This window comes from Nostoc sp. CALU 546 (assembly GCF_048836525.1).
Genome location: NZ_JAWJTF010000057.1, coordinates 1 through 57671 on the forward strand (window position 1 = coordinate 1; position 57671 = coordinate 57671).

At 41.6% G+C, this 57671-nt stretch carries 44 protein-coding genes and 2 riboswitches (1 of these 46 running past the window's edge); of the genes, 22 read left to right on the plus strand and 22 right to left on the minus strand.

The genetic code is table 11. From position 1 onward, the window contains the following. The first annotated feature begins 336 nt into the window (after positions 1-336). The 4 genes from RRG12_RS24765 (at position 337) to RRG12_RS24780 (ending at position 6187) form a co-directional block, all read left to right on the plus strand. Positions 337-564, plus strand: coding sequence for a hypothetical protein (locus RRG12_RS24765; RefSeq protein ID WP_069069643.1), 228 nt, complete (start codon positions 337-339; stop codon positions 562-564). A gap of 175 nt (positions 565-739) precedes the next feature. Further along, positions 740-2020, plus strand: a complete 1281-nt coding sequence (locus tag RRG12_RS24770; protein ID WP_420760984.1) for an acetyltransferase — start codon at positions 740-742, stop codon at positions 2018-2020. 18 nt (positions 2021-2038) lie between these two features. Beyond that, entirely contained in the window at positions 2039-2563 is a 525-nt protein-coding gene (locus tag RRG12_RS24775) for a hypothetical protein (protein ID WP_256090908.1), read from the plus strand. Between the two features lie 1203 nt (positions 2564-3766). Next, positions 3767-6187: a sucrose synthase gene (locus tag RRG12_RS24780; protein ID WP_069069646.1), complete on the plus strand. Its 2421-nt coding sequence runs from the start codon at positions 3767-3769 to the stop codon at positions 6185-6187. 53 nt (positions 6188-6240) lie between these two features. On the opposite strand, the gene RRG12_RS24785 is transcribed toward RRG12_RS24780, so the two are convergent. Then, positions 6241-6795: a peptidoglycan-binding domain-containing protein gene (locus tag RRG12_RS24785; protein ID WP_420760985.1), complete on the minus strand. Its 555-nt coding sequence runs from the start codon at positions 6793-6795 to the stop codon at positions 6241-6243. Positions 6796-7582: 787 nt separating this feature from the next. After that, positions 7583-8299: an ROK family protein gene (locus RRG12_RS24790; protein WP_420760986.1), complete on the minus strand. Its 717-nt coding sequence runs from the start codon at positions 8297-8299 to the stop codon at positions 7583-7585. Positions 8300-8495: 196 nt separating this feature from the next. Here RRG12_RS24790 and RRG12_RS24795 point away from each other — a divergent pair, with 196 nt between their 5' ends. Beyond that, entirely contained in the window at positions 8496-9305 is an 810-nt protein-coding gene (locus tag RRG12_RS24795; RefSeq protein ID WP_420760987.1) for a creatininase family protein, read from the plus strand. Positions 9306-9459: 154 nt separating this feature from the next. Then, complete coding sequence (locus RRG12_RS24800) at positions 9460-9963, plus strand: 2TM domain-containing protein (protein WP_069069650.1); 504 nt, start codon at positions 9460-9462, stop codon at positions 9961-9963. 746 nt (positions 9964-10709) lie between these two features. On the opposite strand, the gene RRG12_RS24805 is transcribed toward RRG12_RS24800, so the two are convergent. The 3 genes from RRG12_RS24805 to RRG12_RS24815 all read right to left on the minus strand — a co-directional run bounded on the left by RRG12_RS24805 (position 10710) and on the right by RRG12_RS24815 (position 14509). Continuing rightward, entirely contained in the window at positions 10710-11174 is a 465-nt protein-coding gene (locus tag RRG12_RS24805) for a CYTH domain-containing protein (protein WP_420760988.1), read from the minus strand. A 303-nt stretch (positions 11175-11477) separates the two neighbouring features. Next, positions 11478-12164, minus strand: a complete 687-nt coding sequence (locus RRG12_RS24810; protein WP_420760989.1) for a DUF6875 domain-containing protein — start codon at positions 12162-12164, stop codon at positions 11478-11480. 683 nt (positions 12165-12847) lie between these two features. Then, a complete protein-coding gene (locus RRG12_RS24815) occupies positions 12848-14509 on the minus strand; it encodes an alpha/beta hydrolase (RefSeq protein ID WP_420760990.1) in 1662 nt (553 codons plus the stop codon). A gap of 638 nt (positions 14510-15147) precedes the next feature. Between RRG12_RS24815 and RRG12_RS24820 the strand changes: the two genes are divergently transcribed. Then, positions 15148-15603, plus strand: a complete 456-nt coding sequence (locus RRG12_RS24820) for a hypothetical protein (protein ID WP_069069654.1) — start codon at positions 15148-15150, stop codon at positions 15601-15603. A 241-nt stretch (positions 15604-15844) separates the two neighbouring features. Here RRG12_RS24820 and RRG12_RS24825 read toward each other — a convergent pair whose 3' ends face one another. Beyond that, positions 15845-16900, minus strand: a complete 1056-nt coding sequence (locus RRG12_RS24825; protein WP_420760991.1) for a M28 family peptidase — start codon at positions 16898-16900, stop codon at positions 15845-15847. A 203-nt stretch (positions 16901-17103) separates the two neighbouring features. After that, positions 17104-18057, minus strand: a complete 954-nt coding sequence (locus RRG12_RS24830; protein WP_420760992.1) for an SGNH/GDSL hydrolase family protein — start codon at positions 18055-18057, stop codon at positions 17104-17106. Positions 18058-19110: 1053 nt separating this feature from the next. Between RRG12_RS24830 and RRG12_RS24835 the strand changes: the two genes are divergently transcribed. Both RRG12_RS24835 and RRG12_RS24840 read left to right on the plus strand, forming a co-directional pair. Further along, positions 19111-20382 carry a sulfite exporter TauE/SafE family protein gene (locus RRG12_RS24835; protein WP_420760993.1) on the plus strand — a complete coding sequence of 424 codons (1272 nt, stop codon included), beginning with the start codon at positions 19111-19113 and terminating at the stop codon, positions 20380-20382. Further along, positions 20357-21055, plus strand: coding sequence for a hypothetical protein (locus RRG12_RS24840; RefSeq protein ID WP_420760994.1), 699 nt, complete (start codon positions 20357-20359; stop codon positions 21053-21055). Before RRG12_RS24835 ends, RRG12_RS24840 begins: the two co-directional genes overlap by 26 nt. 89 nt (positions 21056-21144) lie before the next feature. Here RRG12_RS24840 and galE read toward each other — a convergent pair whose 3' ends face one another. Then, complete coding sequence (gene galE, locus RRG12_RS24845) at positions 21145-22143, minus strand: UDP-glucose 4-epimerase GalE (RefSeq protein ID WP_420760995.1); 999 nt, start codon at positions 22141-22143, stop codon at positions 21145-21147. A gap of 164 nt (positions 22144-22307) precedes the next feature. On the opposite strand from galE, the gene RRG12_RS24850 reads away from it, so the two are divergent. The 4 genes from RRG12_RS24850 to RRG12_RS24865 all read left to right on the plus strand — a co-directional run bounded on the left by RRG12_RS24850 (position 22308) and on the right by RRG12_RS24865 (position 26144). Continuing rightward, complete coding sequence (locus tag RRG12_RS24850; protein WP_420760996.1) at positions 22308-22568, plus strand: hypothetical protein; 261 nt, start codon at positions 22308-22310, stop codon at positions 22566-22568. A 3-nt stretch (positions 22569-22571) separates the two neighbouring features. After that, complete coding sequence (locus RRG12_RS24855) at positions 22572-23225, plus strand: hypothetical protein (RefSeq protein ID WP_420760997.1); 654 nt, start codon at positions 22572-22574, stop codon at positions 23223-23225. 176 nt (positions 23226-23401) lie between these two features. Next, a complete protein-coding gene (locus RRG12_RS24860) occupies positions 23402-25153 on the plus strand; it encodes an ABC transporter ATP-binding protein (protein WP_069068510.1) in 1752 nt (583 codons plus the stop codon). A gap of 316 nt (positions 25154-25469) precedes the next feature. Beyond that, positions 25470-26144, plus strand: a complete 675-nt coding sequence (locus tag RRG12_RS24865) for a HupE/UreJ family protein (protein ID WP_420760998.1) — start codon at positions 25470-25472, stop codon at positions 26142-26144. Positions 26145-26629: 485 nt separating this feature from the next. Here the strand turns inward: RRG12_RS24865 and RRG12_RS24870 are convergent, their stop codons facing one another. Beyond that, positions 26630-29749 (minus strand): MFS transporter, encoded by a 3120-nt coding sequence (locus tag RRG12_RS24870; protein ID WP_420760999.1) that lies wholly within the window; start codon positions 29747-29749, stop codon positions 26630-26632. A 486-nt stretch (positions 29750-30235) separates the two neighbouring features. On the opposite strand from RRG12_RS24870, the gene RRG12_RS24875 reads away from it, so the two are divergent. After that, entirely contained in the window at positions 30236-30439 is a 204-nt protein-coding gene (locus tag RRG12_RS24875) for a high light inducible protein (protein ID WP_069068507.1), read from the plus strand. A 205-nt stretch (positions 30440-30644) separates the two neighbouring features. On the opposite strand, the gene RRG12_RS24880 is transcribed toward RRG12_RS24875, so the two are convergent. The 5 genes from RRG12_RS24880 to ntrB form a co-directional block, all read right to left on the minus strand. Continuing rightward, positions 30645-31982 carry an ArsB/NhaD family transporter gene (locus RRG12_RS24880; RefSeq protein ID WP_420761000.1) on the minus strand — a complete coding sequence of 446 codons (1338 nt, stop codon included), beginning with the start codon at positions 31980-31982 and terminating at the stop codon, positions 30645-30647. A gap of 114 nt (positions 31983-32096) precedes the next feature. Beyond that, a complete protein-coding gene (locus tag RRG12_RS24885) occupies positions 32097-32717 on the minus strand; it encodes a universal stress protein (protein ID WP_420761013.1) in 621 nt (206 codons plus the stop codon). A gap of 204 nt (positions 32718-32921) precedes the next feature. After that, positions 32922-33139, minus strand: a riboswitch (cyclic di-AMP (ydaO/yuaA leader). Positions 33140-33155: 16 nt separating this feature from the next. Next, a complete protein-coding gene (locus RRG12_RS24890) occupies positions 33156-33992 on the minus strand; it encodes an ABC transporter ATP-binding protein (protein WP_069068504.1) in 837 nt (278 codons plus the stop codon). 455 nt (positions 33993-34447) lie between these two features. Then, positions 34448-35890 (minus strand): ABC transporter substrate-binding protein, encoded by a 1443-nt coding sequence (locus RRG12_RS24895; protein ID WP_420761001.1) that lies wholly within the window; start codon positions 35888-35890, stop codon positions 34448-34450. 152 nt (positions 35891-36042) lie between these two features. After that, entirely contained in the window at positions 36043-36894 is an 852-nt protein-coding gene (gene ntrB, locus RRG12_RS24900) for a nitrate ABC transporter permease (protein WP_420761002.1), read from the minus strand. 96 nt (positions 36895-36990) lie between these two features. Then, positions 36991-37210: riboswitch (cyclic di-AMP (ydaO/yuaA leader) on the minus strand. A gap of 439 nt (positions 37211-37649) precedes the next feature. Between ntrB and RRG12_RS24905 the strand changes: the two genes are divergently transcribed. The 3 genes from RRG12_RS24905 (at position 37650) to RRG12_RS24915 (ending at position 40695) form a co-directional block, all read left to right on the plus strand. Next, positions 37650-38840 carry a sensor histidine kinase gene (locus RRG12_RS24905; RefSeq protein WP_420761003.1) on the plus strand — a complete coding sequence of 397 codons (1191 nt, stop codon included), beginning with the start codon at positions 37650-37652 and terminating at the stop codon, positions 38838-38840. A 373-nt stretch (positions 38841-39213) separates the two neighbouring features. Continuing rightward, positions 39214-40176 (plus strand): lipase family protein, encoded by a 963-nt coding sequence (locus RRG12_RS24910; RefSeq protein WP_420761004.1) that lies wholly within the window; start codon positions 39214-39216, stop codon positions 40174-40176. 54 nt (positions 40177-40230) lie between these two features. Further along, positions 40231-40695: a hypothetical protein gene (locus tag RRG12_RS24915; protein ID WP_420761005.1), complete on the plus strand. Its 465-nt coding sequence runs from the start codon at positions 40231-40233 to the stop codon at positions 40693-40695. Positions 40696-40811: 116 nt separating this feature from the next. Here the strand turns inward: RRG12_RS24915 and RRG12_RS24920 are convergent, their stop codons facing one another. After that, positions 40812-42122, minus strand: a complete 1311-nt coding sequence (locus RRG12_RS24920; RefSeq protein WP_420761006.1) for an aminopeptidase P N-terminal domain-containing protein — start codon at positions 42120-42122, stop codon at positions 40812-40814. 734 nt (positions 42123-42856) lie between these two features. Here RRG12_RS24920 and RRG12_RS24925 point away from each other — a divergent pair. Continuing rightward, positions 42857-44098: an FG-GAP repeat domain-containing protein gene (locus tag RRG12_RS24925; protein WP_069068500.1), complete on the plus strand. Its 1242-nt coding sequence runs from the start codon at positions 42857-42859 to the stop codon at positions 44096-44098. Positions 44099-44198: 100 nt separating this feature from the next. On the opposite strand, the gene RRG12_RS24930 is transcribed toward RRG12_RS24925, so the two are convergent. The 6 genes from RRG12_RS24930 to prfB form a co-directional block, all read right to left on the minus strand. Then, positions 44199-44966, minus strand: a complete 768-nt coding sequence (locus RRG12_RS24930; protein ID WP_069068499.1) for an MBL fold metallo-hydrolase — start codon at positions 44964-44966, stop codon at positions 44199-44201. A 3-nt stretch (positions 44967-44969) separates the two neighbouring features. Then, on the minus strand, positions 44970-45569 hold the full coding sequence (locus RRG12_RS24935; RefSeq protein WP_420761007.1) for an anthranilate synthase component II: 600 nt from the start codon (positions 45567-45569) through the stop codon (positions 44970-44972). Between the two features lie 256 nt (positions 45570-45825). Beyond that, complete coding sequence (locus RRG12_RS24940; protein ID WP_420761008.1) at positions 45826-46281, minus strand: diacylglycerol kinase family protein; 456 nt, start codon at positions 46279-46281, stop codon at positions 45826-45828. Positions 46282-46434: 153 nt separating this feature from the next. Continuing rightward, a complete protein-coding gene (ybeY, locus tag RRG12_RS24945; protein WP_420761014.1) occupies positions 46435-46962 on the minus strand; it encodes an rRNA maturation RNase YbeY in 528 nt (175 codons plus the stop codon). Between the two features lie 39 nt (positions 46963-47001). Further along, the gene (locus RRG12_RS24950) at positions 47002-47157 is read right to left on the minus strand and encodes a DUF3285 domain-containing protein (RefSeq protein ID WP_084226969.1); all 156 of its coding nucleotides are present in this window, start codon (positions 47155-47157) and stop codon (positions 47002-47004) included. 191 nt (positions 47158-47348) lie between these two features. Next, a protein-coding gene (gene prfB / locus RRG12_RS24955) for a peptide chain release factor 2 (RefSeq protein WP_420761009.1) occupies positions 47349-48471 on the minus strand; the annotation gives its coding sequence in 2 pieces (ribosomal slippage) (positions 47349-48398 and positions 48400-48471; 1122 coding nt in all). A gap of 534 nt (positions 48472-49005) precedes the next feature. On the opposite strand from prfB, the gene RRG12_RS24960 reads away from it, so the two are divergent. Then, positions 49006-49269 (plus strand): hypothetical protein, encoded by a 264-nt coding sequence (locus tag RRG12_RS24960; RefSeq protein ID WP_069068495.1) that lies wholly within the window; start codon positions 49006-49008, stop codon positions 49267-49269. Between the two features lie 77 nt (positions 49270-49346). On the opposite strand, the gene ggt is transcribed toward RRG12_RS24960, so the two are convergent. Then, positions 49347-51125 carry a gamma-glutamyltransferase gene (gene ggt / locus RRG12_RS24965; RefSeq protein WP_069068515.1) on the minus strand — a complete coding sequence of 593 codons (1779 nt, stop codon included), beginning with the start codon at positions 51123-51125 and terminating at the stop codon, positions 49347-49349. Between the two features lie 750 nt (positions 51126-51875). On the opposite strand from ggt, the gene RRG12_RS24970 reads away from it, so the two are divergent. The 3 genes from RRG12_RS24970 to RRG12_RS24980 form a co-directional block, all read left to right on the plus strand. Further along, positions 51876-54836 carry a beta strand repeat-containing protein gene (locus RRG12_RS24970; RefSeq protein ID WP_420761010.1) on the plus strand — a complete coding sequence of 987 codons (2961 nt, stop codon included), beginning with the start codon at positions 51876-51878 and terminating at the stop codon, positions 54834-54836. Between the two features lie 352 nt (positions 54837-55188). Next, entirely contained in the window at positions 55189-56049 is an 861-nt protein-coding gene (locus RRG12_RS24975; RefSeq protein WP_069068493.1) for a Tab2/Atab2 family RNA-binding protein, read from the plus strand. Positions 56050-56362: 313 nt separating this feature from the next. Beyond that, positions 56363-57671 carry the 5' portion of a TldD/PmbA family protein gene (locus tag RRG12_RS24980; protein ID WP_420761011.1) on the plus strand. It continues 5 nt past the right edge of the window, so 1309 of the gene's 1314 nt are visible here — the first part of the coding sequence; its start codon is at positions 56363-56365; its stop codon lies off the right edge, out of view.

Consider the following 57671-nt stretch of genomic DNA (forward strand, 5'->3'; position numbering starts at 1 on the left):
CTTCATAAAAAATTGGTATTACTAGCAGAATTAATCTAATTTTATTCCTTCAGATAGATGACTTTTTTAATTAAATTATTGTTTTGTGAACAAAATTTTCCATTATAAATTTAATAATATTTTTATTATTTCGATAAATTTTTTCAATACCTAAAACTCTAGTGTTAAACAGCAAATAGGAATACAATAGATTGTTAATTGCTGGATGTAGCATTTTCTACTTGATTAAACTTGAAAGTTATTAAGTAAAATAAACCGAAAAGGTACAGGACATACTTAAACTTTTCGGTTTATCTTACCCAATAAACTTGGCAAACTATTAGGTAACAAGGAATAATGTTGAAACGTCGCATAATACTAGCTGGTTTGAGTGTACTTAGCTTAACGTTAGCTGTGAGTACAAAAGTTTATGGTAGTTCCACTACCGGGCCAGATGCTTGGGAGACTGTTTACAATGATGCGGTTGCTGGAGCAACAACGACAATTTCAGTGTCGCCTTTAGGCTTGTTGTTATCATTGATTTTGCAAATAGTTTACAACTTAGCAGGTTTTTGGGGCGGTTAATTCATCGTCTGATATCTCAACAGAAAAATAGTCGATATAGAGACTTTTGCAGTCTGATTTTTAGCCTGCGTAGACGCTCTGCGTCTTATTGCCAAACATCGCCTGAATAAATCTCTCATTCATTAACGCAGATTATCCCATAGCCAAATATTCCAAACACCGTGAGGAGTTTTTTATGTTCAAACCTCGCACAATTTTTAGTGCTTTAAATGCAATTATCCTGGCGTTTGCCATCAGCACACAGATATATATACAACCCGTATTAGCTGCTGGAGGAACGTGTAATCCAACTGTGGGAAACCTACCTATATGCCCAAGTACCGCACCTTCCGAGTCAGCTAGTTTTGTTGACCCAACAGCAACAATCACCAATCCCACAAATATCACCTTGGGCGAAAAAGTCTACGTTGCTCCATTTGCCCAGTTAGATGCTACTAATGCTCCAATTAGTATTGCAGCAGATTCTAATGCCCAAGACCAAGTGAAAATCACAGCTTCAGGAACAGGAGTGGAGATTGGCGAGCGTGTCATTATGGCACACATGGCCATTATCAAAGGTGCAGCTAAAATTGGTACTCAAGGTTCTACAGGGCCTTTTACCGATACAGTTACCAATACTCAGTTTAGCAACACTGTTCCAGAGACTTTTCTCGCCTTCAATTGTGAAATAGACGGTGCAACCATACAAAGAAACACAGTAGTCAACTTTCTGGCGCGAGTTGGTCCTGGTGTTACCTTACCCGCTGGTAAAGTTGTCTTGCCTGGTAAAAACGTCACAAATAATCTACAAGCTAATAGCGGCAGTTTAGGGAAAGTAGTCAACCTGACACAAGCAGACGTTGCATTAATGGAAGGCATTATTGAAGTCAATGAAGCATTTGCCAAAGGTTACACAGATTTAGCTAGGGCAGACTTGACAAACGTAACAGGGATTAATTATGCTCCCGTCACCTTCTTTAATTCTGGAGGTCTACCGCAGATAGGTGGAACTCCAACTAGTGATCCGAACTATCGTAACCGAATTATCGGTAATCTTACTTTCCAAGATTCTTTAGCAACACTCAACCACAAACTAGCTAATAGAATTTCGCTACGTGCTGATGAAGGTGAACCTTTTAATGTTGGGTCAATTGCTGGGATGGCAAACGATGTTGTCTTTCACGCTTTAGAAACCACTAGTTTGACTCTTGGTAATGGAGTTGGTTATGGGCCTCGCGCTCTAGTTCATGGTGGTCGGCAGGTTGTCAATGGTGTTGCTAATGGCCCTGAAACTAGCATAGGTGATGCTGTAGGGCTAGGGCCGAACTCTGTTATATTCCGCGCCAGCATTGGCAACAGATCAGCAATTGGGCAAAGAAGCGCAGTCTTCAACTCTACAGTAGCTCCCAGAACGTATATCCGTTCTCGAACAATCTATGCAGACAACGGCAACCTGATTTTACCTGTGGAGTGGTAAGCAACTGACTTTTGCATCATGATGAATCGGAAAATATTGTCGGTGCAATTACAATGCCTACGATTGATTGTGCTGTTCACTTTGATATTCGGATTGATATTAGGTGTTGATGACAGTTCATCTATAGCTGCTGAAATCACCTCAAATCAGCCTCAAGTTGTACAACCTTCAGTCACCGGACTTGTCTCTACATTGTCAGATGAAGTCGAGGAATTACCATCAGGCTTAATTCGCTGGTCAACTTACTGGCAACTTTGCTGGGAACCATATCCTGAAGCTAAAGAGTACGAACTACAAACGGTGCTTGTGGAAGGTAAATCTCCAAAGTTGAAACGTCAAAGCGATCGCTGCTTTCGTATACAAGCTGCATCTAATGAAAACCAAAAATCACAAGGATTACTCAACCGTGATTTGATCTTGCTAATGCATAAAATTCAGCTTGGTTATCGAGTGCGAGCTGTCTTAAATGACAACCGTCTCAGTGAATGGTCTGAAGTCATGGCAGTCGGTGCAACTACTACCTCTGAATTGAATGGTACTTAGAATATCTGTAATAGCCCTTGTGGTACTAGCGATAGCACCAGAAGTGAGTTTTTCTAATGTTTGTGGTGCAATCCCAGCGCGAAGATACCCTAGTAAAGGTGCGTAATAGTCATGCTTCCCCTTGAACCATTGTTTTGTCCTTGTTGTACTCCAGCTATATTACATTTGCTGACTCAATCCGATCTGACTCAGCACCTACTCCAATTAAGAACGAGGTCAGTTTCTACGGCTATCAAAAGGAATCAAAAACAGTAACAGCAATCTCTCTATCTATCTGTAGCAGGGCAAACGTATCTAATGTTTACTACAGGTCGCTTGAATATTTAGACTTAGCCCTGTTTTCTCCCTTTGAGAGAATGCAATCACCGAAAGAGTTGTGAAGCTTACATCAAGATTCCCGACTTATTGGAAAAGTCGGGAATTTTAGCATCAGAAGTTTTTGAACACACATTTAACTGTTAGAAAATGCCTAGAAGAATGATAACAGTCAGCCCACAGAAAGCAAGCAAAGAGATAATCAGAATGTTGCCTATACTGTGATCGGAAGTTGTTAACTTATGTGTATTGGTAGCCATATCAATCAACCAGATTTAAACAACCTTGCTGAAATTATAACTAGGGTAAATTAAGATTAGTCTATCTCTGAACAAAAATTGATTTTAATTCGTGGAGCTTAACGAACCATTCTAAGCTTTTGATGCTATATTTTCTGCGCTAACATACCCTACGTGCATTTCAGAAATCAAAGATTAGTCCTACAAGTACAGAAATGTCAACATTCTAAAATAATAAAAAAAGTATTGATTTACAAGTCTTACTGAGCTTGAGAGATAAATATTGACCTTATCGGTGTGCTGATAATCTGATAGATGTAAATTGTTGATATAATCAAGTTTAATCAAGAATTTGAGGGCATAATAGATTGCGCCCAAAATATTATTATGCAGTTATTTACTAACATCTATCAAAAGAAATAAAAATTGTATTCCTTTAGTTAGATCCAAAAATACTGAGTCATAGATACTTTAAGTAAAGTAGAACATGATTTAAGTGCCTGCTGAAAAGTTGAGACTTGTAGGTACACAGATAAATATAGTTTATCTGTGTTATTTCATGTTTATATGTGGTTTAAGAAAAGGTAGAGGCTTGTTTGTCTTGCCTTGAAAGTTAAGAATGCAAACATCGTCATCTAGTGGAGTTGCCATGTCTGAATTGCTTCAAGCAGTCTTAGATAGTGAAGAAAGAAGTGATTTACGTTCCTTTATTAGTGAATTACGCCAACAAGAAAAGAAGTACTTGCTGCGGAACGACATACTGAATGTATATAGTGAGTATTGTTCTAAGTCCCAAAAACCTGAAGCTTTTTATACTTCCTCGGAGTTAGGCAAACTTATTTACTATACTCAGGAAATAATTCAGGAGGACTCAAACTTCTGTTTCATTATCCGTTCTAAGATTGCTAGCCAAGAAGTTTATTGGTTGACATCAGACTTGAGCATTGAGCCGATGACGGTGCAGGATTTGCTGGATTTGCGCGATCGCTTGGTGGACAAATCTCATCCTAACGACGGCGGCTTGCTAGAATTGGATTTCGGCCCGTTTTATGACTACACCCCAGTCATCCGCGACCCCAAAAATATTGGTAAGGGAGTACAATTTCTCAACCGCTATCTATCCAGCAAAATATTTCAAGACTCCAAACAATTGCTGGACAGCTTATTGAATTTTTTGCGCCTGCACCAATACAACGGTGTTCAACTGCTGGTCAACGATCGCATTCAATCACAACAGCAACTTTCCGAGCAAGTAAAAAAAGCTATCGGTTTTGTTAATAATCGCCCCGAAGAAGAACCCTACGAACAATTCCGATTCCAATTGCAGTCAATGGGTTTTGAACCAGGTTGGGGTAATACCGCAGGGCGAGTCCGGGAAACCCTAAATATTCTTGATGAATTGATTGATTCTGCCGATCCTCAAACCCTAGAAGCCTTTATCTCTCGCATCCCGATGATTTTTAGAATCGTCTTGGTGTCAGCTCACGGTTGGTTTGGGCAAGAGGGCGTTTTGGGGCGTCCCGATACCGGTGGTCAGGTGGTTTACGTCCTTGATCAGGCAAAGAGTCTAGAGAAGCAGCTACAAGAAGATGTCTTGCTAGCTGGTTTAGAGGGATTGAATGTTGAGCCAAAGGTGATTATTCTCACCCGCTTAATTCCCAACAGTGATGGTACTTTGTGCAATCAACGACTGGAAAAAGTTTATGGTACTGAAAACGCTTGGATTTTGCGAGTACCTTTACGGGAATTTAATCCCAACATGACTCAAAACTGGATTTCTCGGTTTGAGTTTTGGCCTTATCTAGAAACTTTCGCCATTGACTCAGAAAGAGAACTAAGGGCAGAATTTCACGGCACACCTGACTTAATAGTTGGAAACTATACTGATGGAAATTTAGTGGCATTCTTGCTGGCGCGACGATTGAAAGTTACCCAATGTAATGTTGCCCATGCTTTGGAAAAATCTAAATACTTGTTCAGTAACCTCTACTGGCAAGATTTGGAAGAAAAATATCATTTTTCCTTGCAATTCACAGCTGACTTGATTGCCATGAATGCTGCCAATTTTGTAATCAGCAGCACCTATCAAGAAATTGTCGGAACACCGGATAGTGTGGGACAGTATGAGTCTTATAAGTGTTTCACCATGCCGGAGTTGTACCATGTGACCAATGGCATTGAATTATTTAGTCCCAAATTTAATGTTGTGCCGCCTGGAGTAAACGAAAATAATTACTTCCCTTACACCAGGACTAAAGATCGGGTGGAGAGCGATCGCCAACGCCTTGCAGAAATACTCTTTACTCTGGAAGATCCCACGCAAATATTTGGCAAACTCGATGATCCTAACAAGCGCCCTCTATTTTCAATGGCGCGTCTTGACCACATCAAAAACCTCACAGGTTTAGCTGAATGCTTTGGTCAAAGTAAAGAATTACAAGAGCATTGCAACTTAATTTTGGTGGCGGGTAAATTGCGCGTTGAAGAATCAGGCGACAACGAAGAACGTGACGAAATTATCAAACTCTACCAAATAATTGATCAGTACAATCTCCACGGAAAGATTCGTTGGCTGGGTGTGCGCCTGACTAAAAATGATTCTGGTGAAATTTACCGAGTTATTGCAGATCATCAGGGAATTTTTGTCCAACCAGCTTTATTTGAAGCTTTTGGTTTGACAATTTTAGAGGCGATGGTTTCAGGCTTACCTACTTTTGCTACACAATTTGGCGGGCCATTGGAGATTATTCAAGATAAGGTGAATGGATTTTTAATTAACCCGACAAATTTAGAGGAAACAGCCACTAAAATTGTGGACTTCATCACTAAATGCGAACAAAATCCTAACTATTGGAGTGAAATTTCCCAGCGAGGAATTGACCGAGTTTACACCACCTATACTTGGAAAATTCACACTAGCAAGTTGTTATCATTAGCACGGATTTACGGCTTCTGGAATTTTACTTCAAAGGAAAATCGGGAAGATTTGTTGCGCTACATTGAGGCTTTGTTCTATTTAATTTACAAGCCAAGAGCGCAACAGCTATTAGAGCAACATCAGTATCGATAGTTTGTCATTCGTCATTTGTCATTAGCCAAGGACTAAGGGCTAAGGACAAATGACTAAATTGTTAACGCCCGCCAGGTTCGTTGACCAACTACTCCATCTGTTGCTAAATTCCGTTGATTTTGAAAGGCTTTGACAGCTGTCTCTGTCAGTGCGCCATAAATCCCATCCACTCTAACGGCATAACCATTAGACACTAACAGCCTTTGTAAGACTCTGACAGTAAGGCCAGAGCTACCGAAATAAAGAGTCGGCATAGGTTGGCTACTAAACTTCTGGAAACGTCCTGTAGCCTTTACACGGATTCTAACTCCAGCCTGAGCATATTTCTTAGGCTGACCTAAGTTGGAAGAAGCTAGGAACTGATTATTTTTGCCGATTTTATTAAGTATGTGTTCTTTTGTTAGTGCGATCGCTGAGGGAGAAGCCTGGGAAACCTCATCTGTCTGCATAAATTCAGGTGGTGTGACTTGAGCAGTCATTTCTAACTGACTCTGTTTTGACTGGTTTACGTCATTTTCCATCTGAAATAATTGCTGCTGTGGCAAATTGGCCCCAGATGCTTGTCTTACTGTTAACACGCCCGTCATCATCAGGCCAATTTCACTCATTGTAGTTCATTTTACTTCAAGCAATATTTCTTTTAACTAACAACATTGCTGTTGTCCGGGATAGTTCATACTGACCAAATAAAAAATCATGTACTAATTTTTTCAGATAATATTATCAGGCTCATATTTTCTCACCTCCCATTCCGTTTAATCAGACTAATATTATTAGCTTTGTGCTTTTTTTATCTTTAATCCAGGCATCAATTTGTCAAATATGATATTTAAATCAACGGTTTAGACAATAACATACTATATGATCATCTGGGAATGTCATGAAACCAATTTGCCTAATTGTCTTCGGCTGGTGCTTGGTATGCTGATGCTACTTTTATCATATTTATACTGCTACAAAAAATACTGCTATATTCACTGAGTCAGGTTTTTAAGCATTCATCAATGCAACATTTGACAACAAAATCAATTGTTAATTACAAAAAAAATGTCCTCTCTCAGAGGTTATTTTGAAGAAGAAGCCAGCATTCAGAAATCATAATTCAGAAACTCTGGAAGTCTTCAGCCATAATTCCTAAATATCTACTTTTCTAGGAAATTTTTCTCGGAAAGCGCATACTTTAGCTTCAAAATAATGAAACCGCACAACGTTGTTGCACGGTCTTAAATTTTAACTAGAGTTTAGATTACTGCATGACAAAGTTACACGGGGGCACGGAAAAAATGTCTATACAATTCTCTTGCCTAGCTTATGTTAATTTTTATAACATTTTTAAATCTTGAGAAAAGAAGCACCTTAATAAAACAGGAATCAGAATTCTGAATTCTGAATACTTTACCTTTTCTCATCTCGCCATAAAGCAATACCACCTAATAAACCAGTGATATTGGGGATGAGTTTGACATTTAACGGTAGCTGTAAATTCACTCTCACAGCTTCACCACCACCAATGTAAAGGTAATCATAATTGAACAGATGTTGCAAGGATGCGATCGCTTTTTCTAAACGCCTATTCCATCTTTTGTCACCAATTTTTTCTAACTCTGCACGCCCCAACTGCTGCTCGAAAGTCTCTCCTTTGCGAAACGGATGATGCCCCATTTCCATATTCGGCACCAGTTTACCATCTATAAATAAAGCTGAACCAAACCCTGTACCCAGAGTAATCACCATTTCTAGACCTTTACCTGCGATCGCACCAAACCCCTGCATATCTGCATCATTAATCACCCGCACAGGCTTGTTTAAATGTTTTAATAATGCTGTTTCCAAATCAAATCCGATCCAATCTGGATGTAAGTTTACCGCTGTCTCCGTGACTCCACACCGCACCACACCAGGAAAACCGACCGAAACGCGATGAAATTCACCTTGAGCCGCCGCCAACACAACAATTGCATTAATTACAACCTCTGGTGTAGCAGGTTGGGGTGTATCTAAACGCACTCTTTCGGTTACAGGATTCCCCGTGATATCCAAAACCATTGCCTTAACGCCACTACCACCAATATCAACCGATAGGGTACGAATCGATCCATTTTCTTCAACCATTAAGTTACATCCTTGGTTAATGTTCGTTATTTCGTTATTATGCTCTGTTGAATTTGATAATATCTGGATGTTTGGAGAGTCTTTATATTGGGGGGAGTGCGGAGATAGGGGAGAAATCAATTCAAAATTCAAAAACTTCTGCCTTCTGCCTCCTGCCTCCTTTTTCCCAATGCCCTAAAATATAAATTTAACTAATATGCATAGTTTCATTCCACCAGAACGCTTTTTTCCCTACCTTACCTGGACTGATATTCAGGCAATGCCAGATAAGGAAAACGTGGTAATCATCCAGCCAGTAGGGGCAATTGAGCAACATGGCCCTCATCTACCCTTGATTGTAGATGCTGCGATCGGTGTGGGGGTGCTGGGAAAAGCAATGGAAAAGCTGGATGCCAGTATTCCCGCTTATGCTTTACCAAACCTTTATTATGGCAAATCTAACGAACACTGGCACTTTCCCGGTACGATTACCCTGAGTACGGCAACTCTCACGGCAATCATTATGGAAGTGGGAGAAAGTATTTACCGGGCTGGCTTTAGAAAACTGGTGTTAATGAACTCCCACGGCGGACAACCCCAAGTTATGCAAATGGCGGCGCGAGATTTGCACGTTAAATATGATGACTTTTTGGTATTCCCCTTGTTTACTTGGCGCGTGCCTCATATAACTAAAGATTTATTGACTCCGAAAGAGGCAGCGCTAGGAATGCACGCTGGAGACGCTGAAACTAGCATTATGTTATCGATTTTGCCAGAACAAGTGAAGCTAGAGAAAGCTGTTGCAGAATATCCACCAGAACAGTCCGAAAGTAGTTTACTGAGTTGGGAGGGTAAGTTACCTGTGGCTTGGGTGACGCGAGATATCAGTAAAAGTGGAGTGATTGGCGACGCGACAACCGCAACAAAAGAAAAAGGCGATCGCATCCTCGAATCTGTGGCTAACGGTTGGGTACAAGTTATTCAAGATATTTATGCCTATCGACAACCAAAAGTAGACGAGAGATAGACCCTTTTTACCCAAAGTTAAAAATCCAATACATTCAATGCAGGACAGCATCTAGATTTGCTAATGTAAGAATAATGGAAATAGTACTAGCGTCGCTGCTGAAAATCTATCGGGTAGCAAATTTCTATTGAAAGTAATATTAAGAGAAAGAATTATGACAACATTTGAACCCAAGAGCCTCCGCTCTTATAGCCAAGAAGATGTTCAGCAAATTCTGCACTTAGCGATCGCTCGTCAAGCTGATGACAAAGACACAGAATTTTCTTATGAACAGATATTAGAAATTGCTGCTGAGTTAGAAATTTCACCTGAATCTTTAAAATTAGCAGAGCGTGATTGGGTAGTCCAACAGGGCCAAGTCCAACAGCGAAAAGCTTTTGACGATTACCGGATCAGAAGATTTCAGAAGCGTATAGGCAATTATGCAATTTTCAATGGTTTTTTTATACTGATTGATTTAATTGCTGGTGGCGGAATTTCTTGGTCGCTGTATATTTTACTATTCTGCGGATTACCTGTAGGACTGGATGTCTGGAATACTTTTCAAATCAAAGGTGAAGAGTATGAAATTGCATTCCAAAAGTGGAGTCGTAACCATCAAATTAAGAAAACCATCAGCACCGTTTTGAATAAGTGGTTTAAGGCATTACAGGCTTAGGAAATTTTCTGGCGTAAGCGTCTGTGTAGTGTCTCGTAAAGGATGTTTGAAAAGTCCTCTTGTCGGTATCAAAAACTTTCGATCCTCAAAATCCCCCTTTTTAATTTTGTGAATCGTAATTCGTAATGACGCTATAGCAGTTCTCGACAAGCGTGAAGTACAATTTTGACCTATCTCCAAACCTCTCTCCTAAAAGGAGCTACGGTGTACACACAAGTCCTAAAAACCTAGCTTGATAAGCGTTTTTCCTCGTTCCCAGTCTCAGACTGGGAATGCATTCATTGAGTCTCTGACTCAATAGAGCCTAGAATCAGGCATTCCCACGCAGAGCATGGGAACGAGATCAACGGGAAAACAATGAATGGAAAATCAAGCTTTTTTCGACTTGTGTGTACACCGTAGCCTTTTAGGAGAGAGGCTTTGAATTGTTCCCCCTTCCCGCCTTCGGAAAGGGGTTAGGTCTATTTGCACACCTGTACTTCACCGGATTAAAAATAGCTATATTATGGCAGACGGTGCGTATAGCTTGCTTCCCTATAGGGGTGTGCTTATCGAAGAAGGCAGGATGAGCTACCGCTGCGCTATCTGTAACAGCCCGCGACCATAGGGCCTTGGGTTTAAGACAAGAACTCCAAATTTTTAATTTGGTGGCTCTTTTTCAGGAGGGGTTTGAATCCTATAAGTGAAAAAACCTCCTGCCTCCTGCCTCCTGCCTCCTGCCTCCTTCAACATCAATATTTCAGCCATTACCATTGTGAAAAAGGGTGTTTTACTAGATTGCTGTTGAAATATCTGAAGTCATCAGAAACTTCTTCTCCAATCCAGGTTGGTAGTTCAATTTGTTGGTTCTCATCACTGAGTTCAACTTCTGCTAAAATAAGTCCTTTATTAACACCATCAAACTCATCTATTTCCCAAATTAAACCGCCTGATTCTATTTTATATCTGATTTTTTCTATAAAGGGACGTTCACACAATGTCTCAAGCATTTCTTGAGCATCTTCAAGAGGAATAGGATACTCAAACTCTAATCTGGAATATTTAATATTAGGGCCTTTAATTGTCAAATAACTTTTTTCTCCTACTATACGTATACGTACAGTCCCTTTGTCTTGTGTGGCAATGTATCCTTGACGATAAACACTACCCTCAGCTAATCCTCTCCAGCTATCTCCTCTCACTAAATATTTCCGCTCTATTTCTTTTGCCATTTTATTTATTTGCTTTTATGTATTAAACAATAGTGTCCTTATACCAATTCTATATGAGGTGGCGCTTTATTCATTTAGGGGAAAGCCGTTTCTCTACGAGATGCTCCTTGTAGCTTGCTTCGACCTAGGAGTATGCGTCTGCATGAATTGCCACTACCGTAAAACAAGGGTTTCAGCTATTGTTTGCGTAAGTCCTAATTCAGTAAAGTCATATTCAAAAAATAATTCTATACGATCGCAAAATTTCCTGGCATCATTACTTTAGCTGCTCAGTCCCCAACCCCCTATTCAAATATTTGATATTTATATGCAATAACTCAGTAAATTTTCTTTTTGAAGTTGTTTCTTCGCTAAAGCCAATGCTTGATGGGCATTTTTAAACTTTGTTTCATCTATAAATTTATTACCAAAACGCTTTAAATAAGCTTCCAGATACCGAATACGTAAGCGTGGATCAGCCGGACTCAGAAGAAAGGGAAGGTCAGCTTCAACCATAAACCGGATAGCCAACAAGGGAATAGGGCTACGAAGTGGACGAAAGTTTGGGTTGTGCAAACCAGGACTGTCATTACGTTTATGAAACTCTCCTATCATCAGTCCTGACTCAACAAACAAAGGTTTAAGTTTTTGTTGGACACTATCTATTAGCTTAGTAGCGTCTTCTATATGAACGTCAGGAAAGATAAGTAAAAAAGCTTTATTGATTGCTAATTCCTGCTCTTTAAGATCCATCTCAAGAAAGATATCTCGGTAGCGTCCAACAACATCTTCTAATTGTTCTGAATACAAATCTTTTGTGCGAATAACTGCCAGACGAATAGTATTTGACTTGAGAGATAAAGGTACAAAAGGGCAAACTGCACCGGTTCTTCCTAAGTTAGGATGAGGTCTTCCTAAAAAATTTTTCACCCAATCCATAATTTCAATTAAGTAAGGAAGGTCTTCGTGTTCCTGGAGTTGTTCGATTTCACGAGTTGTATATAGTTGCATGAGCTTGAGTGAAATGGAATAATTGTTTAATTCTGAATTCAAAATTAGTTTTATAATATTATGTATCGGGAACTAATTATTATTTAAATAAACAAAGCAAGCCTTGAAGTTTTTTATTTTTGCTTCATCTGTGGCTTGTAGTAGATAAAATTTTTCTACCATTTTTGTGAATTTAAACAATTTTACGCCAATCAATACGCAAACATATTTTTGTATCAAGTAACTTGTGTTCATTAATTTTTGGCATTTTCGTCAGAATACATATGTATTATCCAGTAGATGTTCGGATTTTTTTACACTCTTAAGTTTCTATTATTTTTAACAAAACAATTATAAAGTTTATATCTAAATACTTATTCTTACTGTAAAATTTTAATATTGACTGGATAACAACTGTAAAGCTATTATCAAGTTAGTATGATTTTATTGAAGTAAAATATTAAAATTCAGTCCAATTTTATTGAAAGGACAAAGGGATGAGGAGGCTGGATGATCTGCGGCTTCTAGTGTTCCCCGTATCTCTACTGTTAAAGCTTCTTTCTTCGTAGAGGTATGCAGACTTATTGGCACAGCCTCTCATGGAGTAGAGGCTGTGCTATTGGGGGAAACCGACCCTCAGACAAATCTTGGCAACGCACTGGTTCCCTGATAAACAAATTGGATATTTTTTGAATTGGAAGGCCTTATTTATCAACAAATTCTTTCACTACTGCCATAGCATCAGGAGGAATCTGGGTAATTAAGCGAAATGGGAATGCGGGAGTTGAAGCAAACTGGGCATAATCTGATGTCAGAAACACAGCGTAGTTTTTAGCTTCTGGAGTCATCTGTGCGGCAAAGGCCAAAGCTATAGCTTTAACGTACTTACGTACATCAGCGGCTTGTTCACCCACAACTTCACCGCCACTAATCGGTGTATTCGGTTGTCCTGCCTGATCCAAAGTGGTACTGGGATCTTTTACACTTAGATGAGTACCCCCAAGTATACCAGCTAGCCATTTGGGGGATGGAATTTTGTCAAATCCCACAATCTGTTCAGTTAAAGCTGGGGTGGTTTTATCTGCGGAACCTGCTAACACTAGGGTAGGAACTTGCACCTTAGTTAACCCAGTTTTGCCAAAAATCAGAGAAGTTGTTGGATTAAGAGCGATCGCCTGTTTGATTCTAGTATCCCGTAGTTGATAGCTATTTTCTGGCAATTCTTCAGCGATGCACTGCATACCTTCCGCCAGACTCAAGCTAGTCAAGTTTTTTTTGCAGCGTTGTTTGAGTTGTTCCAGTTGTAACTCGGCTCCAGCAATTGTTAAAGCTGTACCACCACCAAAAGAATAGCCAACAACCATCGCGTTTGTAGTCGCAAGTTTCCCAACAAGGGGATTATTAGCCGTTTGGTTGAGCTTTTCTAATTCGTCGAGAACAAAACTAATATCTTGAGGGCGATACAAAAACTCTTGAGGCTTTACAATTCTGGTTTTACCTTGTAATGCCAAATTAGTATTTGCCTCATTACTACCGGGATGTTCTAAAGCTGCTACTACATAACCGTGGGATGCAAAATGTTCTGCTAGGTAACGCAAGTCCGTGCGGACTGAACCGAAGCCGTGAGAAAAGACAATTACGGGTTTGTCGGGAGTTGCAGCAGTTGACCAGTAAACATCAACTGGGATTTTGCGATCGCGCTTTTGGTCATTTAGGCTTAAGTTGAGTATTTTTACTTGGGCGCTTCCTGGTTGACTAGGATCAAAAGGGAAAGCAACCTGTGGTGTTCTAGGCTGTGGTGTTATGGGGTCGAGTTGGGGAGCGATCGCTAGCATAAATTGTTGAGTACGCCAAAAAGCTGTATTCAAACTCCCTGCAACCACAAAAGCCTGTGGCAAATCAATTTCTAGGCGTTTGCTGGGATAAGCGGCGATAAAACTCAGTATAGAAAGACCCTGCGGTGCAGTAGAGCCTAATACTAATCCTGCTCTCAGTGCTTGTACCCCAGCTTTGTCCTTTCGCGCTAAAGCTGTAGCAAAGTCATTGAGAATAGTTGTGCCAATCTGGGTATTAACTAACCGATTAATGGTGACAACATTCATCGGTATATTCATACCCAGCGCCCCTAAGAAAAAGCGGCGTTGTTCTTCAGATAATCCTTTAGCGTAAGGCTGCAAACTTCCAGGTAATTTTCCAGTTTTTGCAGCCTTTTGCAACTCAGCAAGAGAGATGGATTCTGTAAATAAACCCAAACGCACCACAACTGTGTCAGCCGCAATGGCCGAAGCATTTGTCCCGAACGATGTAAGTATAATCGCACCAAAGAAACCCGCAACTGTCTTAAGACTTCCCCAACTTATTCCCATAAATATTTATACCAAGTGTTACTTACGGGAATATAACGGATATTTGTGTATTTGACTACCCCATTAATTGCCTAAAAATAAAAGTAGATTTTTTCCTGAACTTGATTGCGATGTTTACGACGGGCTATGCCTACGCCCTGATCTCCTCAAAGTAACTGCTGATCCAAACAGAGCCACATCAAAAGCATAACAAAAGCAACAAATTGTAGAATTTATTACAGCTAAAAAATTGAGCATAAATCAGTGTTAACAGCCACAAAAGCTCGATTGTTTCTCAGCTAGGTTTAATACTGTAACAGCGACAATCAAAAATTATTTATTCAAAGTAACTAGATTATGTATGGGGTCAAAAAAATAGTGGTAATTCCATCTCAACAAGAGGGATGGAAGGAATAAGCCGCCTGCCGATTTAGAGGTTATTTTAAAAGTATTCCACTGTGATTTTAGGCACTTTTAGATCCCCCCTAGCCCCCTTAAAAAGCTACCGTGTATACACAAGTAGAATTACCCCCCTTAATCTAAAAATGACTTTTAGAAAGTGTTGCAGAGGTGTTGCAGGTGGATAGTCTTACTGCTGTCGCTGCATTATCATTACTCATCAAATTCTACCAGCCGCCTCAAAACTTTTTCTTAGATTTATGCGTCACAGACTCCGCTATATTTTAATTTTGCTGCTCTCCCTGAGTATTATTACACTGTGGTGGCCTGTGAATAACTCTGATTGCAATTTCGAGACTTTTCTCACATCAAAAACTACAAAATTCCAAGTACGCGCTACTAAAGTTATTGTTCAGCCGTGGCGTGGCCGTCACCATGTATATGGAATATTTATGATTCCTGATGAATACAAACAATCTCCATTTTTTGTGTTAACAGTCCAAGGTGCTGGCAGTTATTGTTCAAAACAATTTGGTTATAGAAAAAACTTTAATGATATCTTGGCTGAACCAGGCACTTATCTGGTGAGGAAATTTATTAGAACTCGAACAGCTCTGCGACTCATTCTCCAAGGTTTGTACTTCGACCTCAACAATAAAGATAACTGGACGTTAACTTTCCCTGAACCAAACACTAGTACCGCAAGGCGGAATTAAAAATTAAAAATTAAAAATTAAAAATGAAGACAGCGTAAGGGTTTTGTTGATTGGGAATGGGTGGTTTATTTCCGCTGTGCTGTACTAATAGTCTGCCAACCCAAAAATGCTAAGTGAGGACTGGGGAAAGGGGAAAGGGAAAAGGGTAAGGGATTTAAACCCTTTACCCATTCCCCCTTCCCCTTTACCCCGCCAAGTTCACTTGGCGAACTACTAGTCAAGATAATTCATAATTTATGAATCAGTTTGGTGGTTGAGTTTCCAAAACTTCGGTCTTCTCTAACAAGGCAGTAGTCGCATTGACTACAATCTGTGCTGCTCCTGTGAAGAACGAGCGCTCGATAGTCGCTGGAACATCGCTAGGTTGATGATAGTGGGGAGTACGTAAATTTGCGGTGTCTGTGACCAGCACAGCACCCACGCCTTGATACCAAAATGGTGCATGGTCGCTGCGTAGGGTATCGGGTGTCAGTAAACCTTTAAAAGGAATCGGCAGTGTCAAGATTGCTGGCAGATTTGATTCTTCTTTATTCAGGGCGATTGAGGGGACATTCTGCGAGTTTTGAAAGGCATTCAGTAAAGGCAAATGTTCTGTATCACCAACTACTGCCAAAAAGTCGCCCTTGTCGCTAGGTGGGGTAACAGGCAATCCAGCAGGGTATTTTTGACACCCAGGAGTGTAACATGCATAACCTACCATATCCATAACGATCGCTCCGCCTAAATTTTGCAAGCGTGCTGTCTTGCTCACAAAAGCCTGACTACCCAAAAGTCCTATTTCTTCCTGGTCAAAAAAAGCTAGCTGTAACGTCCGTGGCGTGGGGCGAGAACCTAGTAACCGAGCGACTTCCAGCAATACGGCTATACCGCTGGCATTATCATCAGCACCGGGGGATGAAGCAACAGTGTCGTAATGCGCTCCCACAAGAATTGCTTTAGCGGCAATGCTCGTTCCTGGGCGTTCGGCAAAAATATTCACACCCTCAGAGAAGTTTTCTAATTTAGGTTTCCAGCCTAATTTTGTGAGTTCAGTTGTGATATAAGTGCGAGTAAGCGATCGCTCTTTTGTTGTGTAGCGCTGAAAATTTAACTTTTGGATATGGTTTAACAGCTTGTCAGAAGACACTTGTAGGGTATTGTCAACTTCCTGTAACTCTGGCTGTGGTTGGAGTGTTTCCACTGGAATGCTTTGAACAATTTCTGGTGAGGGACGCTGTTCAAAAAATGTGCTACCTCTGCTACCCACCACCGCAACTGCCATCAGCACCAACAGCATCAGCCAAATCCATTTTTTCATGTAATTTATCCTTGGCTTTCTGACTTAAGGTAGCGCAAATTCCCAGTCAGAATGAATTAATCATCGTCTAGATCAACATCAAAATTTTCTCATGAAGTCTCAGTAGTTTTTTGTTGTTCTGTGTGCGCTGAAATTGTTCCTTTACTTCCAGCCAGTCCGAAGAAATCCTGATTTCCTACTTCTGCCTCTTTCAAGAAATAGTTCTATTTTCTAGATTTTCCTAATTTCTTAAAAGACTTCAAGATAGGTTGAGACTTTAACACTGAAGCTGCATATTCCGCGATAATTTTATGACCAGCAGTTGTAGGATGGATGCTGTCCCAGAATAAGAACCTATCTGGGTTGGCTTTACATTCAAATGATGGAGTAGAAGCTGGTATAGTTATTAAAACGGAGTTTCCTATGCAAGAGTCGAGTACATTTGTAAACTCATATTGTCTAGAATTAGCTAAAAGTTGTTTAAATAAATAATTAACATCTAAAAAAATGATGTTTACATTATTTAGTTCTTGGCTTAAAGAATTTAGGCTTTTAATCAACTCGACATTATATTCAGTGGTCGAATCGTTGAGTTGTGTGGAGGTTGAACTATTTCTTGTACCCGGTAAGTTTCCCAAATTGAATAAATTAGCCACTAGGATATTTTTAGCCCCAACATTGGCAAGAGCACGCACCGCTGTTGATATATTTGTAACTGGTTGGCTAGGATTTACAGCACTTTGAGAGTAAAGGAAATCATTCGTACCGCCCCACACGATATAAAGCGCATTTGGGTTAACCGACTTATTAACTGCTGTAAATTTCTTAATCTGAGATAAGACTCCTGTTAAATATAAACCAGGTATAGGAGGTATAGTAACGTTATATAACCCAGATTCAGCACCACCAACAGCAAGGTTAGTAATGTTAGAGGGATTTAAGCCCATATCTTGTGCAAGATATTCCACCCAGACTGGCCCATTAGAAAAACGCCCATCTTTGTAAGGTTGGGGGGGAATACCTATACCCAATTCACTTTTTGTGATCTTGTAAAAATTCCCATTATCAGAATAACTGTCACCAAACACATAAATCTGTTCAAAATCAGCAGCTTCTACCTTCAGTGTAAACATGAATGAAAATAAGAAAATTGCTGCCGTTAAAATTGTGTTTTGCATAATAGGTTTTTAATGTATTTGAGCATTTTTAAAAATAACTGGGCAAGTGCAAATCAAAGATTTATTGCAGTAGTTCTCTTTTGCATAAAGGAAGTACAAAAGTACGTATTTTTAGGCATAAGGTAGAGTTAAAAATTGTTTAAACCTCATCTATGTTGAAACCTAGAGTTTTTTAAAAGATATATTTATGTAGGTTGGGTGGAGTGAAACGCAACCCAACATTACCACCAAATTTTATGTTGGGTTACGCTATCGCTGCACCCAACCTACAAAACTACACTACGGTTCTCAAGGTAGACAAGGTTTATATCTGATTAAACTCATGCATTGTGTACCTCATTTACTTGCAATTTTCTGTAAGTATTAAAATTATTTCAGCCTTAGTTATTAACTATTGATTTGAAATGGCAAAAGTTAATAAATAAAGCTTTTGTCTTTTTAAAGATATTCGCCTAATACTTATTTAACTTTAAGAAAATTTCTAATTTATAGTTAAGTAAGTCATTGATTTTGACTATAATATACACTAAAAAATAATTGTTTAAAATTTTAGTTAAATCTTACTACATAAGTTTTTCGTTTATTTTAGTAAAATCAAGAGTTTACTGCTAGATTGACAACTTTATTGTTAATTAAAAGCCTCAATACAAATTCCTTTTATTAGAACAAACTAGCAATGATTATTTAATATCAGTTTCAAACTTTCAAGTCAATAAAAATGCAACAAATAGAGATTTTCTCAAACCATCCAATACCTACACAGCCGTAATATACTCTACTTAATATTTACTTTAAAATAGGCTCTAAGGGAAAAGTACTTATCACGATTTCTAATCGCCAGGTATATTTGCTTTCTTCTTTCCTCATAAGTAAACATCGAGTTTGACGCTTTGTCTTTTGACAGCGATCGCAACTTCAGTTAGAGTGCCGCACTAGAGGAGTGCTGAGTACTCAGTACTGAGCAAAGAAGAAGAGAAAAAAAGTTCTTCTTAATTCTTCAAAATCTTTATTTTTAGACTCAGGACTCATGACCCAGAACTCAGGACTTTTTTTATGGTAGATTTACTGCTGATTTCAATCCTGGGGTTCCTGGGGAGTTTTGGACATTGCTTTGGGATGTGTGGCCCTTTAACAGTTGCGTTTTCCCTGTCTCATCAGCCAAAAATAGCGCCAACAGTCTCCTTGGGACGGACATCAACCTTAGAAAAGTCCGACACTTGGCAACAGCAATTAAAATTTCATATCCTGCTAAATCTAGGGCGGATGTTGAGCTATGCTCTAGTCGGTGCTGGCATTGGGGCGCTGGGTTCGGTATTGCTACAAGGTGGACAGCTAGCTGGTGTTGGTAGTGACTTCCGGCGCTGGATGGCAATTCTAACTGGTGTGATGCTGATTTGGTTTGGATTAGGACAAATAAAACCCGATTTACTACCGCGCATTCCCGTATTACACCCCCTATCGCAAGGTAGTTTACACGATCGCCTCAGCACCGGAATGGTTAAGCTTTCCTTAAAAACCAAATGGTGGACACCAATGCTTTTGGGGATGACTTGGGGTTTAATGCCCTGTGGTTTCCTGTATGCTGCCCAAATAAAAGCCGCTGAAACTGGCAATTTGTGGATGGGTACAGCTACTATGCTGGCTTTTGGCTTGGGAACCTTACCCACAATGCTAGGTGTAGGCGTTTCAACATCATTGGTAAGTAAAGACAGGCGCAGTCAGTTGTTTCGATTAGGCGGTTGGGTGACGCTCACCATTGGTGTTATCACCTTATTGCGGACTGGTGATACAATGGTAGATTACACCGGACACGCCGCTTTAATTTGTTTAATTTTGGCGCTAATTGCGCGTCCCATTAGTGGCTTATGGGCTTCACCACTGCGTTATCGCCGGGGCTTGGGAGTGGGATCTTTTGTGCTTTCTGTGGTTCACACCGTCCACATGATAGAACACTCATTGCAATGGAATTTTGCTGCCTTTTCTTTTCTGCCGCCAGAATTTCAGTGGGGTATGGCTGCGGGTGCTGTAGCATTGGTATTAATGTCCCCCGCCGCTTTAACAAGTTGGGAATCTTTGCAAAAATCTTTGGGCAAGCGTTGGCGACAGATTCATCTATTGGGTGTGCCAGCCTTGCTCTTGAGTGCCATTCATGCTGTGTTGATTGGTTCCCATTACCTGGGTTCCTTGCAATCAACTTGGGGAAATAAATTAGCAGCAGTACTGATGGGAATTATCACCCTCGGTGTATTGATGGTGCGATCGCGCTTTTTTTGGTCAAAGTTAGCCGTAGAAAAGTTTTATGTTCCCCCAACCAAATCGCGGTAAATTATCCTTATTTTCTGACTCCATCTCAACGAGTCAAAAACAGAGGCATTACCCGCTCAAAAACATTTTTTGGCAGAGTCAAGGAACAATAAAGTATTTATTATTCCTGAGTTGCTTAGTTATATCAATAACTAATCTGCACCCTGCATCTGCTCATAAAGTGGAAGTATCCGGAGATGTCGGCGGTACTATCCACATTGAACCAAATGATAATCCTCGTGCTGGAGAATCCTCTCAAGCTTGGTTTGCCCTTACCCGCAGAGGTGGAAGGGTGATTCCCCTCTCACAGTGTAATTGTGAGTTGGCTGTTTATGCCCAACCATACGCAGCCGGAGAGCCACCACTCCTAGAACCACAGTTAGAACCTGTGTCAGCTGAACGCTACAAAGGCATCCCAGGGGCGGAAGTTGTCTTTCCCAAGCCAGGGATTTATGAGTTGCAACTAAATGGGAAACCAGCCTCCGGGGCAAGATTCAAACCCTTTAATTTAAAATTTGAAGTTACTGTAGCAGGTGGATCTACACAGAACTCACGAAACCTACGGGATGTCAATGGTGATTTAGTAGAGGGTGAATCTCAAAAATTACCAACTTGGGCGATCGCACTTCCAATCCTCGGATTTATCGGCATATTAGTTGTTGTACTGCAAAATATGAGGCGGAGTGGGGAGTAAGTAGGGAGATGAGGAAGCAGGGGGAGCAGGGGAAGCAGGGGAAGCAAATAATTATTATTCTTTCCCATTCCCCATTCCCCATTCCCCTCCTACTTGTGTCGCTTTTGATGCCACTGCCACGCATGAGTGACAATATCTTGGATGGATAGATACTGAGGTTTCCAGCCTAAGATTGTTCTGGCTTTCTCGCTGGTACCGATGAGAATTGGGGGATCGCCAGGACGGCGATCGCGTTCTTCTACTGGTATGGAAATTCCTGTTATCTGTTCGGCTGCGGCAATGACTTCTCTGACGGAGAAACCGCTGCCATTACCCAAATTAAAAACTTCGCTATCGCCACCTTTTAATAAATATTCCAATCCCAAAATATGGGCATCTGCTAAATCGTTGACATGAATATAATCGCGAATACAAGTACCATCGGGTGTGGGGTAATCGGTGCCGAAAATTGAGATGGATTCTCTTTTACCTAAAGCGGTCATTAGCACCAAGGGAATCAAATGGGTTTCTGGGTTGTGATCCTCGCCCAGTAAGCCATTGGGATTAGCACCAGCAGCATTAAAATAGCGGAAACGCACTGATTGGAAACCGTAAGCAACATCAAAATCAGAGAGAATCCGCTCTACCATTAGCTTTGTAGCGCCATAAGGATTAATCGGATTTTGGGGATGGGTTTCTGGAATGGGCACGAATTCTGGTACCCCGTAGGTGGCACAGGTAGAAGAAAAGACAAATTTCTTCACAGATGCCGCCAGCATCGCTTCTAACAGGGTGAAAGTACCAAGGACATTATTTCGGTAATATTTGGCTGGGTCAGTCACCGATTCTCCTACGTAGGCGTAAGCAGAAAAGTGCATCACAGCAGAAATATCGTGGGTTTTAAATATGTCATCTAGCAAAGTGCGATCGCCTGTATCCCCAACGATCAGTTCTACCTCTAAAACCTTTTCTACAAGGTCACGATGCCCATAGACCAAATTATCAAGTATGACAACGTTATAACCCGCTTGCTTCAAGGCAAGCACTGTATGGGAACCAATATATCCAGCTCCCCCTGTTACCAAAATGGTAGGCTTTCCAGGCGACATAGTTTTTCCTTTTGAGTGGATTACTCAATTAATTTAGTTTACCGGTGCTACATTACTCTTCTGGAAAATTATAAATAATAGGCGCAGTGTCAAAAAATTGCACTAAAATCACTACGACGGTAGTAGTCTTTGGGTGTGAGGTTTGAAGTATTTTAAGTCAAACAGTGCGATTACAATTTGACAATCAAATAAATCCATTTCCCGGAACCTCTAGGTTGGCCCTTACGGGTGACGCTTATAGCGTCGCTAAAGCTAGGAAGTCGCCAGTTGTTTTATCCAGGGAAATTATGCACGGCAGTTCCTTCTGGGAAGCCACTCCGTTGCGGGGGTTACCTCCCGTTGAAGGAAGTGGCGTGAAAACCCCGATTAAAGTGAACTGCCTCACCACCACACTGGCTCACCGCACCAGAAAATTTGAGAGTTAATCTATGTTTCTATTGCTAAGTCGAGTACTGCTGTGGCTGCTGATTGGCACTATCGTATATTCTCTGTTCCAGCGATTTTATCCCTCTGGAACTTTTGTAGGGCGATTAATCTTAGTCGTTATCTTGGTAATCGTAGCCCTGTCATTTCTTAACCCCAACGAACCAGCTGTGGCGTCGTTGTGGAGGATGATATCTTTTCCACTCAAGCCTCTAGGAGCTTCTGTTTTACTGATGATTCTTGCAGCTCAGAAGATCAAAGGAGGTGGAATAGATAAACCAGGAGGATACCTGATAGGTTGGGCACTGACGATTTTGCTGTTGGCAAGTACACCAGCAGTCGCCTATTTTCTTTATAGAGCACCTCTAGCAATGACGGGTGAAACATCTGTAGCAAGTGCCGCACCAATATCTGGGACACTGGTAGCATTAGGGCAACCAACCACTGCCGTGAATATCTCTGATGTGACTGGGGATAGCATTCTTTCTTATAATTTGAGAGTGCCTCCCTACCTATTACAAGGAAATCCTCAAGATATTCGCACACGCGGGTTACGGCTTGAAGACTTTGTACCAAATTCAGAAACGTTGCTATTGACAACAAGAACTTGGGAAAGTTATCTCGCTGAAGTTTACAGGTTCTTGCGTGTTCAGCGGTAATAAAGTAAAAAAAGGGGTAAAGGGTAAAGGGTAAAGGGCAAAGGGCAAAGGGTTGAATTAGTTAGCCCACTGTCTCCAAATAGGTTTTTACCCTTCCCCATTCCCTATTCCCTCTGCATAGCTGTCTGCTGGGACTAGCAGTTAATCTATGATGATAAAGTTGCAAAATTGCTTGAATGGCAAAATCTCGACGACTCGCTAAACTCGGTGCTTACCTACGACCCCATTGGCAGGAAATGTCCTTGGGCATTCTGGCTTTGTTGTCTGTGAATGCACTGGGTGTTTATATCCCTTGGTTGATTCGTGCTGGTGTCGATAAACTCTCGACAACCTTCAGTTGGAACCAAATACTACATTACGTAGTGATCATTGTCTTGCTTAGTTCAGCAATGTGGCTAATGCGGATGGCATCCCGCATTTGGCTATTTGGGGTGGGGCGGCAGGTAGAATTTGACCTGAAACAACGGATTTTTGAACACTTACTCAAGCTGGAACCGGCTTATTTTGCCAGTAATACTGCTGGCGATTTGATTAATCGGGCTACCAGTGATGTGGACAATATCAAGCGTTTATTGGGTTTTGCAGTTTTGAGTTTGGCAAACACAGTATTTGCCTACGCCCTGACACTGCCTGTAATGCTGGCCATTAGTGTGGATCTCACACTAGCCTCCCTGGCAGTGTACCCTTTTATGCTCTTGCTGGTGAGTCTGTTTAGCGATCGCTTACGCAAACAACAAGCAGCAGTCCAAGAGCAACTCTCTGACATCAGCGAACTCATTCAGGAGGATATCAGTGGCATTGCCTTAATTAAAATCTACGCCCAGGAAGCTAATGAGCGTCGAGCTTTTGCTAAGAAAAATCAGCAGTTATTGACTGCTAACTTAGAACTGGCAAAAATCCGAAATACGCTGTTTCCGTTAATTGGCGGGCTGGCTAATGTCAGTTCACTGGTGATTATCTGGCTAGGGGCGGCGCGGATGTCTTCTGGAACCCTTCAGGTTGGGGACTTTTTAGCACTGTTAATTTATGTCGAGCGTCTGGTTTTCCCCACAGCCCTTTTAGGATTCACAATTACTGCCTACCAACGAGGTGAAGTTAGTATAGATCGCCTTGAATCTATTCTCTCTGTCACACCGAAAGTTAAAGATGCAGCCGATGCGATACATCTACCGATGGCTGAACTTAAAGGGGAACTAACAGCTAAAAATCTCACTTACAATTACCCTGGTTCCACTACTCCAGCTTTAGCAAATATTAACTTTACCATTGCTCCTGGAGAAACTGTAGCGATTGTTGGGGCAATTGGTTCGGGGAAATCGACTTTGGCCAATGCTTTGCCGCGCTTGCTGGATATTGAATCAGGACAGTTGTTTTTAGATGGGCTGGATATTACTAAAATAGCTTTGACAGATTTACGAAGTGCGATCGCCTACGTTCCTCAAGATAGCTTTCTATTTAGCACCACAATCAAAAATAATATCCGTTATGGCGATCCAGTTAGCGAACAAGAGCAGATAGAATATGTTGCTAAACTTGCTCAAATTGAATCAGAAATTAACAATTTTCCCCAGCAATACGAAACTATTGTTGGTGAACGCGGTATTACTCTTTCTGGCGGTCAGCGGCAACGGACTGCTTTAGCTAGGGCAATGCTGGTCAATGCGCCAGTGTTAATTTTAGATGATGCTCTCTCTAGTGTGGATAATCAAACAGCCACACAAATCCTCAACAATCTTTCCAGTGGTACAGACCGCAAAACAGTAATTTTTATTACCCATCAATTATCAGCAGCGGCGGCGGCTGATCGAATTTTTGTGATGGAAAAGGGAAAAATTGTTCAGATCGGAAATCATTTAGAACTTTTACAACAACAGGGTTTATACAGAACTTTGTGGAGCCAACATCAAGTTGAGGAATTACTGCGGTGATATCTTCAACCACTGATTCAGTGTACTTGCTGAGTAAATTACAACTTATACCAATTTTGTATGAAGCTGGATAGAATTAGATCCCCCCTAGCCCCCCTTAAAAAGGGGGGAACTGGAAAAACATCTATCAAAGTCCCCCTTTTTAAGGGGGATTTAGGGGGATCGAGATATGTGCAACTTCACATTAAATTACAACTTACTCAGCACTGAATACTGAATTAGATGAAGCTAGTACCATCTAGCGTAATTACCACGTTAGTTTTTTGGGGTAAGTGGGTAGTATAAATTACCGAAAAAACTAATTTGGCATATAGTGATGTTCAAAACTAAATTATCCCCATTCCGTACTTCACGGGAATTTTATACCTCGAATTTAATGTATCGCCATATTGGGGCGATCGCAGTTCTAATTTTAATTAGCTTGCTGAGTTCATTAAGTGGAACACCAGTTGACCATACCATCTCTAACTACTGGGAAGGCTTTCTCTGGGGACTGGCAGATCCAGTAATTGGCTTGGATTGTTTAGTTGGTATTGTTGCTATTGGCTTACTCTCATCTGTGTTTATTCGTGGTGTTGTGATAGTTGGATGTTTTACCTTAGCAGCAATATTGGGCATTGTAATTCATTTATTCCAGCTAAATTTTCCAGGTGTAGAAATAGCGATCGCTATTTCTACGATCATTTTTAGTACTATGCTGATGATGCCAAATCAACCAAACTTTGTGGTACTTGCTCTGATGGGCATCAGTGCTGGTTTATTTCAGGGTTACACTGTTGCTGAATCTATTATTGGGGCAGGAACGATACCATTAATTGCCTATATAGTAGGTATGACCTTAACTCTGTTTGCAGTTGCCATGAGTGCCAGACAAATTGGTGTTGCAATGGGTATGGGAGAAATTAACCGAACTTTACCCTGGAAAATTACCATTGCTGGTTTCGCTTTATGTGCGATCGGCATTGTGTTTTTGAGCAGTTCAGTTATTTAAATCATATATTTCAATTCAGTGGAATACATTCATTCGTGGGGGCGTGCACCAGCTGTGCGCCCCCACTCGTGATATTGAGTTCACTCGCATCCCATCACCGCGTTACCCCACCCTAACCCTCCCCTTGTAAAGGGGAGGGAACTAGATTTTCTTGTTTCCCCCCTTTACAAGCTACGGTGTATACACAAGTATGAAATAGCTGATTAACCAAGGGTTTACCCCACCCTAACCCTCCCCTTGTAAAGGGGAGGGAACTAGATTTTCTTGTTTCCCCCCTTTCCAAGGGGGGATTAAGGGGGGTAATTTGACTTGTGTATACACCGTAGCCTTTACAAGGGGGGATTAAGGGGGGTAAAACGTATGTGGGATAAGCGTTTAAGCTTAACTTGAAACCAATGTTCATGAATTAACCCTACAGCGTAAGTCCTAAATACAAAAAAGCCTCCCATACCGGGAGGCTTAAAAGTTAGCGGAGACAACTTAAACTACAGCGCAATTACAGCGATCGCTCCTCCTAATGCAGAGAAAATCGCGGAGACGAGTGCTGTGGCAAACAGCCACCAAGCTGCTGTAGCTGCGGCTTTGCGGGTTTCTTCTGCTTGCCGCTGGGCTTGATGTTTCACCTGTTCTAGGCGGCGTTGGGCTTCGTGCTGTATGCGTTCTGCACGTTGTAATACTGTGTTGCGGGCCCGTTCAATTTGGTCGATGATCCGGTTGGCATCTTCCTCGGAGATGTCCTCACGAGAACTCATAATTGCCACTAGGGTATCACGGTCAAAAGAGGATAGGCGATCGCGCAGAGCATCAAATCCCGCCTGGGGATCGTCAAAAAATGTGCGAACATCGTGCTTGATACTGTCATAGTTAAGTTCCGGGCGATCCAAGGAGTTCAGGTAGTTGCGAATGCGGCCAAAAACCCCATCAATTGCATCTTGAATGCCTCGTTGAATATTCCGCACTTGTTCTACAAATTGATCCCTTACAGATACAATGTTGTCGGCAATCCGCGCCGCTTCTTCATCAGAAATATCTTCCCGAATTTTCAGCAGGGCGATGATGGTAGAACGGTCAAAATGGGAAAGGCGATCGCTAAAACTTTCCACCCCGACTCGTGGATCATGCAACAATAATTGCAAGTCGCGTTTGATACCTTCAGGATTGAGTTCTTCTTTGCCTGTTTGGCGCAGATACTCTTCCACATAACCTTTGAATGTTTCCACTCTTTGCTGTGTGCGGCTAGCAAGGCGACGAGGCGCACGTACAAAGTTGCGAATCGAAGTTTGGGTGGAATCAATGATTTCATTGACTTGTTCTTCACTCAAATCTTGACGTTGACTAAGCAACTTCACCAGTGTATCCCGGTCTACCTGCGACAACCGACGGCGTAGGGCTACGGCTCCTTCTTTGGGATTTTCAAACAATCTGGTCAAATCTCGTTGAATACCTTCTGGATTCAATTCTTGTTTACCAGTATTCCGGAGATAATCTGCGATCGTGGTGGTAACAGAGTCGTATTGCTCTTTCGCCTTATCTGCTAAAGCTTGAGGTGTGTGGCGAATACTATGCCATGACTCCTCAGCAGTATTGATGATTTGATTAATTTGATCTTCACTCAAATCTTCCCGCTGATTCAACAATTGCACTAAGGTATCGCGGTCAAAGCGAGACAATCGCGCCCGAATTGAGGTGATTCCACCTTGGGGATCTTCCAGTAACTTTTTGAAGTCGGCGCGGATGGCATCAGGATTCAGTTCTGATTTTCCGGTGTTACGCAGATATGATTCTACATTCAGCCACAGGGTTTCTGCTTGATATTGTGCCTGTTCAGCTAGTCCTTTGGATTCTACCAAGACGCGATCGCGTTGTTTTTCCAACTCATCCAGAATGGTGTCTACTTCATATAGCTGGACATCATTACGTTGCAGCAATATCTCCCGAATTTCCTGCCTTTCAACCTGCGCCAATCGCAATGTCAGAGTTTCATAATCTGCCTCTGGGTCTTGCAACAGAGGTTTGAAATTCTGCTCAATGCCTTCGGCTGTAAAATCTGCTTTTGGAGTAACGAGCAGATAACTTTCCACTGCGCGTTGCAAGTCTTGGACTATATCTCTTTCTTCGTTCGCTCTCACTGTCACTAGCACTTCTTTACGGACAGTTTCTAACCGATCGGCAATGCGCTGAATTTGTCCTTGAGTGAGCAATCCCCGCTGTTGGAGGATTTTGGCGAAATCATTACGAGATAGTCGTTCTAGTTCCCTGCGGACTATTCCAGGGTCAGCTGCGGGGTCGTAGATGACATCATGAAATTCCTGAGTGATTTTTTCTGGACTCAGTTGCCAAGCATAAGTGTTGTAGAGGTAATTTTCGACATCAGCCCGAATCGGACTATAAGGTTGCGATGGTGTTGGCAACCCTAGCTTATCTGCTTCTTGGGTGACTTTATCTTTGGCAGTGGTGAGGCTACGCAAGATTTTTTCTACATCCAAATCAGACAAATCTGTTCTTCCCAACACAATGCCGGTTAAGGCAGATAGTCCTTGCTGGAGTGTACTTTGAATTGGCCCCGTAGCTGCCTTTTGGTCAGATTCTTTGGAACCACCCTTTTCTGCGACTAACCGATCCAGCTTGGCGTTGAGTTCATCCGTTTTACTTTGTCCTGGTGGAAGTGATTTCAGATAATCCATCAACTCACCCAAACGGTCTTCCGTGGGTGGTTGCTGACTTACCACTTGCTGCCAAACTTTATACAACGTATCAGCAATGCGGCTAACGTCTTTTTTGGAAAGGTCGGTACGGCTGCTGACTAACTCGATGAACTTTTGGCGGTCGATGTTGCGGATATCTGGAGTCCCTGCGATCGCTTTTAACTGCGGATCGTTGAGTAAATTTTCAAAATCACTCCGAATCTTTGACACATCGATTTCTGGAGGACGGATCTTTTCTAAGTAATCTTCAATGTTTTCCCGGATACTTACGGGGTCAATGGCGCTTCCTAGTTCCCGACGAACGGCGGCGGCGGCGGCTTCAGCTGTTGCGACCACTTGGTTATTCACAGCTTTAGCGCCCAGTGCGGCGGTAGCAGTCCCCATAATCGCCTGAAACCCGGAGGTTGCCGTATTGACGACTGAGCCAATTAAGGAGCCTACTGTGGTGGAACTTACCCAAACGAGAATTAGAAAGTAAGCACCCCAAATCACCAAACCGAGAATCGCTCCCAATCCTGGATCTAAGATTACCAGGCTCAATTTTACTGCGAGGAAAGAAGCGATTAATAAGGCGATCGTCACAGTGATTAATGTCCAAATCCCCACTGCTGTGCCGATTTTGCGAATGCTGCCACCCAAACTTCCGACTTCCCCATCATCTGAATCCGAATCAGATGAGTGCCCCAGGTAGGAAATACCGGCTGCAAGGGAGAGATTAGTTAGAACTAATTGGAAAGCAAAGGCTAGAATCACGCCGGAGATTAAAGCCACAAAAAAGCGCGGCCCGGAAACGAGAGCCGATGCCTGTGCTGGTGTGACGTTTGAGGATTCTGCTGGAATCTGTGCCACCCACAATAGTGGTTTGTAGAGTCCTAGCATGATGTCCGTACTTTGGAACATTGTATTTCCTTCTTCTAAGGTTTAAATTTGGGGGAATTAAGATTTTCTTGAGAAGCAACTCTTAGTATTTATTTATTTTTGTACCTATGGCAATACCTAACTCTTTAGATCAGAATCGTAGAATTTAGCTGTTTAAAGCATCCATCCAAAGGCTGAAACCCTCATCCAGCGCAAGATATAACTTTTCTTATCTCTTGGCAAAAACTTCATCTAATTGGCAGATAAGATTATGTATATATCGTTCATTTTAATTTTTGATTGCTGATTTATAGCGATTTATTTGCCTCAATTGTAAACTTGTCAATGCATAATTTGGATTTATTTACATAGTTATTTGTTGTCACCCTCTCAAGGTGGATTTGTCCGTACCAATATGTTGTTGATTATCGTCCGCAAGAAGTGCCTATAGTTTGTTCCTATAGGCATAAAGCAGTTTAGTTATAAATAGCTACATTAAAGTTAACAAACGAATCTTGAGTAAAAAAAATGGAAACACGTCCTTCAACTGATTTATCAACTGTTGCTAAAGCTTATAACGGCATAGATCGCAACGCATTTTTGTTTGGCTGGACTCCTCAAGCCGAAATCTGGAATGGTCGATTAGCAGCTATTGGCTTTCTTGCCTATTTACTTTGGGATTTAGCTGGTTTTAGCGTTCTGCGCGACGTATTACACATAATCGGTTACTAATAGTCTGCCACAGCCATTTTGACTGCTGAAAATATTTCGTAGTCAGCACTTTAGTGCTTCAAGCAGGGCTAAAGTTACTCACTAAGAACTTATCAAAATTAATGTGGTGGAGTACTAGAAATTAAACACCTAAAACGGCTTTAGCTCTACTTTGAGAGATGGAGCCGCTTATTACAAACTTTTAATTACTTACGCCTACTCAGAGCTAAAGTAAAAAGCGAACTAACACATATAAAGCTGAAGCTACCAGTTGTAATAGCATCACTGGAATACCGTAGTGGAGAAAAGTTTTAAATGAAATGCGGCGTCCATGCTGCTCAGAAATCCCAGCGGCTACGATATTAGATGATGCACCTACAAGTGTGCCATTACCTCCTAAAGTTGCACCAAACATCATGGCATAAAACAGAGGTAATACTTCTGGCGGAAACTGTCCTTGAAAGTCTTGTGCTAAAACTTCTGTGGGTGCTAATCCGACAGTCACAATATATTGTTTAAGTAAGGGAACCATCCCCACCACTAAAGGAATATTAGGAACTACGCTAGATAATATCCCCACAAAAAATAATAAAAATAGGGAACCCAGGATAATATTTTTTCCTAAAATTACTGCCAATATTCCTGATAAGCCATTGATTACACCTGTTTTTTCTAGTCCTCCAATTAGAACGAAAATACTCATAAAAAATATCAATGTACTCCAGTCTACATCCCGCAAAATGTTGTTAACTGAATCAATTTTGCTATGGTGAGATAAAAGCAAAGCTAAAGCTGCTCCTAACAAAGCTGCGGCAGCAGGTGAAATCGGAACTGGTAAAGATTCTCCGATGACAAAAAATAATAGGACGAAAAATACAATAATTGCACCAAAGCTTAAAGCACGTGGATGATTTATTTGCGGGTGCGGCAGTTCTTCAAGATTATCTAACTTTGTATTCCAAATTTTACGGAATAAAAATGGTAGCGTTGCAATCACTATGACAATAGCAATTACTCCTCCTAAACTCAATTCCAATAAATAATCTGTAAAGCTGATATTCACAGCATCACCGACAATAAATGTAGCAGGATCACCAACTAAAGTTAGCAGTCCGGCACTATTAGCAACAAACACCATTAAAATCAATAAGGGGACGAAATTTATCCCAACTTCTTCCGCCATTGGTGGAATTAAAGGTGCTAGCAACATTACTGTTGTGGCATTTGGTAAGACTGCACAAATGGGTGTCACTATAGCCACAATACCAAGTAATAGACGTTTGCCTTGTCCTTTAGCTAGAAGTACTATTTGAGTGGCTAAATAATCAAATATCTTCGTAGGCTCAAAAGCCCGTACTAACACCATAACTCCAAAAAATAAACCGAGTGTTCCATGACTTTTGCCGATGTAACCAACAGCTTCTTGCAAAGTCATGACGTTGCTAAAAACTAATAATAATGCTCCCAATAATGCCGCAATAGTGAGATGTACCCATTCTGTCATTACTAAAACAATGACGCTTATAAACGTAATCACACTAAGGATTGCTTGCCAGTTTTCCACACCCTAAACTCCCGAAGTTGAATTATTTACTTGGTAGCGAAAAAAGTCACCTATTTGTAGGTGACTTATCTATGATTGCAATTGGATAAAAATTACTGAAATTTGAAATAGCGATTATTCATCAATACAACTGGGAATACCCAAAACGGCGCAGGGAAAATTAGAGCCTAGTGCCTCAATCATCGGATGATTCACAGAGTTGCAACCTAAAAACAGAATATCGGCATTTTCTGCTTCAACAACTTTGGCTAGTTCTGTGGAAATGCAGCCAAAGCGCAAATGAGATTTGAAGCAACCCTGCCATTCTTCAGCCAAACTTCGAGCTTGCCAGAGAATTATATCTGCTTGTTGTAGGGGAGTTACTACTGTCTGCAATTTTGGTTGAGTTAATACTAGTGTGACAGACTTTGATACTTCACTAACCTGACATTCCAATGAAGGCTGTTGTTGTGGAAAACTCAAGATATTTGGATACTGGCTGCTTTGATTATCTTCTAATACATAAACAGCTTGAACTGTAACTTCTACATTAGTAGCTAAACGGGTTTGATGGGCAATCCAAAAGGCAACATCTAATGCCGTATGACTTTTGGGAGATCCGTCATAAGCAACAATTAAATTAACTGCTTTTGAGCTTTGAGGTTTGTTATAAAAAGGTTTTTTTGGTTCTGGCAGCAGTACCATTTGTTCAATTAAGTCATCTCGACCTGTGGCACTTTGTAGACGTGCTAACATTGGCTTGATTTGCACAGCTTTACTTCTCCCAATGAAATGAATTAGCAATGAGAAGCAGGGGGGACAAATTTTGGATTTTGGACTTCGGCTACGCTCAGTCGAACGATTTTGGATTTTAGATTGAGTAACGATAACCAAAATCTCAAATCTTAAATTCAGTCAAGGAAACCCCAATAATAACTGTATTACAGCCAAACTCTTGGGGGTTCCTTCCATTGCCTACGGAGTTAGCTGACGGGCTAAGACTGGAAGGTGTCTCTCTCTTAGGAGTGCTGAGTCGTGAGTGCTGAGTGTTGAGTTAAAAATTAATTATTCTTCACTTTTTACTCTTAAATTGCCGCTCTCTGCAAGATTAGCCCCAAACATTGGTTCCTCCGTTTCAAATCCAGCTTTCATGAATTTGAATTAGGCTACCCACTAAAAAAATGATAATCTAATTTACTCGTCTTGGGCAAAATATCGATCAAGGAAATTTAGGGCGTGGTTGCGGAGTTCAAAATATTCTTTTGAGTTTCGCATGGCGGCGCGATCGCGTGGATGCTCAAAAGGAACTTCTAAAATCTCCCCGATATTAGCAGCTGGGCCATTGGTCATCAAGACGATGCGATCGGACATATAAATTGCTTCGTCTACATCGTGGGTAATCATCATCACTGCTTGACGATTATTTTCCCAAATATCTAATACTTGCCGCTGCAATTTGCCACGAGTTAGCGCATCTAGTGCCCCAAAAGGTTCATCCATCAGCAACATTTTAGGACGAATTGCTAAGGCTCTGGCAATACCTACTCGTTGTTTCATACCTCCAGAGATTTCATCAGGATATTTGTCAGCCGCCGCCGTCAAGTTTACCATTGCCAAGTGCTGATTTACAATGCTAATTTTCTCAGCCCGATTAGCATTTTTTAGCACTTCATCCACAGCTAAACGGATATTTTCTCGTACTGTTAACCAAGGTAACAAAGAATAGTTCTGAAATACCATCATCCGCTCGGCTCCTGGCTGACGAATTTCTTTTCCATCTAGCCGGACTGAGCCGGAAGTTGCTTTTTCTAAACCAGCTACTATCTTGAGTAGAGTTGATTTTCCACAACCTGAGTGACCAATTACAGAAATATATTCATCTTCACCAATGGTCAGATTAACTCCATCTAAAACGACAAAGTTCTCTTGATCAGGTGTCGGATAAGACTTGACTAAATTTTCAATTTCTAAAAATCCAGTGCGGGGCATAACTTCGGTTTGGGTATTAATAGGTAATGAAGTATATTCCATCATCAAATGCTCCCGAAATAATCTAGTCAATCAATTTTGGATTGTTTCCGATCAAAAGGATGCTGGCTGCTGATAGCGCAGCATTAGCGACGTATGATATAAATGGTCGCTGACCCACCCGACCGTATTGAACAGACAGGCTAACTTCAAAGTAGTAGTAAGATACTTGCCGCAGATAAATCGGTAGATCGGGGAAAGAACACTGTTAGCTGGTTTGCTATTGCAATAAATCCAAGCGGTGTTGTGCAAATAAAAATCAAACTGCCTGGGGTAGACGGGCGGCTGCCTGTTGACGCTTTGTAAGACCATCATCGGATTTAGTTCCGAATTTCTAGTAATAGGAATGCCTAACGTGGCAAGAGCGGATGAAACGGGAAACCCAAAAGACGAATAAGACCGTCGTTGCTGTAGTTGAAATTGGAAGCTCCTTTTTCAGCGAAGCAAAAAGGGGTACTTCACGACATGAAAAAGTTAGTGGGAGCGTTAGCCCTGATAGCAAAACTATTCAGATAACCCACCGGATCGCTGGGGTCGAAGCCTTTCTTATCTATAAATACTTCTGGTGGTTCGACCTTGTAATCATCCTTGGGACACTGAATGCCCATTTCAGATGCTATCTCCCGATATAAATCTGTTCTCCAGCCATCTTCGGCTAGTTTCTCGGCATTTTTGGGGAATTCCTTAATTTGTCCCCACCGCGCTGCTTGTGTCATTAACCAGATACTTCTCGATCTCCATAAGAATGTCGAGTGTTCTCCTGGCTGCTTGGGAAGGTTGTCAGGAATATCGAAGAAAATCGTGGTGTCATCGGCTTGGATGGTGCGGTCTTTGCCGTCAAAGCCGCCGTAATTATAGTTGCCCAGAATTCCGGGACTTGTAAATTTGGCAATTGGAGCATCTTGATTTTTGGGTTTAGCACCTGTAAAGGAACGGTCTGTAAGTAGTTCGGCTACTTCTTGGCGGTTTTCTACTTTGCTGCAATACTGACAGGCTTCAATCATCGCCTTGACTAAAGAACGATAGGTTTTGGGATATTTTTCGATGAAAGATTGCATCACTCCCAACAAACGATCTGGGTGTCCCAACCAGACTTCTTTACCTTGTGCGAAGGTAAAGCCGATGTTTTCATTACCTGTTATTGCTCGTGTATTCCAGGGTTCTGCAACCATGTAAGCTTGCATGGCGCCAATCCGCACGTTTGTTACCATTTGAGGGGGTGGAACGATGATGATCCGAAACTCTTTAAGCGGATCAACACCTGCGGCGGCAGATACGTAGCGGACAAAGTATTCATAAATGGCAGAACTTAATACTACCGCCCAGACTTTGTTTTCTGACGACTGCTTCTCAAAATAGCCTCGGAAATCGCGCCCAAAGGCTTCCAAAGCGCCATCGCCATATTGTTCTTGATATTCGTACCACGGACGCAGCCCAAAATCCCACATGGCTTTGTTCATTGTCATGGCGTTACCATGACGATGAATGGTCATGGCTGCACACAAGGAGGCTTGGCGTGCGCCTTCAGCACCAATTCTGGCGTTGGTGACAGCACCGGATACTACGGGTGAAGCATCCAGGCGACCAAAAATTAAACCGTCGCGGGAATTAGCCCAACTAGCTTCGCGGTTGAGTGTAACGTTCAAACCATATTTGCGGAAGAAACCTTTTTTCCAGGCGATCGCAAATGGCGCACAATCATTAACGGGAACGTAACCAATGGTAAGGTCAGATTTTTCTAGGTCTTGGGATCTAACTACTGGTTGTACAGCTAAGGCTTCTTCAGTTAGTCCTTTGGCTGATCTATCTCCTGAAATTCCACAGGAAGATAGCGCTATTCCGGTTGTGGTTGCTCCGATTCCTTTAATAAAATCTCGTCGAGTCCAGTTATTATCACCCATTTTTGTAGCTCCACTGGTGGATCAATTTTGGATTTTAGATTTTGGATTTTAGATTTGTTTGATTAGACGCTGCGCGAACAGATATTATTAAATTTTGGATTCTCAATTCTTCAATCCAAAATCTAAAATTTAAAATCTAAAATTCCCTTTAGTTAGTTGGCAGTTCTAGGGCGATGGGTTACTAATTCTTGGATTTTGCCCAGGGCGTAATCTAGGATTAACCCAGTTAAGCCAATTATCAACACAGCTAAAAAGACTGAACTCAGGTTTAAACGACTCCATTCATCCCAGACAAAAAAGCCGATACCAACACCACCTGTGAGCATTTCCACGGCAACGATTACTAGCCACGCTATGCCTAAACTAATTCGCAAACCTGTAAAAACATACGGCAAACTTGCAGGCCAAATGATTTTTGTAATTCGTCGCCAACGTGGCATTTCTAGCACTCGTGCCACATCTAAATAATCTTTGGGAACGCTAGAAACTCCTAAGGCAGTATTAATAATTGTTGGCCATAAGGAGGTAATAAAGATGACAAAAATGGCGGAAGGATCTGCTAAGTTGAAAATTGCTAAGGCGATAGGCAGCCAAGCTAGGGGCGATACGGGTTTAAAAATTTGAATTATCGGATTAAGTGCTAGCATTGCCGGTCTGGACATTCCAATTAGAAACCCCAAAGGAATCGCTACTACCGCACCTAATAAAAAGCCTATTAATACCCGACGCAGACTTGCTATCAACAACCAACCAATTCCTAAGTTGCCTGGGCCTCTTTGGTAGAAGGGATTTAAGATGTAGTCTAAATTAGCGATTAGCGCTTCTGGTGGAGTGGGCATCAATTGATGGTTGGCAAGTGCAATAATCCACCACAGCACAATTATTCCCAAGAAGCCCAATACTGGTAAAAAGAAGACATCTCTAAGGATTACAGGTTTGGTCTTTTTCCAAACAGCTTGCCCAGCGATCGCCGCGATCGCTGCTAAATTGAGTTGAAATATCATTGACAACCTCAACAGATTTAAGTGCAGGTACAAAAGTCTGAGCAGTACCAGCCTTGGACACTGATGAGATCGGAACATTATAAAAATGCCGTCTCTTCAGTCTCCTCTCAATGCCTACGAAGTTAGCTGACGGGCTAGGGCTGAGAGATGCCCTTCTTAAGAGAGTTATGAGTTATGAGTTATGAGTTACTAAATTTTATTTAATTTCTAACTCCTCACTCTCAACTCCTCACTTTCTATAAGATTCGCCCCACAATTTGGTTCCTCCGCTCCAACGTCACGCACTATGATGCGTTGGATTAGGCTGACTTACTCGAATAGATACTAAATTATGCACATTATAACATCTATATGTAGAGCATAACATTAATGCTTTAATAACTATATCTGTTTTATGGTAAATGTTGTTTATTTTAATACTGAAGTCAAGTACCTACATTGGCTTTTCGGTAATCAAGAAAATCTCTAATTTTGGTTGTATGGTGACTGAAATCCTTACACAGCAAGCTAAACATTTTAATTAAGTCAAGTATCAATCCTGTTAACTGCAAGAGTTTTATTGTTTGTTTTAGGATATATATTATACCGCATAATTTTTATTTACGGTTAGTTAATCTAACCAACGAAAGAATGTGTAAAATCTATTTCTTTTGGTAGGTGGAACATATCGATTTTTTTGGTAATTATCCATTTCACTCGCTAAACTATTTGGATATGGAAGTTTACTCATCTATCTCCTAGCTGAATTTAACATAATGGATTTTAGTCAAGTACTGGCTGAAAAAACGGATACCATCCTCAAAAAATGGATTGCAGCGGTTCGTAAGGATAGACGCATTGAAAGTGCTGATGAACTATCTTATACAGCAGTAAAGGATCACGTCCCTGATCTTTTGAAAGCAATGGTGACAGTTCTTTCAAAATCTCAGGATAATGATATTCGGTCAATGGTTATTGCCAGTTTTCAGCATGGAGCGATTCGAGCCGAACAAGGCTTTGATCCAGCAGAAATTGCCAGAGAATATCATCTACTGCGAACAGTAATATTTGATGCTATACAAGCAGATTTATTGAAGGGAACCCCATCAGAGATAATTCGTTCCATGCGTTTGATTGATGCGATTGTAGATGAAGCGATCGCTCAATGTTTCAAGAGTTATGTTGAGCAACGCTTGCGAGAATTACACCGATTGCAAGCATCACTAACGCTCCATAATGAGGAACTCACGCGGTTAATTAGCGCCAATCAAGAGTATCTTTCCCAATTAGCCCACGAATTGAAACATCCCCTCACTTCCATTATTGGCTACTCGGATCTATTTTTACGCCAACAACGACGCAAGACTGAGATAAAAGACAACTTTACCAATTTAGAACATATTGAGCGGGTACTACGTAATGGTAGACAGTTACTTCATCTGATTAATGATGTACTAGAACTTTCGCGCTATGAAGCGGGACAGATAAAACTCCAATTAGCGCCTACCGATGTGCGTGAATTAATTGGTAATGTGTGTGAAATGTTAGAACCTTTAGCTGTGGGAAAAAATTTACAAATTGTGGTGGATTGCGATCGCGCTCCCGAAAAGGTAATGGCAGATTCTTTTCAATTGCAACAGATTATCACAAATCTTATTAGTAATGCGATTCGTTATACAGAGTCGGGGACTGTAATTATAATGTGTCAGGTGTTGGAGAATCAGAGATGGGCGATCGCCGTTTCTGATACAGGAATTGGCATTGCACCAGAAAACCAAGACCAAATATTTGAACCCTATTTTCGTGTAAGTGCTAGCGATCGCCCCTATCTTCCCGATAGTACTGGGTTGGGGTTAGCGATCGTATCGCGGTTGGTAAAATTATTGCAAGGTCAAATTAACCTAGCTTCGCAGGTAGGTGTTGGTTCTACTTTCACCGTCATTTTTCCCTTGGAAATGGAATTTTAAAAGTATTGGGCGATAAAGCAAAGTCCACCTCCATAGACTAAGAGTAATGTGAGTTCGATAAACCTCTCTTTGCCTTGAACTAGAGTTCAAGTCTGTCCCTCTCCGAGTCGGAGAAGGACGGTTTTGCGTAGTAAAACCAGGGAGAGGTCTTTTTTTACGGTTATAAGTTTGTATATTGCACAAAAAGAAATATTACGGAGAAAGTTTCTATATATTTATAACAAATTAAGTAAATAAGCGGAAAAGTTCTGGTATATTTTCGGTGTTCTAAAAAAACTCTGTAACAGTACCCATTTCAAAATCTCTGATTGGAAATTACAGGTAGTGAACAACCTAATTAACAAGTATCTTAGACACCTGTAAGGTTAAACTTATGACTTCATTTGCTTCTCTCTATGAGAAATTTGATGCTATTCAAGCTCGAAAACTTGCAGGATTAATTCAACAAGCATATGACCAATTTGACCTAAGAGGAACAGGGCTTTGGAAACTTGGAGGGTCTTACAAATTAGTTGGTCAACTTGGTAGAAAAGAAGTTCCCTTTGGTTTTGTTGTCTCTGAAACCGATAGTAATAATGTAGTGGTTGTATTTCGAGGCACAAAGAGATTTATAGAATGGTTCAAAGACGCAAATATTCAACTTGTTTCTTACAAAAACAGCACAGAAAAGAATGGACAAACGGTGAAAGCAACTTGGGATATTGCTGATGGTGTTACTGAGGAGTCTTCAAGCGAAATCCCGACTACCAAGGATTTTGGCGATGTAACCGCAGGCTTTCGAGGGATCTACATTAATCTCCGGAAACAGATGGTTGAAGCACTCAAACAATGCTCGGCAGATTCTCGAATTTTTGTAACGGGACATAGCCTCGGTGGTGCGTTAGCAACTTTGGCAATTCCCGATATTCTCAACAATACTCAGTTTAATAACCATCAAAAGATTGAACTGTATACCTTTGCAAGTCCACGATGTGGGGACAGGACTTTTGCTACTGCATTTAAAGAGACAGGCATACAGCACTGGAGAATTGCAAATACTGAAGATTTTGTGACGACGCTTCCATTCCCAACAGGAAATGTTTTTAGAGCGGAATCACCAATGAAATCACCAGAGGCAGAACTTGGTCAAGGTGGAGTAAACGGTGTAGATGAAAATCCAAATCCAATTTTTGGGTTTTTCAAAGAAATGTATAACAGAAGAAAAAGAAGAATGCCAGACTATGTACATACTGGTACACCTATCTATTTTACATTTCATGCATCTGCTCTAGAAATGCATCATAATTTGCATGGGGTTTATATGGATGGAATTGGTCAAGAACCACTTGACTTATAAGATAAATTACTAGCAAAATTTTGGCTGATACCAATTCTCTGTGAAGCAAATTAAATGGCTAATGACAATATATCGCTTTCTGAATTTCAGAAGGAATTTATTCTTTTGGAGTATTCTGAGATTCGCAGACAGAACCAATCCTACTTTGAAGAGACTAATAATTTAGCTCGTTATGCAGTAATTATTGCAGGTTTAGTTTGGACATGGTTATTAATACAAAAACCTCCACAAAAAGTAACTGTAATTGCAAGTTGGTTGCCACTATTAACTTCTATCTTGTTCACACTTAGAGTTATTACTCTTTGGCTTGAGTTACTGCATCGAAGCACATATATAAAAAACATTGAAGAAATGCTTAATATTCCAAAAAACTTAAATCCAAATAACTCTAAATTTGAATTTGGATTCGAGAAGGGTCTTCCAAAAAATGGGATAAGTTGGATTTTTTTGAGTGCAGCTACTTTCTGGACTCTATTAATAATTACTACACTAATAGTACCAAAGCTATTATTTGGCTGATCTTATACGTACTTCTGGTTGCAGTTTTATGAAATAGAGCTAACTCAGTAGTGGGTGGGTAATCGCCAGGGCTTTTCAAACATTCTCTTAGGGATGGTAGACACCATCCCCATTTTCTATCTTTCTATTTCATCTACCGCTTTGGGAACTCCCGCAGTTAACACTTCATGTCCATCAGATGTAACTAATACATCATCTTCAATACGAATACCAATACCAACCCATCGAGAATCTGTCTCTGGCTGGTCTTCTGCTAATTTCGTATCTGGCACAATATATAGTCCCGGTTCCACTGTCAAAATTTGACCTGGTTGTAAAATCTGCGGTTTGTCTTCACCGTGCTGGTAAACACCCACATCATGGACATCTAAACCTAACCAATGACTGGTGCGGTGCATATAATATGGCTTATATTTCTCTTCTTCAATTAACTTGTCAATTTCACCTTTGAGAATGCCAAGTTCAACTAAACCTTCCGTGATAACACGCACTGCTGTATCATGAACTAAGTTGAAAGGATTACCTGGTTGCACTTGAGCGATCGCTTGTTTTTGTGCTGACAAAACAATCTCATACAGTGTTTTTTGTTCTGGCGTAAATTTACCCCCAACAGGAAATGTCCGGGTAATATCGGAGTTGTAATAACCGTAAGCACAACCGGCATCAATTAGCAATAATTCTCCATCCTGCATTTGACGATTATTTTCAATGTAGTGCAGTACGCAAGCATTCACACCGGAAGCCACAATGGAAGGATAAGCCGGCCCTAACCCACCCCGCACGCGAAAGATGCGTTCCATCTCTGCTTGGATTTCGTACTCATAACGTCCAGGTGCGGCGATTTCTTGGGCATAATTGTGTGCTTCAGTTGCGATCGCAGCTGCTTGACGCATCAATTCTAACTCTGCTTCGCTTTTGATCAATCTCATGCTGTTGAGGACAGGGCCAGTATCTTCAATAGCGATCGGCCCAGTGCCGCGCTTCGGATAAGTCCGCAGTAAACTTTGGTAATGTCTCAGGATTTGATCATTGAAGGTGCGATCGCGTCCTAAGTGATAATAAATCCGGCTGGCTTTTTCTAAATACTGCGGTAACTTTTCATCTAACTCGCTAATGGGGTAAGCTTCATCAGCACCATACATTTCCTTGGCTGCATCTACCCCACAAAGATAACCAGTCCATACTTCCTTTTCCCGATCCTTCGGTTGGACGAACAGTACAAACCGATGTTCTGAATGATGCGGCGCTAACACTGCTACTGCCTGTGGTTCATTAAAACCAGTCAAGTAGAAGAAATCACTGTCTTGGCGATAAACATACTCGACATCGTTGTGCATTACTGCCATTGGCGCACTGCGAAAAATGGCTGTACCATCACCAATTTTTGCCATTAATTGCTCGCGACGCTGCCGATATTCTGCTTGCATAGCTGATGTATGTATTAAAGTATTGTGTTATTTTACACTTTTGGCAACCAGAGTATGCACAGATCATGCCTCTGAATAGTTGCTAATCTAAGTTATTCTAACCAATATTTGTTTCGATTCAAGTCATAAATCATTGGATAATAAACAATTATCTCGAAACACTTAAATCCCCGACTTCTTAAAGAAGTCGGGGATCTTGTTGTTATCTTATATAAATTCTGACATTTCATAAATCTAACAACACACAGTATAAAAGCTATAGGAATCTGCTTAGACAGGCAATAGGCAACAGGCAATAGGAAAGAAGGCTTCTTAGTTGTACTGAGTTTTTTCACCAAATCAAATATGAGTCCTATATGTCTCCTCAACCCATAATAAAAAAGCGATAGCTTCTATTTCAATTAAGTCTGTTTAATTAAACATAAAATAAATTTCTGTTTCGTAGGTAGATTTTTGATACAACCTTGAAATTTCAAAGAAAAGAGATAAAATAGTCATCATTTATCAGCAATCATATATAAGTTACAAAAAATATTTCGTAATTGCTTATATAGAACTTGAAATTTTTAGAATAATAGTTTAAAACAAACAAATATTTATCTTCAAAGAGTGACATTAATAAATAAAAAATAGTTCTAAAGAAATATTGAAACCCTAGTAAATGTTATTTCGTTACAGAAAGAGAGTGCCAAAGAAAGTTAAAAGAATATAACAACCAATAATAAAAATACACCATGCCTGACAATTCAAATTCCTCACCCTTAGGTTTGAATACATCTCGATTGTTATCAGATTCTTTTGCAAAATCAGAAATCTTGACAACTTCTCTTAAGAGTTTAAATTATGATTTGGGGTTTGGAAATAAGAGTTCTTCACTAGCACTAGAAAGTCAAGCGGTGACTGCGCCTATTAAAACGTCAGCAAATCCTAATCCTAATCCTTACTTAACTAGTGCGGCGATTACTCCTGACTTTAACGGTGATGGTAAAACAGACAAAGTTTGGGTTAATGCTTCAACTGGTGAGATTATCATTCGGTTGATGGATGGCACAACAGTTGTCGAACAGGGTTCTTTGGGTCAATTTGACCTATCGGCCTATGATTACAAAATTGCTGACTTCAATGCTGATGGCAAAACCGACTTCTTATTACGCAATAAGACAACCGGTGAAAATAGCGTTGTCCTGATGGATGGCACCAGAGTTGGTAGTGCGGCTGTTCTAAGTAGCGTTGATCCAGCCTGGAGTCCTCAGATTGGAGATTTCAACGGCGATCGCAAAACTGATATCTTCTGGCATAATGCCACAACTGGCGAGAACGCTATTTGGGAGATGGATGGCACCACCGTTCTAAATGCAACTGTTCTAGACCCTACAGACACAGCACTAACTCCTACCATTGTTGATTTCGACGGCAATGGCAAGAGTGATATCTTCTGGCGCAATACCACAACAGGCGATAACACCGCTTGGTTTATGGATGGTACGCAAAAGACTGAATTTGCTCTGCAATCACAAGATGCCGCTTGGACTGCTAACCTTGGTGATTTCAACGGTGACTTTAAGACAGACATTCTGTGGAGAAACGCTCAAACAGGTGAGAACAAGGTTTGGACGATGAATGGCATCTTAGTCACAGAAGGTGCTTTGGCTACACTTGACTCATCCTGGACTTCTAAAATTGGTGATTTCAACGGTGATGGCAAGACCGATATCTTCTGGCACAATGGAACCACAGGTGCAAACACCGCTTGGTTGATGGATGGCACAACAGTTGCAACTGAAGCTTTCTTGCCAGCTAATAACGCGGCCTTAGTACCATCTCTTGGTGATTTCAACGGCGATGGCAAGACTGATATCTACTGGCGCGACCAGACAGCAGGTACAGACAACATTTGGACTATAAATGAGACAACAGCCGTTGAGACTCCCATCAGCGAAGCAGATAAGCTTGGCCCAGAGTGGTATACATTCTAAAATCAGAATTCAGCATTCAGAATTCTGAATTCAGGAGGTAGGAGGTAGAAGTCATTATTCTCCCCCCTGCTTCCCCTGGTTCTTTCTCAGTCCATTTTATTCAAAATTTGTAACTCAAAACTTGAATTTCCCCATTTTCCGGCAATTTACCAGGGCTAATGGAAATACTATCTCCATTGCTACGCCGCACTGGCATACCTTGCATCAAGGTCAGGAAATCATCCACTGGTGAAATATCGCACTTAGCAGCATCAGCAGCCTGTGTCCGGTAATGGGTCGGAATGACTAACTTGGGATTTAACACTTGAACAGCCTGCTTTGCTTCCTCAGCATTGTAGGCTTTTGCACTGCCTCCCACTGGAATAAATGCTACATCGGGACGCCCCATCAGGATTTTTTGCTCAATGGAAATGGGTGCAGCGGCTCCGCCTAAGTGTAGGATATTAATTCCGCCTTGCTTCCAACTCCAAGCGGTATTTGAGCCAAACTGTTTACCACCTTTGCGATCGTGGTCTATGGCAATTCCTTGGAACTTAATGCCTTTAAACTCATAAACTCCTGATTCGTAAATGAGTTTTGCATTTCCCGGTAGTACGTCCACAGCACCTTCATCCAGCAGTTGACTGCTAATCAACACTAAATCTGCTGCCACTTTTGGTAGACGATACCCAGCAGTACAGCCGACCGCCCGAAATGGATTGACAAGAACTTTCGCACCGCCACCAGTAAAAAGAAAGCAAGTATGACCCAACCACTGAACTGATAAACCGCTAGATTGTGCGTCAGCTTGAGATTCAGAACCCAAGGTAGTAACTAAAGCTGTGACCAACCCCGCCCCAGCATAGCCCATCAACTGTCGTCGTTTCATTAATTATGCTCTTGACTGTAACTGTTCCAAAAAATTTCGCAATAACTGTTTTCCTGAAGATGTCAGGACACTCTCTGGGTGAAATTGGACGCCCTGAATGTGAGGATAGTTCCGGTGTCGCACTCCCATAATGGTGTTATCTTCAACCCAAGCGGTGATTTCTAACACATCTGGGCAAGTCTCACGTTCGATTACCAAACTATGATACCTGGTGGCGGTTAGAGGATTTTCTAATCCCCGGAAAACTCCCACCCCAGTGTGAGACACCTGAGAGGTTTTGCCATGCATCAATTCTGGAGCCGGAATTATTTTACCACCGAATACTTGACCGATACTTTGATGTCCCAAACAGACACCCAAAATTGGTAACTCTTGTCCTAGCTGTTCAATCAATTCTAAAGAAATACCGGCATCTTCCGGGCGACCAGGCCCAGGAGAAATAACCACAGCTTCCGGCTTTAAGGCTTGAATCTCATCTATGGATATTTTGTCGTTACGAAAAACTTTAATCTCATCTGCAACTGGGAATTCTGCTGCCAATTCTCCCAGATATTGCACTAAGTTATATGTAAAACTGTCATAATTATCGATAACTATAATCAAAGCTCATCACTCCTGGTTTTTAACACTCATTCAGTTGCAAACAGCATAGACAAATATCTCATGCTATTTGTTCGGTAGGTGTAAAAATAACGCTGACGTGGACACGTATATATAAAGCGGCTACTCTACGACAAGCCACTTCGTAAAGTTTGAATTGTTTATAATGTGTTATGCAAAGGAAATCGAACAGAGTGTAATTCTCTTACCGAGTCACTTGGCGATGCCTGCGGTAAATACTCGCCTCCGTAAATCACTTCTACAAAGCCGATATAATTAACGTTACCAGAGGAGGGAGCAATAGCGTACCAGCTACTAGCACCGCTACTAAAGCAGAGACAAGGACTGCACCAGCTGCACAATCTTTAGCAATTTTTGCCAGATCATGGTATGTCTGCTTAACGGTTAAGTCCACAAGGGACTCGATCGCTGTATTTAGTAACTCTAATGCCAAAACTAAACCACTAGTTATACCAATTACCGCTATTTCCACAGCTTGCAGATGTAAAAAAACGCTTAAAGCGATCGCTAAAGCACAAACACTTACATGGATGCGAAAATTACGTTGAGTTTGAAAACTATAGCTGATTCCAGCCCAAGCATATTTAAAACTAACAAATAAATTAGAGGCTACTTTCCAAGAGAATTCTCGTTCGTTAGACACAAGTGTTTGTAACGAGGTAGGCGTTTGTGGTGGAGAAATTTTTTGGGACATAGACTTAAAAATACAAAGATAGAGTTGCTACAGTGGGAATATTTGCCAATCTTAATGGCAGAATTAACTTTGAGGCAATCTTTAGGGAATTTTCCACAGAAGTATTATAAAAGTATTACCAAAAATTGACACTAACGGATACACAAGCTACTGCTATTCAATGTCAATAGTAATACCTACTGCGTTCAGCAATCTCACTTGCTGTTCTAACATTCGCTCCAAACTTTCTTCATCAGGATGATCCCAGCCTAACAAGTGCAATAAACCGTGAGCAGCTAACCAGGCTAGCTCAGTTGGTAAGCTATGTTCTTGTTGTTGAGCTTGGCGTTGTGCCGTATCTACAGACACAATAATATCACCTAGATATAATGGCACAGAGGTTAGCATTTCTTCGCTTTGAGGAAAATCCACTTCCAAAGCAGCAAAGGCTAAAACATCGGTAGGCTTATTTTGTTGACGATACTGAGAATTGAGTTCTTGAATTTGCGAGTCATCTGTCAAACGCAACCCAATTTCATAACTTGGCGCTGACGGAATCTGAGGGTGAAGTATTTCTAACCAGTCATTAAACCAGTTTTCCCAAGTTTCAGGAGGAATTCGGGCATAAGTGTCCCCAATCTTTACGGATGTTGTCGGGGACAACTCGTAAAAATACTCTTCTACATATAGTTCAACTCTCAGGGGCACACAGTCTCCTAGTCTGAGGTTTACGGTTTGTCGTTAGTGAGTTAGGTAAGCAAGACCAACAAGGAGAGCTAAAAGCCCTACAGCAGTCAACGCAAAATGCTTCAGGGAAGTTGCACCCTTCCGCACCATGTTTCGCATGGCAAGTTTTACGTAGCTAGGTTGAGGTTCTGATGAAGGAGAGTTGCTCATAGTTATTTGTCTACAGACTCTTTTATAACTGTAACAGTTGGTCTGGGATAGAATAGCGATCGCCTGTATATTGCTGAGAAATTTATCTAAGATGCCATGCGATCGCGCCAATCTGAAAATACGAAAAAATAAATAATAAGTAGTAAGTAATATTAAAAACAATTTACTTACTACTTGTAAATAACTCTCAATTATGCAGGAGTGTTTTCTACTAGTTTATTTTCTTGGCGCAGATAAGCTTGGATGAATGTATCAAGTTCACCATTCATAATATCGCCAATTGCTGTTGTTTCCGTGTTTGTACGCAAGTCTTTCACCATTTGGTAAGGGTGAAATACATAGTTACGGATTTGATTTCCCCAGGAGGCTTCCACCATATCGCCACGAATTTCGGCAATTTCTTGGGCACGTTGCTCTTTTGCTATGACCAACAGCTTTGCTTTGAGGCGATTTAGGGCTTTTTCTTTATTTTGCAGTTGCGATCGTTCTTCTGTACAGCGCACCGCAAGACCTGTGGGAAGGTGAACAATCCGCACCGCAGTTTCTACTTTGTTGACGTTTTGTCCACCTTTACCACCAGATCGAGTTGTGGTAATTTCCAAATCTTTATCTGGAATATCCAATTGCACAGAGTTATCAATCTGTGGCATCACTTCCACCCCGGCAAAACTGGTTTGGCGCTTGCCGTTAGCATTAAAAGGTGAAATTCGCACTAAGCGATGTGTACCCATTTCCGATCGCAAGTAACCATAAGCATAGCGACCAGTAATTTCTAGGGTTGCCGATTTAATTCCGGCTTCATCACCCTCCGACTCTTCCGCTAAAGTTACCTTATAACCGTGAGCTTCGCCCCAACGGGTGTACATCCGCATCAGCATAAATGCCCAGTCTTGAGCATCTGTGCCACCAGCGCCAGCACTAATGGTCAGTACAGCACCTTCAGCATCATAGGGGCCAGAAAGTAATTGTTGTAACTCCCACTGGTCAAGGTCACGATTCAGTTTAGTGATGGTAGATTCTGCTTCTTGGAGTAGTGCCTCATCGGTTTCTAACTCCAATAACTCAACAACTGCCTTAGTATCTTCTAAATTGGTGTGCCAGCGATCGTATTGTTCGAGGTGGGCTTTCAGGTCGTTGAGTTCTTGTAGAGTCTGTTGGGCTTGGGTTTGGTCATTCCAAAATTCTGGTTGAGCAGATATTTTTTCGAGGTCTTGAATTTTGGCTGTCAGTGCAGGTACGTCAAAGATAGTCCTGGGTTTTACCCAGGCGGCCAGACAACGTTTCGATTTCGCGTTTGAGTTCTAAGACTTCCATTGTGCTTGTTGAATGATAGATAGAGCGCTTTGGATTGTGAAATTGCTCTTTATTCTACTTGTATTTATTAATTTTAGCTGTAGTTGGCCAAATTCTCTCTGCACTACTTCTAGTCAACAAAATTTTATCGAAAATTGGTGGGAATCCCATCATTGGTCATTGGTCATTGGTCATTGGTCATTAGTCATTAGTCATTTCCAAAATCTCTGATTAATATAATCAGAAAAACAAATGGTCTGATTGCGAACCTCAGTCAAAATAGTAGTTATTGTTACACCCAATCACAAAAAACGCGGATAACATTAGAAAAATCTCACCCCATAAAGAAGGTGAGCGAAAACTGTTTATCTTTGTGTCCTACTAACAGCTGTCCTCTAGGCATAAATTGTTAAGTAATTATCCTAATAATGGATAGAACTTAATTACACTTTGTCTAAAGTATTAGGCAAAAAAGTACTCCACAAGGGTGAGGTATTGCTTGACAAAATTCTGTCATTATGCGTTAGTTATTAGCTAAAAGCAAAGGAGTTTGCAATGCATCGACAAATGTGCTGGTTATCTAAGTCTGGTGGCGACGGAGAGAAAATTTTGTATTTGCAAACAGAACCCAATCAGCCTTGGCGTCCCTACACATCTGTTGGACATTTTGCAGTCCCAGATTATCAAATACCAGGTGGTTCTAAAGGTTGGGCAACTTATCAAAAACTTCTGAAAGCAGGTTGGACACTAGTACCTAGCGCACGGGCAAACGAGTTTGGCAACAGCAGCTACGCAGAGTCAACAATTCAAAATCAATAGTCATTGGTCATTTGTCATTTGTCAATAAGTCATTAGTTATTCTGCGGGTGGCTGTGTCTCCCCAATTACTGAATCGCTTACCAACCTCTTGGGGAACCTTCACCGCGAGGATCGGCGGCCCCTTCTAGAGTTCCATCGGGTGTAACTGCGATCGCGTTACCATTACCCCAGGGAGCAGTTTCCTTTATTTTGTGTCCCCGATGGCGTAAGTCTTGCACAGTTAAAGCATCTAAGCCCCAAGATTCAACGCGCAACTCATCTGGTAGCCATTGATGATGTATGCGTGGAACAGAAACAGCCGCACCAACATCCATGTTGTATTCCAGCACATTTAAAATCACTTGCAAAACCTGGGTGATAATCGTGCTACCACCAGGCGCACCCACTGCCATCCGGAAATGACCATTTTCTGTGACAATTGTGGGTGTCATGCTAGATAGAGGAGTTTTGCGGGGCGCAATGCTATTGGCATCGTTGCCAACCAAACCAAAGGCATTAGGTACTCCTGGCGCAGCAGCAAAATCATCCATCTCATTGTTGAGGACAATTCCAGTTCCCGGTGTCACTACACCAGCACCAAAACTGAGATTAATCGTGAAAGTCAAACTCACGGCGTTGCGTTCTTCATCCACAACACTAAGATGGCTGGTTTCAGGAGATTCATACCGAGGACAAGTAGATGAGGGAAGACGCAGACATTTAGAATTTAAATCTACTGGCTTGATCTCGGTCGAGGGTCTAGCCAATTGCATATTAATTTCTTGACGGCGTTTTTTGGCGTAAGCTGGACTAAGCAGTTCTTGTACAGGGACTTTGACAAAATCAGGATCGCCTAAATATTGTGAGCGATCGCTGTAAGCAATCTTCATTGCCTCTACCATTAAATGTATAGCGTCGGGATGATGCCATCCTAAAGATTTAAAATCGGTATCACCGATAATATTTAAAATCTGCAATAGATGAACGCCTCCCGATGAAGGTGGTGGCATTGAGCAAATTTTAGCTTGGCGAAAATTTCCACAAACGGGAGTGCGCCAGATTGGTTTGTAGGCTTTGAGGTCTTCTAGAGTAATTAAACCACCATTTTTTACCATATCAGAAGCGATCGCACGAGCAATACTTCCGGTGTAAAAACTTTGGGGATTTTGGGCAATTGCTGTTAAAGTGCGTGCTAAATCACGCTGTACTAGCTTCTCCCCTGGTTTGTAAAATTCACCGTTGCGAGTGAAAATTTCCCGCAGGGCTGGATTGTTAAGAAGTGCTGGCTGGCTGGATTGGTTTGTTTGCAGATAACGCCAAGTTGCTACATCGCCCAGAATGAAGCCATCTTTAGCGAGTGCGATCGCAGGTTTCATCACCTCTTGCCAAGAAAGCTTACCATAGCGACGATGCACTTCATAAAGTCCCGACACCGTTCCTGGTGTCGCCACTGCTAAATAACCTTTAAGACTGGCATTGGGACGCACCTTTCCTTCTGCGTCAAGATACATATTTCTTGTAGCTTTCAGGGGTGCGCGTTCACGGAAATCTAACGCTTTGATGTCGCCAGTTTTTTCAGAGTGCATCAGCAAAAATCCGCCGCCACCGATTCCGGCTGAAAAAGGCTCAACTACAGAAATTGCAAAGGTTGTGGCTACAGCTGCATCCACTGCATTACCACCTTTGCGTAACATCGAAATTCCCGCTTCACTCGCTAGGGGATGGGCTGAAACTACCATTCCCTTTTTGCTGCGTAGGGGTAAAGTTAAAGCAGCCGAGGCGACTTGGCTATAAACAAAGAGTGTGAAAGAAAAGACTGCGATGGCTACGTGCGTCGCAGGCATCGCAACTCGCTTGGCTTTAGTAACAGTAAGCATTTTTATACCATTTTTCATAAAAACTTATACATATATAGGATCTGAGTGTACTTAATTTATCAGATTTTGATTACCATTGTTTGCGTAGCTTGCCGCCGTAAGCATCACTCTCCTACTCTTCCTTGAACAGTTACAAATATGAAGAGTATGCAAAGATTTTTTGAAAAGATAGACATCTAAGTAAATATCGAATATTTACTTAGATGTCAGGTTATTTTGATGTTTTCTATTTTCCAGATAGAAATTCAAGAGCGATGCCTACAGCGGCAAGCTACGCTGACAACGAATGTATAAAGATTTCCTGTTTTATGCTGTCTCAAGTATTCCGTGTTTTGAAACTAGTAAGACTAGCCCTTTCAAGGTGACCAACGAAGATACGTTGTTTCATTGCTAGCATCTTGAATCCTCTGCTCAGATTTTGAGCTTTTTGAAGGTTGAAATCACCAATCTTCGTTCCAAATTTCATCACCTTGAAAGGGCTACTAGTAAGACTTATGCATTGACAAATCAACTAAATTTTGTACAGAGCTTAAGACTTAGATAGTTCTCAACACTGGGATAAGTAATGTTTGGAAGCGAATTAAAGGGGAAATATTTAATGAACAATTTGCGAGTCTATCTATCTAAAGAATGAATATTGTATGCCGAAAGCTTTAAACTTTTGGCAAATTACTTGTGCCGTAAAACAGCATAAACTCGATTATTGACAACTGAAGTTACTCCAAAAATCCATTCAATCAGGAAAAAGTTATGGCAATTATCATTGGAACCAGCGGTAACGACACCCTACAGGGCGCTTTTGATTACAACGGTTACAACGACACCCTAACTGGTGGCGGTGGCAACGATATATTTTTTTTTGACAGCGGCTCAAACTACATTAATAAGATCACCGATTTCGGTGGAGTAGGTAAAGGAACAAACCCAACAGCAGCAGTCATTGCCGAAGTGGATACCTTAAGTTTCCAGGGCTATAGTGGCTTTACTGCCCAAAACTTGCTCCTCACCCAGAATGGCACAAGTTTGGAAATCGGCTTTCAAGGGTTTGATAATAGTTACTTTGCTAGTTACAAATTCATCCTGGAAAACTTTGCCCTGGAAAACCTGGATAACCTCACCAAATCTGCTGGAGCCACTGTAGATTTGGGTAATATTCTGTTTTATGGGCAAACTACCATCATCGACAGCTTTGATGTCTTCGATGCCAACTCCACTCAAAGCACTGTCTTTAAAAAAAACACAGTCACCTTCCTAAACGACCTAGACAACAATGTTAGTGGATTTGAAAATTCAAATGATGTCATCAATGCTCAGGGAGGTGATGACATTATTGAAGGCTTAAGTGGCAATGACATTTTGAGGGGTGGCGCGGGCAATAATACCCTCAACGGTGGTGTTGGTGACGATACTTTGTATTCTAACTCCCCCTCAAGCAATAATCTGTTTAATGGTGGCGATGGCAATGATTTTCTCTCCACCTCTGGCGGAAACTACTACAACGCCTACTCACCAAGCTACGACGATCGCTCTTTAGGCAACAATACCCTCAACGGTGGTGCTGGTGATGATACTTTAAATGCTAGCGGTTCATTAGGCGATAACCTCTTAGATGGGGGCGATGGCAATGATTCTCTCTCTATCTCTGGGATTGTAAGGGGTGAGCAGTACACAGGGTCTGACTCTGGCTCAGATGGCGATAACACCCTCAACGGTGGTAATGGTGATGATATCTTGAGTGCTAGTGGATCATCAGGCGATAACCTGCTTTTTGGAGGGGATGGCAATGATTTTCTAGACATCTCTGGCTTTTATCGATTTTATTACGACTCCAGCTACGACTCTCGCTCATCTGGCAATAACCTCCTCTCTGGGGGGGATGGGAATGATACTCTAAAAGCTTTTGGTGCCACTGGTAATAACACCCTCAACGGTGGTAATGGCGATGATAGCCTCATAGGCGGTGGTGGTAAGGATAGCCTCACAGGCGGCGGTGGTAAGGATAAATTTGTTTACGACGGCTTATACACAGAGAACGACATATACAGCGAAACGATTAATAATGGCACTACTACGATCGCCGATTTTGATGGAGTAGGTAAAGGAACAAACCCCACAGCAGCAGTCATAGCCGAAGTGGACACTCTAATATTCCAGGACGATAGTAGCTTCACTGCCGACAATTTGCTTCTCACCCAGAATGGCACAAGTTTGGAAATCAGCTTTCAAGGGTATGGTGATACCAGATTTATCCTGGAAAACTTTGCTCTGGAAAACCTGGAAAACCTCACCAAATCTACTGGAGCCACTGTAGATTTGGGCAATATTCTGTTTTATGGGCAAACTGCCATCACCGACAGCTTTGATGTCTTCGATGCCAACTCCACCCAAAGCACTGTCTTTAAAAAAAACACAGTCACCTTCCTAAACAACCTAGACAACAATGTTAGTGGCTTTGACAATTCAAATGATGTCATCAATGGTCAAGGGGGTGATGACATTCTTGAAGGCTTAAGTGGCAATGACATTTTGAGGGGTGGCGATGGCAATAATATTCTCAACGGTGGCGATGGCAATGACACTCTCAATGGTGGCGATGGCAATAACATCCTCAATGGTGGCAATGGCGATGATTTCTTAAATTTTGACTCCCTATCTACCTTAGTGACTCAAACAGTAGACGGGGGAGCAGGTAACGACACCTTGTCTTTCAGTTATAGCAGTGCTACCACGGGAATTACTTCGACTTTCAATCCTACTACTAACATTACAGTAATTTCTTCGACGGCGGACACAACAGTGTTTAGCTACAAGAATATCGAACAATTAAATATCACAGGTACAGACTACGATGATTATCTTGTGGGAAGCAATGGTAATGATACGCTCCGCTCAGGCAATGGTAACGATACAATAGATGGCGGCGCTGGTGACGATTTCTTGGATATTAGTCTTTCAACAGGAAATCACCTCCTCAATGGAGGCAATGGCAATGATTCTTTACAGGCGTTGAGTTACGATTACGACGAATTCGGAAATTTTGTTAGCGGTAGCATATCTGGCGATAACACTCTCAACGGTGGTGCTGGTAACGATTATTTGGATGTTTCCGGTTCAACAGGCAATAATCTATTAAATGGTGGCGATGGTAACGATATATTGAATGCTTCCGGTACAGGCAATAATCTATTATATGGGGGCGATGGTAACGATATATTGAATGCTTCCGGTACAGGCAATAATCTATTATATGGGGGCGATGGTAATGATTCCCTGATAGCCTCTGGTGCCTCAGGTAATAACACCGTCAACGGTGGCAATGGTGATGATACCCTCAGAGGTGGCAGTGGCGATAGTATCCTCATCGGTGGCAGTGGTAATGATAGGCTATTTGGGGAAGGTGGTATTGATACCTTTGTTTTCAATAGTTTCGATGAAGGTCTTGATAGGATACGTGACTTCGTTGCCATTAATGAACTAATTCAAGTATCGGCTGCTGGTTTTGGTGGCGGTTTATCAGCAGGTGTACTTAAGACAAGTCAGTTTACACTTGGAGAATCTGCAACCACTAGCACCCAGCGATTTATTTATAACTCCACTACAGGTGCATTGTTCTTTGACCAAGATGGTAATGCAGGCGCATTTACTCAGGTACAATTTGCAGAATTATCTACTGGGTTGTCACTAACGAACAACAATTTTGTGGTTGTTTAACTAATTCGGCGGAATTCCCCTTCCTCAGCGCAGCAGGAAGGGGATGGATAGCCGGACGATGACAGTTGCTTTTTTCTATCTCCCCACACTCTCCACACTCCTTGGATTTCTCCCTTGTGAGCAATCCATGCTTGAGCGATCGCCTGATAAAAAATAAGATTGATGGTGAAGAGTTAAAATTTCAAACATCCATCTCAGAACTCCCTTCATCCACCTCAAAGACTCATTTATCTCAATTCCCAATGCCCCATGCCCCATGTCAAATGCCCCATGTCCAATGTCCAATGCTGCCCCAAGACTCGTATGATCAACATATCAGGAAAACATAACAGCCAGATTTTTACCGCAAAACATGGGCAGTATTTGGGAAATCGATTTTTACTCTCGTCCGATTTTGGACGCTAATCAGAAAAAAGTTTGGGAAGTCTTAGTCTGCGAAAGCCCCTTAGATATCGACACAAAACCAGATTCTTTGTTTCGCTATGCTCAATATTGTCCCAGTACCCAGGTAAATTCGGGCTGGTTGCGGACAGCATTGCAGGAGGCTATTGACCAAGCTGGAAAAGCACCAATTAAAATCCGCTTTTTCCGCCGCCAAATGAACAATATGATTACTAAAGCCTGTCAAGACTTGAGCATTCCCGCCCAACCTAGCCGCCGTACTTTGGTTCTCAACCAATGGTTAGAACAGCGGATGGAGGAAGTGTATCCTCAAGAGGCAGGGTATCAAGGGGGGACTAATCCCTCAGTCCGCTTGGAAAAACCTTTGCCGCAACGTTTACCAGATGCTTTGGAAGGACAGCAGTGGGTATTTGTTACCTTAGATGCTGCGGATTTTGCTGAGATGCCAGAGTGGGAAATTGGTTTTGGTGAAGCTTTTCCTTTAGAGTTGGCGAAAGTTTCACCAGAAGCTCGGATTCCTGGTATTTTGATTTTCTCACCGAGAGCGTTGCCCTTAGCTGGCTGGATGTCTGGTTTGGAGTTGGCTTTTTTGAGATTTGACACCAGCGAAGAGGCAAGATTGCTTTTAGAAACCGGTGTAACTGAAAGCTGGATTGTAGCAAATATTAAGAAGCCTCAAATCTTAGCAGAAGCTAAAGGTTTTGAAGAAGCCAAGCAAAAAGCTAACGGAGTGCATTTTATCGGTGTGCAGTCTGATCCTAAAGCAGAATCTTTTGCTGGTTTTTGGCTGTTGCAAGAGGTTAATCTTTGAAAGTGGGGAGTGGGGAGTGGGGAGTGGGGATTGGGGAATGGGGCATGGGGACAAGGAGAATAACCATGTCTAATACCCAATGACAAATGACAAATGACCAGATCCGTTGAGACATGGCAATGATTTGGGATAATTAACTGCGTCCATCAGTGTTGATCTGCGGTTTTAAATCGTAACTATCGAAATACGCTGATGATTTTTGGATAGTTATCTGCGTTCATCAGCAGAAAGTCTGATCGTCGGCTTTTGACGATCGCACTTTTCAAGAGAGGGCGTTGATATGCGGTTCAAAATCCACAATTCACTAAGGGTCATGGGTTCTGAAAATTTGTCACAAGATACACTAGCAGAACAGCTGCTGGAACTAGCTATAAAATCTGGAGCAGAAGCAGCTGAGGTGTATCAGTCGCGATCGCTTTCTCGTCCAGTGTTTTTTGAGGCAAACCGGCTCAAACAGCTAGAAACCAGTCAATCGGAAGGCACAGCACTAAGGCTTTGGCGAAACGGGCAACCAGGACTCACGGTGGCTTACGGTTCTGTCACAGCCGAAGTAATGGTGGAAAAAGCTCTGGCACTCAGTCAACTCAATCAACCAGAAACAGTAGAATTAGGCTCTAACTCTCAGCCCTCCTACCCAGATATAGGGGAAAGTGTGCCCATAGAGGTTTTGGTAGATTGGGGCAAGGAAGCGATCGCACTCATCCGTGATGCCTATCCCGATGTTGTATGCAATGGTGACTGGGAATGTGATATTGAAACCACTAGACTAGTCAACACTAAAGGTTTAGATTGTCACTATACGGATACTACCCTCAGCTGCTACATATCAGCAGAATGGGTACGCGGCGATGATTTTTTAAGTGTTTCTGATGGTCAAACTAAGCGGGGAGAACTCCACCCGGAGAGATTAGCTAACCAAATTTTACAACGGTTAATTTGGGCCAGAGAAAATGTTTCACCTCCTACTGGCCGTGTCCCGATTTTATTCACTTCTAAAGCCGCCGATATGCTTTGGGGTACTGTACAAGCAGCGTTGAATGGCAAGCGAGTCTTAGAAGTGGCTTCCCCTTGGGCAGAACGTTTGGGTAAGGAAGTAGTTGCACCCAGTCTTACCCTCTACCAAGATCCAGAAGCGGGCCCTTATAGTTGCCCCTTTGATGATGAAGGCACTCCAACTAAATCTTTAGTATTTATCCAAAACGGGATTTTACAGCATTTTTATGGCGATCGCACCACCGGACGCCAACTCGGTACTGACACCACTGGAAATGGTTTTCGCCCTGGCTTGGGCAGCTATCCCACCCCTGGTTTATTTAATTTTCTCATCCAACCAGGTTCGGCATCGCTACCAGAATTAATTCAACAACTAGATGATGGCTTGATTGTGGATCAAATGTTGGGTGGTGGCGGCAGTATTTCTGGAGATTTTTCAATCAATGTTGATTTAGGCTACCGCGTCCAAAATGGTCAGGTAATTGGGCGTGTTAAGGATACGATGGTAGCAGGTAATGTCTACACAGCCCTCAAACAATTGGTTACACTGGGCAATGATGCTGATTGGAATGGTTCTTGTTATACTCCGTCTCTGATAGTAGAAGGGCTATCCACCACGGGGAGAAGTA

Bases quoted from the DNA above. Each gene is read 5' to 3' on its own strand.
- RRG12_RS24805 (WP_420760988.1), bottom strand. From the start codon at position 11,174: ATGGCAAAAGAAATAGAGCGGAAATATTTAGTGAGAGGAGATAGCTGG.
- RRG12_RS24830 (WP_420760992.1), bottom strand. From the start codon at position 18,057: ATGCAAAACACAATTTTAACGGCAGCAATTTTCTTATTTTCATTCATG.
- RRG12_RS24920 (WP_420761006.1), bottom strand. From the start codon at position 42,122: ATGCAAGCAGAATATCGGCAGCGTCGCGAGCAATTAATGGCAAAAATT.
- RRG12_RS24885 (WP_420761013.1), bottom strand. From the start codon at position 32,717: ATGTTAGCACGTCTACAAAGTGCCACAGGTCGAGATGACTTAATTGAA.
- RRG12_RS24800 (WP_069069650.1), top strand. From the start codon at position 9,460: ATGACAACATTTGAACCCAAGAGCCTCCGCTCTTATAGCCAAGAAGAT.
- RRG12_RS24775 (WP_256090908.1), top strand. From the start codon at position 2,039: ATGATGAATCGGAAAATATTGTCGGTGCAATTACAATGCCTACGATTG.
- galE (WP_420760995.1), bottom strand. From the start codon at position 22,143: ATGTCGCCTGGAAAGCCTACCATTTTGGTAACAGGGGGAGCTGGATAT.
- RRG12_RS24960 (WP_069068495.1), top strand. From the start codon at position 49,006: ATGCATCGACAAATGTGCTGGTTATCTAAGTCTGGTGGCGACGGAGAG.
- RRG12_RS24970 (WP_420761010.1), top strand. From the start codon at position 51,876: ATGGCAATTATCATTGGAACCAGCGGTAACGACACCCTACAGGGCGCT.
- RRG12_RS24890 (WP_069068504.1), bottom strand. From the start codon at position 33,992: ATGGAATATACTTCATTACCTATTAATACCCAAACCGAAGTTATGCCC.
- RRG12_RS24910 (WP_420761004.1), top strand. From the start codon at position 39,214: ATGACTTCATTTGCTTCTCTCTATGAGAAATTTGATGCTATTCAAGCT.
- RRG12_RS24865 (WP_420760998.1), top strand. From the start codon at position 25,470: ATGTTCAAAACTAAATTATCCCCATTCCGTACTTCACGGGAATTTTAT.
- RRG12_RS24975 (WP_069068493.1), top strand. From the start codon at position 55,189: ATGGGCAGTATTTGGGAAATCGATTTTTACTCTCGTCCGATTTTGGAC.
- RRG12_RS24930 (WP_069068499.1), bottom strand. From the start codon at position 44,966: ATGAAACGACGACAGTTGATGGGCTATGCTGGGGCGGGGTTGGTCACA.
- RRG12_RS24860 (WP_069068510.1), top strand. From the start codon at position 23,402: ATGGCAAAATCTCGACGACTCGCTAAACTCGGTGCTTACCTACGACCC.
- RRG12_RS24855 (WP_420760997.1), top strand. From the start codon at position 22,572: ATGTTTCTATTGCTAAGTCGAGTACTGCTGTGGCTGCTGATTGGCACT.
- RRG12_RS24815 (WP_420760990.1), bottom strand. From the start codon at position 14,509: ATGGGAATAAGTTGGGGAAGTCTTAAGACAGTTGCGGGTTTCTTTGGT.
- RRG12_RS24810 (WP_420760989.1), bottom strand. From the start codon at position 12,164: ATGCAACTATATACAACTCGTGAAATCGAACAACTCCAGGAACACGAA.
- RRG12_RS24840 (WP_420760994.1), top strand. From the start codon at position 20,357: ATGTTCCCCCAACCAAATCGCGGTAAATTATCCTTATTTTCTGACTCC.
- RRG12_RS24870 (WP_420760999.1), bottom strand. From the start codon at position 29,749: ATGTTCCAAAGTACGGACATCATGCTAGGACTCTACAAACCACTATTG.
- RRG12_RS24820 (WP_069069654.1), top strand. From the start codon at position 15,148: ATGCGTCACAGACTCCGCTATATTTTAATTTTGCTGCTCTCCCTGAGT.
- RRG12_RS24770 (WP_420760984.1), top strand. From the start codon at position 740: ATGTTCAAACCTCGCACAATTTTTAGTGCTTTAAATGCAATTATCCTG.
- RRG12_RS24790 (WP_420760986.1), bottom strand. From the start codon at position 8,299: ATGGTTGAAGAAAATGGATCGATTCGTACCCTATCGGTTGATATTGGT.
- RRG12_RS24915 (WP_420761005.1), top strand. From the start codon at position 40,231: ATGGCTAATGACAATATATCGCTTTCTGAATTTCAGAAGGAATTTATT.
- RRG12_RS24875 (WP_069068507.1), top strand. From the start codon at position 30,236: ATGGAAACACGTCCTTCAACTGATTTATCAACTGTTGCTAAAGCTTAT.
- RRG12_RS24780 (WP_069069646.1), top strand. From the start codon at position 3,767: ATGTCTGAATTGCTTCAAGCAGTCTTAGATAGTGAAGAAAGAAGTGAT.
- RRG12_RS24940 (WP_420761008.1), bottom strand. From the start codon at position 46,281: ATGTCCCAAAAAATTTCTCCACCACAAACGCCTACCTCGTTACAAACA.
- RRG12_RS24925 (WP_069068500.1), top strand. From the start codon at position 42,857: ATGCCTGACAATTCAAATTCCTCACCCTTAGGTTTGAATACATCTCGA.
- ntrB (WP_420761002.1), bottom strand. From the start codon at position 36,894: ATGATATTTCAACTCAATTTAGCAGCGATCGCGGCGATCGCTGGGCAA.
- RRG12_RS24895 (WP_420761001.1), bottom strand. From the start codon at position 35,890: ATGGGTGATAATAACTGGACTCGACGAGATTTTATTAAAGGAATCGGA.
- RRG12_RS24825 (WP_420760991.1), bottom strand. From the start codon at position 16,900: ATGAAAAAATGGATTTGGCTGATGCTGTTGGTGCTGATGGCAGTTGCG.
- RRG12_RS24785 (WP_420760985.1), bottom strand. From the start codon at position 6,795: ATGAGTGAAATTGGCCTGATGATGACGGGCGTGTTAACAGTAAGACAA.
- RRG12_RS24795 (WP_420760987.1), top strand. From the start codon at position 8,496: ATGCATAGTTTCATTCCACCAGAACGCTTTTTTCCCTACCTTACCTGG.
- ggt (WP_069068515.1), bottom strand. From the start codon at position 51,125: ATGCTTACTGTTACTAAAGCCAAGCGAGTTGCGATGCCTGCGACGCAC.
- RRG12_RS24950 (WP_084226969.1), bottom strand. From the start codon at position 47,157: ATGAGCAACTCTCCTTCATCAGAACCTCAACCTAGCTACGTAAAACTT.
- RRG12_RS24765 (WP_069069643.1), top strand. From the start codon at position 337: ATGTTGAAACGTCGCATAATACTAGCTGGTTTGAGTGTACTTAGCTTA.
- RRG12_RS24835 (WP_420760993.1), top strand. From the start codon at position 19,111: ATGGTAGATTTACTGCTGATTTCAATCCTGGGGTTCCTGGGGAGTTTT.
- RRG12_RS24905 (WP_420761003.1), top strand. From the start codon at position 37,650: ATGGATTTTAGTCAAGTACTGGCTGAAAAAACGGATACCATCCTCAAA.